The organism is Actinoplanes sp. NPDC049598, from assembly GCF_040675435.1.
Lineage (GTDB): Bacteria > Actinomycetota > Actinomycetes > Mycobacteriales > Micromonosporaceae > Actinoplanes.
The window spans coordinates 29,517-85,492 of the sequence record NZ_JBFAOX010000013.1 but is presented as its reverse complement, the minus strand read 5'-3'; the positions used below and the strand labels follow the sequence as shown (position 1 = coordinate 85,492).

At 70.4% G+C, this 55,976-nt stretch carries 54 protein-coding genes and 1 pseudogene (1 of these 55 only partly in view); 38 read left to right on the top strand and 17 right to left on the bottom strand.

Annotated features, from left to right (window positions below):
- Positions 1–459 carry the beginning of an FAD-binding oxidoreductase gene (locus tag AB0J66_RS28095; RefSeq protein ID WP_364666589.1) on the bottom strand. Its footprint begins 873 nt before the window's first position, so only the first 459 of its 1,332 coding nucleotides appear in the window; its start codon is at positions 457–459; its stop codon lies off the left edge, out of view.
- A gap of 300 nt (positions 460–759) precedes the next feature.
- Here AB0J66_RS28095 and AB0J66_RS28090 point away from each other — a divergent pair, with 300 nt between their 5' ends.
- Positions 760–2,601: an adenylyl cyclase gene (locus AB0J66_RS28090; RefSeq protein WP_364666587.1), complete on the top strand. Its 1,842-nt coding sequence runs from the start codon at positions 760–762 to the stop codon at positions 2,599–2,601.
- Between the two features lie 154 nt (positions 2,602–2,755).
- Here AB0J66_RS28090 and AB0J66_RS28085 read toward each other — a convergent pair whose 3' ends face one another.
- Together AB0J66_RS28085 and AB0J66_RS28080 are read right to left on the bottom strand one after the other, a co-directional pair.
- Complete coding sequence (locus AB0J66_RS28085; protein WP_364666584.1) at positions 2,756–3,472, bottom strand: serine hydrolase; 717 nt, start codon at positions 3,470–3,472, stop codon at positions 2,756–2,758.
- Positions 3,473–3,481: 9 nt separating this feature from the next.
- A complete protein-coding gene (locus AB0J66_RS28080; protein ID WP_364666581.1) occupies positions 3,482–3,808 on the bottom strand; it encodes a hypothetical protein in 327 nt (108 codons plus the stop codon).
- A gap of 140 nt (positions 3,809–3,948) precedes the next feature.
- Between AB0J66_RS28080 and AB0J66_RS28075 the strand changes: the two genes are divergently transcribed.
- Entirely contained in the window at positions 3,949–4,710 is a 762-nt protein-coding gene (locus tag AB0J66_RS28075; RefSeq protein ID WP_364666579.1) for an ACT domain-containing protein, read from the top strand.
- Positions 4,711–5,061: 351 nt separating this feature from the next.
- Here the strand turns inward: AB0J66_RS28075 and AB0J66_RS28070 are convergent, their stop codons facing one another.
- A complete protein-coding gene (locus AB0J66_RS28070; RefSeq protein WP_364667076.1) occupies positions 5,062–5,946 on the bottom strand; it encodes an AraC family transcriptional regulator in 885 nt (294 codons plus the stop codon).
- A 139-nt stretch (positions 5,947–6,085) separates the two neighbouring features.
- On the opposite strand from AB0J66_RS28070, the gene AB0J66_RS28065 reads away from it, so the two are divergent.
- Complete coding sequence (locus AB0J66_RS28065; protein WP_364666576.1) at positions 6,086–6,715, top strand: class I SAM-dependent methyltransferase; 630 nt, start codon at positions 6,086–6,088, stop codon at positions 6,713–6,715.
- A gap of 30 nt (positions 6,716–6,745) precedes the next feature.
- The gene (locus tag AB0J66_RS28060; protein ID WP_364666573.1) at positions 6,746–7,177 is read left to right on the top strand and encodes a hypothetical protein; all 432 of its coding nucleotides are present in this window, start codon (positions 6,746–6,748) and stop codon (positions 7,175–7,177) included.
- Here the strand turns inward: AB0J66_RS28060 and AB0J66_RS28055 are convergent.
- From AB0J66_RS28055 to rho, 3 genes and pseudogenes are all read right to left on the bottom strand, one after another.
- Positions 7,174–7,344 carry a DUF5808 domain-containing protein gene (locus AB0J66_RS28055; RefSeq protein ID WP_364666571.1) on the bottom strand — a complete coding sequence of 57 codons (171 nt, stop codon included), beginning with the start codon at positions 7,342–7,344 and terminating at the stop codon, positions 7,174–7,176. The two genes, AB0J66_RS28060 and AB0J66_RS28055, sit on opposite strands and share 4 nt — an antisense overlap.
- Positions 7,281–7,874, bottom strand: coding sequence for an AAA family ATPase (locus AB0J66_RS28050; protein WP_364666569.1), 594 nt, complete (start codon positions 7,872–7,874; stop codon positions 7,281–7,283). The genes AB0J66_RS28055 and AB0J66_RS28050 overlap by 64 nt, the downstream gene beginning before the upstream one ends.
- Positions 7,875–7,881: 7 nt before the next feature.
- Positions 7,882–8,973, bottom strand: a pseudogene (rho, locus tag AB0J66_RS28045) (transcription termination factor Rho); the annotation flags it as partial.
- A 228-nt stretch (positions 8,974–9,201) separates the two neighbouring features.
- Between rho and AB0J66_RS28040 the strand changes: the two are divergent.
- From AB0J66_RS28040 to AB0J66_RS28025, 4 genes are all read left to right on the top strand, one after another.
- Positions 9,202–10,059: a hypothetical protein gene (locus AB0J66_RS28040; protein WP_364666567.1), complete on the top strand. Its 858-nt coding sequence runs from the start codon at positions 9,202–9,204 to the stop codon at positions 10,057–10,059.
- Entirely contained in the window at positions 10,056–11,498 is a 1,443-nt protein-coding gene (locus tag AB0J66_RS28035; protein ID WP_364666564.1) for a hypothetical protein, read from the top strand. Before AB0J66_RS28040 ends, AB0J66_RS28035 begins: the two co-directional genes overlap by 4 nt.
- A gap of 74 nt (positions 11,499–11,572) precedes the next feature.
- The gene (locus AB0J66_RS28030; RefSeq protein ID WP_364666562.1) at positions 11,573–11,911 is read left to right on the top strand and encodes a helix-turn-helix transcriptional regulator; all 339 of its coding nucleotides are present in this window, start codon (positions 11,573–11,575) and stop codon (positions 11,909–11,911) included.
- 155 nt (positions 11,912–12,066) lie between these two features.
- Positions 12,067–12,513 carry a hypothetical protein gene (locus tag AB0J66_RS28025; protein WP_364666559.1) on the top strand — a complete coding sequence of 149 codons (447 nt, stop codon included), beginning with the start codon at positions 12,067–12,069 and terminating at the stop codon, positions 12,511–12,513.
- A 313-nt stretch (positions 12,514–12,826) separates the two neighbouring features.
- On the opposite strand, the gene AB0J66_RS28020 is transcribed toward AB0J66_RS28025, so the two are convergent.
- Together AB0J66_RS28020 and AB0J66_RS28015 are read right to left on the bottom strand one after the other, a co-directional pair.
- Positions 12,827–13,918, bottom strand: a complete 1,092-nt coding sequence (locus tag AB0J66_RS28020; RefSeq protein ID WP_364666556.1) for a glycosyltransferase — start codon at positions 13,916–13,918, stop codon at positions 12,827–12,829.
- Positions 13,911–14,855, bottom strand: a complete 945-nt coding sequence (locus AB0J66_RS28015; protein WP_364666553.1) for a glycosyltransferase family 2 protein — start codon at positions 14,853–14,855, stop codon at positions 13,911–13,913. Before AB0J66_RS28015 ends, AB0J66_RS28020 begins: the two co-directional genes overlap by 8 nt.
- Positions 14,856–14,987: 132 nt before the next feature.
- Here AB0J66_RS28015 and AB0J66_RS28010 point away from each other — a divergent pair, with 132 nt between their 5' ends.
- Positions 14,988–16,130 carry an LCP family protein gene (locus tag AB0J66_RS28010; RefSeq protein ID WP_364666550.1) on the top strand — a complete coding sequence of 381 codons (1,143 nt, stop codon included), beginning with the start codon at positions 14,988–14,990 and terminating at the stop codon, positions 16,128–16,130.
- A gap of 110 nt (positions 16,131–16,240) precedes the next feature.
- A complete protein-coding gene (locus tag AB0J66_RS28005; protein ID WP_364666548.1) occupies positions 16,241–17,098 on the top strand; it encodes an MEDS domain-containing protein in 858 nt (285 codons plus the stop codon).
- Here AB0J66_RS28005 and AB0J66_RS28000 read toward each other — a convergent pair.
- Positions 17,077–17,541: a nucleoside deaminase gene (locus AB0J66_RS28000; RefSeq protein WP_364666545.1), complete on the bottom strand. Its 465-nt coding sequence runs from the start codon at positions 17,539–17,541 to the stop codon at positions 17,077–17,079. The two genes, AB0J66_RS28005 and AB0J66_RS28000, sit on opposite strands and share 22 nt — an antisense overlap.
- Before the next feature lie 135 nt (positions 17,542–17,676).
- On the opposite strand from AB0J66_RS28000, the gene AB0J66_RS27995 reads away from it, so the two are divergent.
- The 3 genes from AB0J66_RS27995 to AB0J66_RS27985 all read left to right on the top strand — a co-directional run bounded on the left by AB0J66_RS27995 (position 17,677) and on the right by AB0J66_RS27985 (position 19,671).
- Positions 17,677–18,255, top strand: a complete 579-nt coding sequence (locus tag AB0J66_RS27995) for an HD domain-containing protein (protein WP_364666542.1) — start codon at positions 17,677–17,679, stop codon at positions 18,253–18,255.
- Positions 18,256–18,403: 148 nt separating this feature from the next.
- A complete protein-coding gene (locus AB0J66_RS27990; protein WP_364666540.1) occupies positions 18,404–18,745 on the top strand; it encodes an SHOCT domain-containing protein in 342 nt (113 codons plus the stop codon).
- Positions 18,746–18,903: 158 nt separating this feature from the next.
- Entirely contained in the window at positions 18,904–19,671 is a 768-nt protein-coding gene (locus AB0J66_RS27985; RefSeq protein WP_364666538.1) for an SAM-dependent methyltransferase, read from the top strand.
- On the opposite strand, the gene AB0J66_RS27980 is transcribed toward AB0J66_RS27985, so the two are convergent.
- Positions 19,632–20,576, bottom strand: a complete 945-nt coding sequence (locus AB0J66_RS27980) for a methyltransferase domain-containing protein (RefSeq protein ID WP_364666535.1) — start codon at positions 20,574–20,576, stop codon at positions 19,632–19,634. The two genes, AB0J66_RS27985 and AB0J66_RS27980, sit on opposite strands and share 40 nt — an antisense overlap.
- A 241-nt stretch (positions 20,577–20,817) precedes the next feature.
- Here AB0J66_RS27980 and chvE point away from each other — a divergent pair, with 241 nt between their 5' ends.
- The 6 genes from chvE to AB0J66_RS27950 all read left to right on the top strand — a co-directional run bounded on the left by chvE (position 20,818) and on the right by AB0J66_RS27950 (position 30,359).
- A complete protein-coding gene (chvE, locus tag AB0J66_RS27975; RefSeq protein WP_364666532.1) occupies positions 20,818–21,951 on the top strand; it encodes a multiple monosaccharide ABC transporter substrate-binding protein in 1,134 nt (377 codons plus the stop codon).
- Positions 21,948–23,480: a multiple monosaccharide ABC transporter ATP-binding protein gene (gene mmsA, locus AB0J66_RS27970; RefSeq protein WP_364666530.1), complete on the top strand. Its 1,533-nt coding sequence runs from the start codon at positions 21,948–21,950 to the stop codon at positions 23,478–23,480. Before chvE ends, mmsA begins: the two co-directional genes overlap by 4 nt.
- Before the next feature lie 32 nt (positions 23,481–23,512).
- Positions 23,513–24,727: a multiple monosaccharide ABC transporter permease gene (mmsB, locus tag AB0J66_RS27965; RefSeq protein WP_364667073.1), complete on the top strand. Its 1,215-nt coding sequence runs from the start codon at positions 23,513–23,515 to the stop codon at positions 24,725–24,727.
- A 173-nt stretch (positions 24,728–24,900) separates the two neighbouring features.
- Positions 24,901–25,380: a cupin domain-containing protein gene (locus AB0J66_RS27960; RefSeq protein WP_364666527.1), complete on the top strand. Its 480-nt coding sequence runs from the start codon at positions 24,901–24,903 to the stop codon at positions 25,378–25,380.
- A 50-nt stretch (positions 25,381–25,430) separates the two neighbouring features.
- Positions 25,431–28,760, top strand: coding sequence for a hypothetical protein (locus AB0J66_RS27955; RefSeq protein ID WP_364666525.1), 3,330 nt, complete (start codon positions 25,431–25,433; stop codon positions 28,758–28,760).
- A 102-nt stretch (positions 28,761–28,862) separates the two neighbouring features.
- Positions 28,863–30,359: a pectate lyase gene (locus AB0J66_RS27950; protein ID WP_364666522.1), complete on the top strand. Its 1,497-nt coding sequence runs from the start codon at positions 28,863–28,865 to the stop codon at positions 30,357–30,359.
- A 58-nt stretch (positions 30,360–30,417) separates the two neighbouring features.
- Here the strand turns inward: AB0J66_RS27950 and AB0J66_RS27945 are convergent, their stop codons facing one another.
- The 3 genes from AB0J66_RS27945 to AB0J66_RS27935 are packed head-to-tail and all read right to left on the bottom strand — an operon-like array spanning position 30,418 to position 33,971.
- Entirely contained in the window at positions 30,418–30,891 is a 474-nt protein-coding gene (locus AB0J66_RS27945; protein WP_364666519.1) for a GNAT family N-acetyltransferase, read from the bottom strand.
- Positions 30,892–30,930: 39 nt separating this feature from the next.
- Positions 30,931–32,307 carry a serine/threonine-protein kinase gene (locus AB0J66_RS27940; protein ID WP_364666517.1) on the bottom strand — a complete coding sequence of 459 codons (1,377 nt, stop codon included), beginning with the start codon at positions 32,305–32,307 and terminating at the stop codon, positions 30,931–30,933.
- 14 nt (positions 32,308–32,321) lie between these two features.
- Positions 32,322–33,971, bottom strand: a complete 1,650-nt coding sequence (locus tag AB0J66_RS27935; RefSeq protein WP_364666514.1) for a GMC family oxidoreductase — start codon at positions 33,969–33,971, stop codon at positions 32,322–32,324.
- Positions 33,972–34,018: 47 nt separating this feature from the next.
- Here AB0J66_RS27935 and AB0J66_RS27930 point away from each other — a divergent pair, with 47 nt between their 5' ends.
- Positions 34,019–34,783, top strand: coding sequence for an alpha/beta fold hydrolase (locus AB0J66_RS27930; protein WP_364666512.1), 765 nt, complete (start codon positions 34,019–34,021; stop codon positions 34,781–34,783).
- A gap of 45 nt (positions 34,784–34,828) precedes the next feature.
- Positions 34,829–36,256 carry an NAD(P)/FAD-dependent oxidoreductase gene (locus tag AB0J66_RS27925; protein ID WP_364666509.1) on the top strand — a complete coding sequence of 476 codons (1,428 nt, stop codon included), beginning with the start codon at positions 34,829–34,831 and terminating at the stop codon, positions 36,254–36,256.
- Between the two features lie 11 nt (positions 36,257–36,267).
- Here the strand turns inward: AB0J66_RS27925 and AB0J66_RS27920 are convergent, their stop codons facing one another.
- A complete protein-coding gene (locus AB0J66_RS27920) occupies positions 36,268–36,702 on the bottom strand; it encodes a helix-turn-helix transcriptional regulator (protein ID WP_364666507.1) in 435 nt (144 codons plus the stop codon).
- 47 nt (positions 36,703–36,749) lie between these two features.
- Here AB0J66_RS27920 and AB0J66_RS27915 point away from each other — a divergent pair, with 47 nt between their 5' ends.
- Positions 36,750–38,306: an MFS transporter gene (locus AB0J66_RS27915; protein WP_364666505.1), complete on the top strand. Its 1,557-nt coding sequence runs from the start codon at positions 36,750–36,752 to the stop codon at positions 38,304–38,306.
- 336 nt (positions 38,307–38,642) lie between these two features.
- Here the strand turns inward: AB0J66_RS27915 and AB0J66_RS27910 are convergent, their stop codons facing one another.
- Positions 38,643–39,635: a LacI family DNA-binding transcriptional regulator gene (locus AB0J66_RS27910; protein WP_364666503.1), complete on the bottom strand. Its 993-nt coding sequence runs from the start codon at positions 39,633–39,635 to the stop codon at positions 38,643–38,645.
- Between the two features lie 161 nt (positions 39,636–39,796).
- Here AB0J66_RS27910 and AB0J66_RS27905 point away from each other — a divergent pair, with 161 nt between their 5' ends.
- The 9 genes from AB0J66_RS27905 (at position 39,797) to AB0J66_RS27865 (ending at position 48,778) form a co-directional block, all read left to right on the top strand.
- Complete coding sequence (locus AB0J66_RS27905; protein ID WP_364666500.1) at positions 39,797–40,687, top strand: sugar ABC transporter permease; 891 nt, start codon at positions 39,797–39,799, stop codon at positions 40,685–40,687.
- Between the two features lie 113 nt (positions 40,688–40,800).
- Positions 40,801–41,604: a carbohydrate ABC transporter permease gene (locus AB0J66_RS27900; protein ID WP_364667071.1), complete on the top strand. Its 804-nt coding sequence runs from the start codon at positions 40,801–40,803 to the stop codon at positions 41,602–41,604.
- 11 nt (positions 41,605–41,615) lie between these two features.
- A complete protein-coding gene (locus AB0J66_RS27895) occupies positions 41,616–42,965 on the top strand; it encodes an extracellular solute-binding protein (RefSeq protein WP_364666497.1) in 1,350 nt (449 codons plus the stop codon).
- Positions 42,962–44,941, top strand: coding sequence for a beta-galactosidase (locus tag AB0J66_RS27890; protein ID WP_364666491.1), 1,980 nt, complete (start codon positions 42,962–42,964; stop codon positions 44,939–44,941). The genes AB0J66_RS27895 and AB0J66_RS27890 overlap by 4 nt, the downstream gene beginning before the upstream one ends.
- Positions 44,942–44,989: 48 nt before the next feature.
- Complete coding sequence (locus AB0J66_RS27885; protein ID WP_364666488.1) at positions 44,990–45,688, top strand: endonuclease V; 699 nt, start codon at positions 44,990–44,992, stop codon at positions 45,686–45,688.
- Complete coding sequence (gene lipB / locus AB0J66_RS27880) at positions 45,666–46,283, top strand: lipoyl(octanoyl) transferase LipB (protein ID WP_364666485.1); 618 nt, start codon at positions 45,666–45,668, stop codon at positions 46,281–46,283. The genes AB0J66_RS27885 and lipB overlap by 23 nt, the downstream gene beginning before the upstream one ends.
- A gap of 54 nt (positions 46,284–46,337) precedes the next feature.
- On the top strand, positions 46,338–47,051 hold the full coding sequence (locus AB0J66_RS27875) for an MOSC N-terminal beta barrel domain-containing protein (protein WP_364666482.1): 714 nt from the start codon (positions 46,338–46,340) through the stop codon (positions 47,049–47,051).
- On the top strand, positions 47,042–47,314 hold the full coding sequence (locus AB0J66_RS27870) for a TM2 domain-containing protein (RefSeq protein WP_364666479.1): 273 nt from the start codon (positions 47,042–47,044) through the stop codon (positions 47,312–47,314). The genes AB0J66_RS27875 and AB0J66_RS27870 overlap by 10 nt, the downstream gene beginning before the upstream one ends.
- Before the next feature lie 66 nt (positions 47,315–47,380).
- Complete coding sequence (locus tag AB0J66_RS27865; protein WP_364666477.1) at positions 47,381–48,778, top strand: hypothetical protein; 1,398 nt, start codon at positions 47,381–47,383, stop codon at positions 48,776–48,778.
- On the opposite strand, the gene AB0J66_RS27860 is transcribed toward AB0J66_RS27865, so the two are convergent.
- Positions 48,749–49,324 carry a hypothetical protein gene (locus AB0J66_RS27860; protein WP_364666474.1) on the bottom strand — a complete coding sequence of 192 codons (576 nt, stop codon included), beginning with the start codon at positions 49,322–49,324 and terminating at the stop codon, positions 48,749–48,751. The two genes, AB0J66_RS27865 and AB0J66_RS27860, sit on opposite strands and share 30 nt — an antisense overlap.
- Positions 49,325–49,341: 17 nt before the next feature.
- Here AB0J66_RS27860 and AB0J66_RS27855 point away from each other — a divergent pair, with 17 nt between their 5' ends.
- The 7 genes from AB0J66_RS27855 to AB0J66_RS27825 all read left to right on the top strand — a co-directional run bounded on the left by AB0J66_RS27855 (position 49,342) and on the right by AB0J66_RS27825 (position 55,868).
- A complete protein-coding gene (locus AB0J66_RS27855; protein ID WP_364666471.1) occupies positions 49,342–50,523 on the top strand; it encodes a hypothetical protein in 1,182 nt (393 codons plus the stop codon).
- Entirely contained in the window at positions 50,520–51,332 is an 813-nt protein-coding gene (locus AB0J66_RS27850) for a BTAD domain-containing putative transcriptional regulator (protein WP_364666469.1), read from the top strand. Before AB0J66_RS27855 ends, AB0J66_RS27850 begins: the two co-directional genes overlap by 4 nt.
- 93 nt (positions 51,333–51,425) lie before the next feature.
- A complete protein-coding gene (locus AB0J66_RS27845) occupies positions 51,426–51,830 on the top strand; it encodes a hypothetical protein (RefSeq protein WP_364666466.1) in 405 nt (134 codons plus the stop codon).
- A 67-nt stretch (positions 51,831–51,897) separates the two neighbouring features.
- Positions 51,898–52,797, top strand: coding sequence for a hypothetical protein (locus AB0J66_RS27840; RefSeq protein WP_364666463.1), 900 nt, complete (start codon positions 51,898–51,900; stop codon positions 52,795–52,797).
- A complete protein-coding gene (locus tag AB0J66_RS27835) occupies positions 52,787–53,956 on the top strand; it encodes a peptidoglycan-binding protein (protein ID WP_364666460.1) in 1,170 nt (389 codons plus the stop codon). The genes AB0J66_RS27840 and AB0J66_RS27835 overlap by 11 nt, the downstream gene beginning before the upstream one ends.
- On the top strand, positions 53,953–54,624 hold the full coding sequence (locus AB0J66_RS27830) for an ABC transporter ATP-binding protein (protein ID WP_364666457.1): 672 nt from the start codon (positions 53,953–53,955) through the stop codon (positions 54,622–54,624). Before AB0J66_RS27835 ends, AB0J66_RS27830 begins: the two co-directional genes overlap by 4 nt.
- The gene (locus tag AB0J66_RS27825) at positions 54,621–55,868 is read left to right on the top strand and encodes an ABC transporter permease (protein WP_364666455.1); all 1,248 of its coding nucleotides are present in this window, start codon (positions 54,621–54,623) and stop codon (positions 55,866–55,868) included. The genes AB0J66_RS27830 and AB0J66_RS27825 overlap by 4 nt, the downstream gene beginning before the upstream one ends.
- Positions 55,869–55,976: the final 108 nt, after the last annotated feature.

The following is a 55,976-nucleotide window of genomic DNA, read 5'->3' as shown; positions in this document are numbered from 1 at the left end:
GCCGTCGCCGGTGACGATCTCCGCGGCCCGTACCCGGTCGGAGGCCCAGCCGTAGGTGCGCGCGACCGGGCCGAGTCCGCCGCCGGTGGTGTAGCCGACCACGCCGACGCCGGGGGCCGAGCCGCAGAGCGGGGCCAGCCCGTGCGGGGCGGCGGCGTCGAGGACCTGCTGCCAGCGGACACCGGCGCCGACCCGGGCCCAGCCGTCGGGGTGGACGACGCACTCGTCGAGGCGGCCGGTGTGCACGAGGATCGCGTCGTCCAGGGTGTCGGCCAGGCCGTGGCCGGTGGCCTGCACGGCGACGGCGTGGCCGGTGGAGGCGGCGAAGCGGACCGCGGCGACGACGTCCTGCGGGTCGCGGGCCTCGACGACGGCGGCCGGCTTGGCGACGATGGCGGCGTTGAAGCCGGCGGTGAGCTCGTTGTAGCGGGGCTCGCCGGGCCGGGCCAGATCGTTCATGGTGGTTCCTCTCAGGGCTTACCGGTTCGTCGCCCTGACTGTGCCGAGTGTCGCTTGCGATCCGCTTAACAACGACCTTGCGGGCCCCTTGCGGGGACGGGGTCCGGCACCGATTCCGGAACCGGTACCGGGGCCGTTCGCCCGGGCTTGTTGACCGTTCGGGCAACGTCGTTCCGAAACCACGGCGAGATGTCCGATCACGGGTGGATTCACGCATGGGCATCCCTTGACATGGCGCGGCGTCTATTGCTTCCTGTGATCCAGTTTGTTGCCTCCCCGTTAACGGAAGGACCCCACCGCATGCGCCTTCGGCGTCTACTCGCCGTCGGGCTGACCGTGGTCATCGCGGCCTCGCTCACCGGCACATCCGCTTCAGCAGCACCGTCACACGTGGATAAGAGCGCACCGTCGCTCGGCGCCAACGTTACGATTTTCGATCCCAGCACCCCGATCGCCGAGATCCAGGCCAAGCTCGACGCCGCGCACGCGCAGCAGGTCGACAACGAGATGGGCACCCAGCGGTACGCCTTCTTGTTCAAGCCGGGCACGTACGGCACCGACGAGCACCCGCTGCAGATCAAGGTCGGCTACTACACCGAGGTCTCCGGCCTCGGCGCGTCCCCCAACGACGTGGTCATCAACGGCAAGGTGGAGGTCTACAACCGCTGCCTGGCCGACGGTGGCACCAGCAACTGCCTGGCGCTGGTCAACTTCTGGCGTACGCTGTCCAACCTGTCCATCAAGGTCAACGGGGCCGGTCAGGAGGGGTGCCGGGCCGGCGCCAACTTCTGGGCCGTCTCGCAGGCCGTGTCGCTGCGCCGGCTCAACGTCGACGGCGGCTTCACGCTGATGGACTACTGCACCGCCGGCCCGCAGTACGCCAGCGGCGGCTTCATCGCCGACTCGAAGTTCGGGGCGGTCACCAACGGCTCGCAGCAGCAGTGGCTGACCCGCAACAGCACCGTCGGTGAGTGGTCGAACGGCGTCTGGAACCAGGTCTTCTCGGGTGTGCAGGGCGCGCCCGACGACTCGGCGTTCCCGAACCCGCCGTACACCACGGTCGAGCAGACCCCGCTGAGCCGGGAGAAGCCCTACCTGTTCGTCGACGCCAAGGGCAAGTACAACGTCCGCGTTCCGTCGGCGCACCGCAACACCAGCGGCGCGTCGTGGACCGAGGATCAGACCGCCGGCCGGACGATCCCGCTGAGCGACTTCTTCGTCGCGAAGCCGTCCGACCCCGAGTGGCTGATCAACGCCCAGCTCCTGCTGGGCAAGAACCTGCTGTTCACGCCGGGTGTCTACAACATCAAGCAGAGCATCCAGGTGCTGCGGCCGAACCAGGTCGTGCTCGGCATCGGCCACGCCACGCTGACCGCGGTCAACGGGGCCACGCCGCTGAAGGTGGCCGACGTGCCCGGCGTGATCGTCGCCGGGGTCACCATCGACGCCGGGCTCAAGGAGTCCAAGACGCTGCTGCAGGTCGGCAACAAGAACGGCCTGAAGATCAGCTCGCCGGCCAACCCGACGACGCTGAGCGACGTCTACTTCCGCGTCGGCGGCCCGCACGTGGGCAAGACCGACACCGCGCTCGAGGTCAACAGCGACAACGTGCTCATCGACCACACCTGGGTGTGGCGCGCAGACCACGGCGTCGAGGGCTTCACCGGTGGTGACACCGAGCGCTGGAAGACCAACACCGGCCGCTACGGCGCCGTGATCAACGGCAACAACGTGGTCGCGACGGGCCTGTTCGTCGAGCACTTCCAGAAGTACAACACCGTCTGGAACGGCGAGAAGGGCACGACGATCCTCTACCAGAACGAGCTTCCGTACGACCCGCCGACGCAGGCGGACTGGATGAACGGCAAGGTCGAGGGTTACGCGGGTTACAAGGTCGGCGACAAGGTGCGCAACCACACGCTGTACGGCGGTGGCGTCTACGTCTTCAACCAGAACAACCCGTCGATCCACACCGAGAACGGCTTCGAGGTGCCGAGGAGTCCCGGTGTCAAGCTGCACCACATCATGACGGTCAACCTGGCCGCCGGCACCATCGACCACGTCGTCAACGGCGTGGGCGAGGCGGCGGACACGACCAAGATCGGCGTGCCGGTCTACGTCGACGAGTACCCGGCTTCCTAGCCGCTGCGGGAAATGGGCCCGGAGATCTCCGGGCCCATTTTCGTGGATGCCTCCTGGCGGGGAAAGGCACCCACCCCTTCTGTCATTCTGCCTTGATCAACGGCGTCCGCCACCGGACTATCGGCCAGAACCGCTTGTGTCCAACATCTGCCACCTAGTGGATGATGGCGCCGATGGCGCGCATGCCCTCCAGGACCTCGGCGGTCCGGTCGCCCTCGGCGGGATTCCAGTTGGCCAGTACGGCGTACGTCTGCTCTTTTCTGTAGCCGACATCGCCGCGGATGCCGTCGTCCGTCCCGGTCTTGTTGCCGAACTCCTTCGGGTGCCAGAGCGGGTCGGCGTACCAGGCGCTCGCCACCATCGACAGGTCGGTGTTGGTGCCGAGCCAGGCCCGCATCTGAGGTCCCAGGTTCCGCATCATCGCGGCCAGCTCGCCGGCCGTGCCGGTGGACAGGGTCGGCGGGTGGTGCGGCTCGCGTTTGGTGCGGACGAAGTCGAGCAGGGCCGTGTCCCCGTACCGGGGGATGTTGTCCAGGCCGATGCGCTGCAGCAGGACGTTCGTCGCGTAGTTGTCGCTGACCGCGGCGATCAGCGCCGCCACGTCCCGGACCGGCAGCGTGTCCACGGCCAGCAGATGCCACAGCCCCGAGTCGGCCACGGCCAGTCTCTCGTCGCGCCGCAGCGGCTCGGCCGGGTCGAGCTCACCGGTCTCGAAGCGGCGGGCCGTCTCGATCAGCAGGAGCAGCTTGCCGATGCTGGCTGTGCGCAGCTTGCGCGTGGGGGAGTGCTCGGCCCGGCCGGGCACCGAGATCGACCACCGGACGGCCGGGGTGCCGGCCACGACCTCGTCGACGTCGTCCTGCGCATCCATGATCGAAGTCTAGGGGGGTGGCAGCATGCCCTCGCCGCGGCAGGTGGTGCACTCGTGGAACACCGGCGTGCCCAGATAGCCGGTCGGCGTCGAGAACTTGCCCGACCCGTCACAGAGCGGGCACGGCGACCAGCCGCGCTCGATCAGCCGCCGGAACCGGCCCTGCTCCCGCCGCTCCCGGCGCCGGCGCCGGGCCCGGCCCGCCACGGTCATCAGCAGCCCGGCGACGACCATCGCGACCCCGGCCCCGGCCTGCCGCCACGTCCCCGACAGCACCACCGACGCGGCGGCCAGCAAAGCCCCCACGACGATCAGCGCCGACCGGAACAGGCCCATGCCGCACGGTAGCGGTTCGCCCCGCCTTCCGTGGCCCCTCGCCGACCGTTTAATGACGCTTTCACATGAGCGTGGACAGTTTTCGCCATCGACACAGCCAGTCATCGGCCCCGACATGCCGTCCTTTCACCCTGGACGCCATGAAGCCGATCGACCGCTCCCGCGCGGCGCACTGGGCCGCCGACCTGATCGAAGTGGCGGCCGTGTTCTTCGCGGTCGGCGCCGCCCACCTGTTCGTCACCCTGCTCGGCGAACGCGCCCACGGCGAGGCCATGCTCGTCGCCAGCGCCGGCATCCTGATCGCCGGCGCCCTGCTCCGTCAGCGCTGGACGCGCCGCCGACCGGCCGTCCACCGCCACACCGCGATGCCGGACCTGCTGGCCATCCCCGCCGCCGGCCGCGAACTGATGCGGCTGCGCACCACCCTGCCCGACCGCCCCGGCACACTGGCCGCCCTCAGCGGTGGCCTGGCCGCCCTCGGCGTCAACATCCTGGCCATCCAGATCCACCCGGCCGAACACGGCGCCGTCGACGAACTCCTGATCGCCGTCCCGCGCGGCCTGACCCCGGCCACCCTGACCACAACCGTCGAGGCGGCCGGCGGCGAACTGACCGAGGTCACCCCGGCCGACGTCCACGACCTGGTCGACCCGGCCACGAGGGCGCTCACGGTCGCCCACCGCGCGCCCACGGCCGAGGACGCTGTCCGCAGCCTCCTCTCGGCCGACCTGACCACCACCCCGCCGCCGTCGCCGTTCCCCAGCGCGGCCCTGCACGACGCGGCCGGCCACCCCCGCTACCTCACCCGCCACTCGCCGGCTTTCACCGCCACCGAGGTCTCCCGGGCCCAGGCCCTGATCAACCTCTGCGAGGGGCTGTCCCGCACCCGCCGGGAAACCTGACGCCCAGGTCGTGTCGGTGCCAGTCGCCGCCGGTGGTCTCGTGGCGGCGGCCGTCGCCTGCCTCGCCGTCGTTCTGTTCGCGATCGCCTTCGTGGTGGGAGGCGTTGGTTGCCTCATCCGCGCCGCGCAACTGGCCCCCCACGGAAACTTGTGGCCCGCGACGCATCGCTGGCTCCGGGCAATGACCCGGGCTCCCGACGGAGAGCCGGGCGAGGGACCGCGCCGCATGCCCTTCGGCTCCGCTGGTCGGCGGTGGGCCGAGGGCGGCATCTCGGGTCAAGCGACGGAGAGTCCGCCGGCGATAGCCCGGCTGTTGAAGATGTATCGCACCTGCCGGGAGACCAGACCGGCTCAACTACGGCGCCACCGCGCCGGGGTCGTCCGGTGCTCGCTCCGGAAGCGGCGGATGAAGTAGCCGGCGTCGGGGAAGCCGACGCGGTGGGCGATGGCCGCCACGGTCAGGTCGGTGCCGGCCAGCAGGCGACGGGCCTCCTGCATGCGACGCTCGGTCAGCCACTGCTGCACGGTACGGCCGGTCCGGCGGCGGACCGAGGTGGTCAGGTGGCCCGGGGTCAGGGACAGCTCGGCCGCCACGTCGGCCAGGGAGATGGGCTCGGCGAAGCGCCGCTCGATCACGTCGAAGACGGCGGCCAGCAGCGGCTCGTCGGCCGCGTGCAACTGGCCGGCCACATCGCCGGCCAGGCGGGTCACCGCGACCAGCAGCAGCATCAGGTGAGCGAGTGACGCCTCGGACCAGCCGGTACGCCGGACCCGCAACTCGCCGTCGAGCGCGCCGATGCGCTCCAGCCAGCCCGGCCGCTGCTCCGGTGGGACCCGCAGCCGCTGCGCCCGGTCGGCGCCGTGGGCGAACGGGAACAGCAACGGATGCGATCGCCACGACGAGGCCCCGTCACGGACCACGTCGGCCGGGAAGAACACCACCCAGCCCTCCTCGACGATCCGGTCGGCCGGCTCGGGGAACGACAGCACCTGCCCGGGCGCGATCACGAACAGGTCGCCGTCGGCCGCGGTCCACCTCCGGTCGTCGATCAGGAAGCTGCCGCCGGCGCGATGGGCGTACAGCAGGACCAGGAAGTCGTGGGTGTGCGTCTGCGGCCCGGGCAGCGGCTGCGGGGTCAGCGGGTGGTCCGGCAGCCGGCTCACCGCCACCGGTGTGACGCCGGGCCGCTGGTCGAACGCCGCGACCGGCACGCCGCCGGTGGTCCGGCGGGCCATCCGGGTCGGCCGCGCGTGCGGCGGGGGATCCGAAGAATGTCCCATCCCCGCCACGGATCCGGCGATGCCTCCGCTCGGCTGGCGCACGAGGCTCAGAGTACGACCGAATTTCGTCCGATCACCAGCTCGGGAGCCTGCCATGACCGAAACCGTGCGGCCGTACATCCCTGCCATGGGGCGGCACTGGATGTTGTTCCTCTACGACCCGTTCACCCGGCTCGCCGGCCTCTCCCACGTGCACGGCGAGTTGCTCGACCGGGCCGGCGTGCGGCCCGGCCACCGGGTGCTGGAGATCGGCTGCGGCCCGGGTGATCTGCTGGTGCGGCTCGGCCGCCGCGTGCCGGAGGCCGACCTGACCGGGATCGATCCCGACCCGGCCGCCCTGCGCCGGGCCCGCCGCAAGGCCGCCCGCCGTGGCGCACCGGTGCGGTTCACGCTCGCCTACGCCGACGAGCTGCCGCTGCCGGACGACAGCGTCGACCGGGTGCTGTCCTCGTACATGCTCCACCACCTCGACGAGGAGCCGCAGGTGGCGGCGATGCGCGAGGTCCGCCGGGTGTTGCGCCCCGGTGGCGAGCTGCATCTGGTCGACGCGGACGGGACGAGACGCCCGGGTACGCGCGGACACCAGCACCCGCGCCTGGCCGGGCACACGCCGGAACGGATCCAGGCGGTCATGCGCCGGGGCGGCTTGACCGAGGTGACGGAGACCGGGCGCGGCCACCGCCGTATCACCGGCCACTACTCGTTCTTCCGGGCCGTCGCGTGAGAACGCGCGGACCCGGGTAGATCACTGTCCATGACGGACAACCAGGCCTCAGCCCGCCGGCGACCGGCCTACCTGGAGGCGCTGGGCGCCCAGCCGGGCCCGTTCGCGGTGTCGTCGATCGTTCTCGGGCTGCTGTGGTTCCCGTTCCGGTTGTGGGTCGACCACGGTGATCCGGTCGCGCACATCGCCGTCCTCAGCGGTCTTTACGGCTCGGTCTGGTCCCTCATCATCCCTGGTGGGGAATGGCTGCAGCAGCGGCGAGGCCGGGCCGAGGCCTCCCCGGCCCCGCCGGCCGATCGGCGCCGGGGCGCCCTCGTCGGGCTCGCGGTTGGAGTGCCCTTTCAGGCCGTGCTGATCGCGGTCGGGCTGGCCACGGGCGTGCAGCTGGGAACGGTCGTCCTGTGCGCCATCATCCTGGCCGGGATAGTTGCCGTTTCCGTCGTCAGGCTCCGGTCTGCCTAACGGCCCCGCATCTCGAGGACCACGCCGAGAACGGCTGCGGCCGCCATCGCCGCCAGGAGGCCGCCGAGGATCTTGCTCGCCGCCGGATGGCCGAAGTTCAGGGTCAGCCCGAGACCGGAGGGGCGGGGCACGAACAGCCGCGGGTCCCGTGGATCCGAATAGAGCATGCCTTCAGTATCGCGCGGACGGCGTCGGTGACGAGACCCGCGCGAACGTTCAGCGGAGCCGCGGGCACCTCGATGAGGCGGAAGCCCAGTTCGCCGTACGTCTCCTCGTGGATCCGCTCGAACCTCAGCGAGTCCTCGAAGCTGATCCGGCGGGCGGCGGTGGCCTCGACGAATCCCTGATTCCGCACGAAGAAGACCGCCGGGTCGTAGAAACGGATCCGGTCGAGCTCGGCGAGCAGAGCGGCCGAGGGCATGAAACCGGCGTACCGGCTCAGGGCCAGCGTGCAGACGGGTGAGCGGTCGAAGAAGGTGACCGCCGCGGTGGCCGACCGCCGGCGCCGGCGCTGGAGGTTCACGATGTCGTCGATGAAGGCGGGGGAGCGCCACGGTTCCGGGTCGCCCAGAGCCTGTCCCAGGGCGATCACGTCGGTCGCGGCCTCCTCGACCACGGCGTACCCGTCGAGCTCGAGCCGGCGCAGCAGCGCCGTCTTTCCCGAGCCGGGCGTGCCGGTGAGGATGAAGCGGCGCACCGGGCGCCTACGCGGCGAGGGCGAGCGCCGCGCGCCGCAGGAAGTCGCGGTTGGAGCCCGTGGCGCGCAGCTGGTCGAGCAGCTGCTTCATCGCGTCGCGGCGGTCGGCGCCGGAGAGGGCGCGGCGGACCTGGGTGACGACGGCGCGCTCCTGGGGGGTGAGCAGGGTTTCGTCGTGGCGGGTGCCCGAGGCGAAGACGTCGATGGCCGGGAACTGCCGGGCCTCGGCCAGCGAGCGGTCGAGCTTGAGCTCGGCGTTGCCGGTGCTCTTGAACTCCTCGAAGATGAGCGTGTCCATGGCCGAGCCGTTCTCCACCAGCGCCGTGGCGATGATGGTGAGCGAGCCGCCGCCCTCGATGTTGCGGGCCGCGCCGAGGAAACGCTTCGGCGGGTAGAGCGCGGTCGAGTCGAGGCCGCCGCTGAGCGTACGGCCGCCGCCGCGGGCCATCAGGTTGTAGGCGCGGCCGAGCCGGGTGATGGAGTCGAGCAGCACGACCACGTCCTCGCCCTGCTCGGCCAGGCGCTTGGCCCGCTCGATGGCCAGCTCGGCCACGGCGGCGTGCTCCTGCGGCGGACGGTCGAAGGTGGCCGCGGCGACCTCGCCCTTGACGGTCCGCCGCATGTCGGTGACCTCCTCGGGCCGCTCGTCGACGAGCACGACGATGAGGTGCACCTCGGGGTTGTTGGTGGTGATGGCGGTGGCGATCTGCTGCAGGACGATCGTCTTGCCGGCCTTGGGCGGGGCCACGATCAGCGCCCGCTGCCCCTTGCCGATCGGCATGACCAGGTCGATGACCCGGGTGGTGAGAACATCCGGGTCGGTCTCGAGGCGCAGCCGCTCCTGCGGGTGCAGCGAGGTCAGCTCGTAGAAGTCGGGGCGCCGGGGCACCGGGTCCATCTGCAGGGTGGCCGGTTTGGGCCCGATCCGCTTGGCGGTGGCGACGACCCGGTCGCCCCGGCGCAGGCCGAGACGGCGTACGTCATGGATGTTGACCGGAAGGTCCTTGGGTCCTGGCAGATAGCCGTCGGCGCGCAGCCAGGCGCGGTCGTCGACGATGTCGAGCAGGGCGTCGACACGCGTGATTTCGGGTTCGGTCATGGAGACACTCCTGAAAAAGCCACAAGCGTGGCTGGGTGAGAGGAAAAGCTTGGCCGGGAGACTCACGGCCGGGGGCTTCCGGCGGCTGCGATTTTCAAGAACGCAACGCCTGCAGCGGAACCCAACTGGCGGTAACGGTAGCACTGTCATTCGCGCCGGGACAGCACCGGCCGCCGGCAAGTCACCGGCTGTTTGCCGTCCGGACGCCTGGACGGTGTGTAATGCGGCGTGCACCACGCCAACCACTACTACGGTCACTCGGCCGTCCTGGCCCGGTACTGCGGCCTCGACGACGCCGAAGCCCCCCGGATCCAGGGCTACCTGCAGCACGGCTGGAACATCGGCGACGGTCTCGCCCCCGATCACGAGTTCGTGCCCGGCGTGGCCAAGTTCGTCTGGTCCGAGCGGGTCCGCCGCCGCGCCTGGTCCCTCGGGCGCCGCGACGTGTACGTAGTCGGCGCTCCCTGGGCGTACCTCCTGGCCCTGGAACCTTCCGAAGCGCCCGAGCGCGAGGGGACGATCTGGTACCCGTTCCACGGCTGGGAGGGCCAGCACATCCTCGGCAGCCACGCGGGCCTGATCGCGGAGATCAAGGACACCGAGCCCGGCCCCGTGACGGTCTGCCTGTACTGGCAGGAATACCGGGACAGAAGCGTGCGGGCGACGTACGAGAACGCGGGCTTCCGGGTGATCTGCCATGGTTACCGCGGCGGCTGGTGGAAGGACCTCGACCCCGGTTTCCTCTACCGCCAACTCGCCGAGCTGCGTAAACATTCCCGGGTGGCCTCGAACCGGCTGTGCAGCGCCGTCTTCTACGGCACGCTGGCCGGCTGCGAACCGGCGGTCTACGGCGACCCGATGCAGCTCGAGAACGAGAAGTCCGCCTTCGGTGGCCAGGCCCGCATCCTGCGCGAGTGGTCCTCCATGATCGGCGTCTCCCCGGATGTGGCGACCGCCCGTCGCATCGCCGCCGCCGAGCTGGGCGCCGACCGGCTCCTCCCACCCGCCGAGCTGCGCCGCCTGTTCGGCTGGCCGGCCCCGCGCAGCACCGACAACCTCGAACTCACCGGAGTGGTACGCAGATGACCGTGACCCTGCTCGGCGGCGAGATGCTCCAGTGGTCGGACCTCGACGGCACGCACGGCCCGGCTCCGGTCGGCTCACCGGGCGCCGCCTCGGGGCCGGGACCGGCCCTGCGACCGCTGCTGGGCGCCGTGACCGGCCGTACGCTCGTCGCCGGCCCGCACGCTCCCGAGCTGATCGAGGCGCTGACCACAGGCGCGGTCACGGTCCTCGCTCGAGGCCTGGCCGATGCCGAGGCGCTGGACGCGAAACTCGACGTCACCGTCTGGGCCGGCAGCCTGGAGAAAGTCGCGGCGACCCCCACCTTCGACACGATCGTCGCCCTGGACGGTCTCGACCGCCTCTGCTCTGTCGAGGCCGAGACGCTGGACGGCTGGGACCAGCGCCTCACCCACCTGCTGGCCCTGCTGCGCCCCGGTGGCCGTTTGCTGCTCGGTCTGGAGAACCTGTTCGGCCTGCACCGCCTGCTGGCCCTACCCGGCGCCCTGGGCGACGACGACTGGCTGGTCCCCGACGACCGTGACCCTCGCCGTCCGGCCACCCTGGCCGCCCTCCGCGACCGCCTGGCCGCCGCCGGCCTGTCCACCGAGCGCTCCTACGCCGCCTACAACGGCGTCCTGCTCAGCCCCGAGCTGCTCGCCAACCGCGACCTGAACGGGTTCCTGTCCGCCACCCTCGCCACCGCCACCGCAGATTTCTCCGGTGAGCACCTTGCTGACCCGGCCACCCTGGCCGCCCAGGCCCTGCGCCACGGCCTGGCCACCGACCTGGCCCCTTCCTGGATCGTGGTCACCGACCGCGGCGCCGCCACCTCCCACACCCCCGAAGCCGTGATCGGCGGCCGCCCGGTGACCGCCACCGACCTGCCCCGCGGCCGCACCCTGGAGGACCTGCTCTTCGCGGCCGCCCAGCAGCGCGACCTCCCCACCATGCGCACCCTGCTGTCGACGTGGCAGAACAGCCCCGCCGCCGGCGTACCCGCCGCCCAGATCGTCATCGACCCCAGCGGCGCCCTCACCGCCCTGGCCCCCGCCGGCGACCCGCTGGTCGCCCTGCGCCGCTTCGCCGCCTCCGCCATCGAAGCCGGCCTCGCCCACGTCTGGCCCGCCCCCGCCGACGAGCTCGAGCTGACCACCATCATCGCCGGCATGACCGGCCGCGAACTGGACCCGGCCGACGTGCCCCCACTCCCACCCCGCCCCACCCCCGGCGCCGTCCGCGAGCTGACCGCCACCCGCGACCGCCTCGCCCGAGAATTGGCCGAGGCCAGAGCCAAACATGCTTTCTACGAGCAGCAGATCCGCTCCCGCGACGCCGAGCTGAAACGAGTCCGCCAGATCAACGCCGTCCTGACCGCCACCACCCCCGGCAAGGCCGTGATCGGCAGCCTGAAGGCCGGCCGCCGAGCCGTCCGCGCCGTCGTCAAGCGAGGTCGCAGCTGACGCCCGTTCCACGCAAAGTCGGTTCGCCTCAAGATCTACGTTGTTCTCTACCTAGCCCTTGGTAGAGTACGACCATGACCAGCGCCCAGCCGCGGATGACCATCGCCACGAAGCTGGTCCTGCACGCTCTATTGCTCGATCCGTCGCAAGAGCTCTACGGATTGGAAATTTGTCAAGCGGCCGGCCTGCCGAGTGGCACCATTCATCCGATTCTCTCACGACTCGAACGAATCCGCTGGCTTGAATCACGGTGGGAGAAGGTGGATCCGCAGATCGAAGGCCGGCCCCGGCGTCGGTACTACAAACTGACCGCCCTGGGCGTCGAGTTGGCGCGGGGAGCCCTGGCGTCGAGTAACTCCTCGATAGGCGGTCTTCCGCGCCCTCTCCCGGCGTTGGTCGAGGATGATGCTTAATGCAGCGGAGAGCGGGGTGGCCGTTGAGATGGTTATGGCGCCGGCGGCCGCGATCAGGGGCGTCAGACACCACGCAATTGTCCTATGACCTGCGACGCTTGGACAGGTCGCTCAAAAGTCCTTCCTCTGTCAATTACCTAGGATGGCAAGCGGCCGTGCTGCAGGCCTACGACGAACGGTTGCGCCTGGCCTGTAGCGACGTCGGAGTCTCCGAGAATCTGGCCCCGCTTGTTGGTTTGGACCGCGATCTTGAGCGACTCCGTGTGGAATACATCGTCTCAAACATCGACAGCTCTGAGTCGGGGTCGGCTACCGCAACCGAGCGGCCGACGTCACCATCCGCTCGGACACCGATAGGCGACGGCTCACTCTTCCGGCCGGCCGCACCTAGTCACCTGGCCGTGATCTTGGTCAAGATGGCGATTAATCTTCTGTCTGTTTCTGATCGTCCCCGATACTTGGAAGAATTCCTCGGTGAGTTGTTCGAGCTCGCGGCGACCGGGTCGCAGCCTGGTGAACAACTGTCTTACGCCGTCCGGCTGTTGCGGCGAATGCCGGCGCTCAGGAAAGAATTGGGATCATCAGACGATGATGCCGACTGAAGCAGGATAAGCGACCATCGAATCCACTCATTTCGATGAAGGGCAGATCGTGGCTCCAGAACAATCGCATCGCGCCGATGACGCAACGAATGCCCGACGATCAAACCGGGCAATCTGGATATCCATTATCCTGCTTGCCGCGACGATGGTGGGTTTCATTGTCGGTTTCGTGGCATCCGCCGGAGGCGCGAACGTCGCGGCAGCGATTCTCGCCGGTGGTGGAGCCTTCAGCACAGCGACCCTCGTGCTCCTTGCTCTCGCGCACTTCGCCGAGGGGCGATAGCGGCGACTGGCGCACGTCGGTCGAGACTTTCTACAGGAGCGAGTCGTAGAGGTCCTCCAGTCGGCGGGACTGGGTGGCCACGTCGAAGTTCGCCACCGCGTGGGCTCGGGCACGCTCGCCCATGGAGGCGCGGAGGGCGTCGTCGTCCAGCAGCTTGCGGAGGTTGGCGGTCAAGGCCTCGCGGTCGCGCTCCGGGCCCAGCAAGCCGGTTTCGCCGTCCAGGACGGCTTCGGGGATGCCGCTGTGGTGGGTGGCGACGACGGGGAGGCCCAGGGCGGCGGCCTCGACAATCGTGGTGGGTAGGCCCTCGGTGTCGCCGTTGGTGGCCGTCTTCGACGGGGCGGCCAGTAGGCGGGACTCCGACAGGAGGCGGTAGACCTCGGTGGCGGGCTGGGCGCCGGTGAAGGTCACGTCGGCGCCCAGCGCAGCGGCGTAGGCGCGCATCTCGGCGAGCAGGGGGCCGTCGCCGATGAAGACGGCCTTGGCGGGGCCCAGGGCGGCGATCAAATCGTCAGCGCCCTTCTTTTCGACGAAGCGGCCCACGAACGCGACGTCCCAGCGCTTCTCGGCGGCCGGCATCGGCGGAGGGACCGGGACGCCGGTGTGGTGGACGCGGACCTTGGCCGGGTCGGCGCCCCAGCTGATGGCCTTGTCGCGGATCACCTTCGAGACGGCGATGAGCAGGTCGGCGCGCTGGAAGACCGAGCGCAGGTTGCGGCGGTAGCGCAGGCCGTGGGCGCCGGGGCTCTGCGGCTGACGGGTCACGTCGTGGCCGTGCAGGGTCACCACCAGCGGTACGCCCAGGCGCTGGGCCGAGCCGGAGACGAGCCAGCCGTCGCCGCCGAAGTGGGCGTGGACCAGGTCGGGGCGGGCGCCGGCCAGCAGCAGGCGCAGGCGGGGGGAGCTGCCGGTCAGGCGCAGGCGCAGGAAGGGGCGGCGGTCGGCCGGCGCCGGGTAGGCGATCAGGTCGGTGTCGCGGGCCAGGACCGAGTCGATTTTGGTGGCGCCGACGTAGACGGGCTGCCAGCGGGTCAGGTGGTCGGCCTGGTTGCGGATGAACGTCTCGGAGGCGGGGAGCATCGCGCTGCGCCAGACGGCGACGCGACGGGTGGGCTCAGGCATCGGCGGTCTTGCGGCCCAGCACGGCGTCGCGCAGGCGGTGGCGTACGGCCGGGGGCAGCGCCCAGATCTGCAGGTACGTCACGTAGTCGATGGCACCCGGCCGGCCGTGCGCGCGGGCCTCGGTGAGGATTTCGCGGAAGACCTTCGTGCTGCGGGTCGGTGCGGCCATGGAGCTCAGGACGCTCATGGTGAAGGCAGCGTACGCCCGGGGGGTGAACAGCGACCGGTTGGCCCGCAGCCAGGCCAGTTGTTCTTCCCACGGGTTCTGCAGGCTGATCCGGTCCCGGTTCTCGTCCTGGTGCCACAGCACGAGCGCCTCGGGGGAGTAGAGCAGCTCGACGTCCTCGTGCTGTAGGGCGCGCAGTGTCCAGTCGAGCTCCTGCTGGCGGCGCAGGCCGACGGTGAAGGGCACCCGCCGCAGAAGAGAAGTGGGTGCCATGATGGTCGAGGTCTGGATGAAACCGTCGCCGTAGAACAGGCCGCGCCGTACGGTCAGGTACTCGCTGAGCGGCTCGCCGTCGGAGGGGAGACGCCTCGGCATGACCGAGTCGGCCCGGGGCGTACGGCTGATCATGCGCGTGGCGACGATGGGCGAGGCCAGCGAGGACGTCGCCGCCAGCTCGAGCTGCACCGCCAGCTTCGACGGGAGCCACTCGTCGTCGTCGTCGAGCAGCGCGACCCATTTGCCGTTCGCGTTGTGCACACCCTGGTTGCGGGCGTTCGGCGCCTTGCCGGAGGTGGGCAGGACGATGACCCGGAGCCGATCGTCGGCAACAGCTTCGAGGGCGGCCGACGTCGCCGGGTCGGGGCCGTCGATGACCACGATGACCTCGAGGTTGCGGTGTGTCTGCCCGAGCGCGCTCTCGACGGCGCGGACGGCGAGCTCCGGTCGGTTGCGGGTCGGGATGACGACGCTGACGTCCGGCGGTGAGGACATGTCGACCTGCTAACGGGCGCTGAAGTGGGCGGAAACCGGACAGTAGGAAGCCTCGGTTAATGCCCGGGGTGATCTCAGCAACCCGGCAGCGAACTCTCATGGACCTTTGATGAGCCCGAGGGAGGCTGGATCGTGCGGAAGAAGAGGAGCCCCCGCTGGGCCCGGATCTGTGTCGCGTTCGGCGCCCTGCTCGCGGTTGTCGGCGGCGGGTCGGTGGTGGCGATCCAGGCCACGGTCAGCGCGGCCACGAGATCGATCAAGCAGCAGGACCTGCTCGGCTCGTCGACCACGGTCGGGACCGAGAAGCACGCGACGGTCACCGGCGCCAAGAACATCCTGCTCGTCGGGATCGACCAGCGGGCGTCGGCCAAGCCCGGCGATCCCACCCGCTCCGACTCGATCATCCTGATGCACATCGGCGCCGATCACCGAAGCGCGTACCTCATCTCCCTGCCCCGGGACAGTTACGTGTCGATCCCGGCCTACGACAACGGCGCCCAGAAATACGCCGGCGGCAAGAACAAAATCAACGCCGCGTTCGCGTACGGCAGTAGGGGGTTGACCGGGAATGCCGCCCTCTCCCACGGTTTCGAGCTGTTGTCCCTGACGATCAAGAAGCTGACCGGGATCACCCCCGACGCCGGCGCCATCATCGATTTCGAGGGGTTCCAGCAGATCGTCAATGTGCTGGGCAAGGTCTGTATGTATGTCGACGAGGACACGACATCGATTCACATCGGTCATACCGCGGACGGCAAGCAGGCCGCCCCGTACGTCATCAACCCGGACGGCACCCTCAACCGCAAGATCAAGGGAGTCACCCCGAACTTCTACGCCCAGGGCAACCACTGCTTCACCCCGACCGAGGCGCTCGATTTCGTCCGCCAGCGCGACCTGCTGGCCGACAACGACTTCGACTACGGGCGGCAGCGGCATCAGCAACAGTTCCTCAAGGCGGTCGTGCAGCAGACGGTCAAGGACGGCCTGAATTCGCCGACCAAGCTGCCCGGCCTGCTCAGCGCGATCGGCCAGGCGGTCACGGTCGACTCGGGCGGCATCTCGCTGGAGGACTGGGTCTTCGCGATGCGCGGCGTCAACCCGAACGATCTGGTCACGTTGAAGACCAATGGCGGCAAATTCAACAGCGAGAACATTCCCGGCGTGGGCAGCGTCCAATTGCTCAGCGACGACAGCCTGAAGTTGCTTCAGGCGGCCAAGAACGACCAGGTCGCGCAATTCGCCGCGGCGCATCCGACCTGGGTGGCCGCCACTTAAACCACTTCGGCCGCGATTCACCCGTGTGGGTAACATATTGCCAACGTTTCATGGCGTACGGTGAACGGCACTTCGCGGCGAGGGGGCGGCGCGACCGGAAGGAGTGTGCCGTGGGCGGGCTGGGTGTTCTCGATCAGCTCGAACTAGGCGACCACGTCTGCTGGACCGTCGACGACGATGAGGTCCGGCTGGACGCGATCGCCGACGTTCTGCAGACCGGCCTGCGCTCACGCCAGAAGGTCTGCTACCTCGGCGACCAGCCCGCGGCCGTGCTGGCCCGGCTCAGCGCGCGCGGCGTGACCACCCGCAACGCATTGGCCACGGGCCAGCTGATCGCCGACACGGCCGAGGGCAGCTATCTGGCCGGCGGTTCGTTCGAGCCCGAGGCGACCATCGAGCAGTTCCTGGCCGAGAAGGCGAGGACCCGCCAGCAGGGCTACCTGGGTCTGCGGGTGGTGGGGGACATGTCGTGGGCGGCCCGCGGCGTGCCCGGCTCGGACCGGCTCGACTGGTACGAGGCGCGCATCAACGAGATCTTCGTCGACGGATTCGTGACCGGCGTGTGCGCGTACGACCGCAGGCTCTTCGATCTTCTGACCCTGCGCCGGCTGACCCTGGCCCATCCCGGCGCGGCGGGGCCGCTGCTGCCGTTCGACCCGGCGTCGTCGCTGCGCTGCGGGCGCACGACCGGCCCGTTCGGGATCCGGCTGACCGGCGAGGCCGACATGTCGAACCGGCTCGCGCTGCAGTCGGTGCTCGAGGCCATGCTCCGAGATCTGCCGCGCGAGGGCGCCCCGGCCATCGTCGACGTCACCGGCCTGACCTTCGCCGACACGGCGGCCGCGCGCATCATCATCCAGGCGGTCGCCGACAGTCAAGGTCAAGTGCAAGTTCTGGGCTGTACGCCCGTGGTGGCCCGGCTGCTGCGCTTCCACGGACTGTGTGATCAGTCCCAGAACCCCTCGTGAACCGCGGTGGCGCTCGGCAGCGGCGCCGGGCCGTCGACCACGATGTCACGACCGCCGCGCGCGAACACCTCCCGGCAGGGCAGCCGTAGCGGCGGAAAGCCGTCCTCCTCCTCGACCATCCCGGCCAGATCGGCCTCGGAAAGCGCGAAGACGACCCGGCCGATCCCGGACCAGTAGATCGCCCCCGAGCACATCGCGCACGGCTCGGTGCTGGTGTAGAGGACGCTCTCCGACCGCTCCTCGAACGACAGCTCGGCGGCCAGGCGGACCAGGTTGGTCTCGGCGTGCCCGGTCGGATCGTTGCCGGTGACCACGCTGTTGCGGGCCTCCAGCACCGTGCCGCCGGCGGTGACCAGCAGGGCGCCGAAGGGATGGTCGCCGCGTCTGCGGGCCTCCCAGGCGAGCTCGATCGCCCGTTCGAGATAGCCGTGATCCGTGTTCATGATCATCAGGGTACGACGCCGGCTGGACGACCACGGTGAGACCTGCGACTACGACGCGGCGATGGATCCGACGCTGTCCGCCACCTACGCCTTCAGGCCGACGTCGCCGTAGTCCGGTTCTAGGATGGCGGGGTCATGGAGATCCCCACGGACGAGCAGATCCGCGCCCTGCACGAGCGGTTCGCGCCCACCCGGCAGGCGTTCGACCTGGTCCACACGCACTGCCGCATCGTCTGCGAGGTGGCGTCGCAGCTGCTGCACAACCGGGAGAGCGAGTTCGACGTCGCGCTTGTGCGGGCGGGCGCGCTGCTGCACGACATCGGCGTCTACCGCCTCGCGCCGGGCGAGAGCTACCTGCGGCACGGCGTGCTCGGGCACGAGCTGCTGCGCTCGGTGGGCTGGCCCGAGCATTTGCAACGCTTCTGCTCCTGCCACACCGGCGTAGGCATAACCCGGGAGGACATCGAACGGCAGTCCCTACCGCTGCCCCCGGCCGACTACGTCCCGGTCACCCCCGAGGAGACCCTCGTGATGTACGCCGACAAGTTCCACAGCAAAACCACCCCACCGGTCTTCGTGTCCGCCTCCACCTACCGCGCCAGCCTCACCCGCTTCGGCCCCACCAAGCCCACCCAATTCGACACCCTGACCGCCGAGTTCGGCCTCCCTGACCTGACCGCCCTCGCCACCCAGTACGGCCACGCCATCACCTGAGCCGACGCACCACCGCGCCGACTCGCCGCAGACGGTTCCGGCGCCGGCTGCGTCCCTTCGGCCTGCCCCGCACCGGCCCCGGCCCGCCCCGCCTGCCCCGGCGCCGGCCGCCCGGGCCCGCAGCTACATCCGCGCGTAACCTTTCGTGATGGCCGAGCCAGACGTTTTGGACCTTTCACATCTGTCCGCAGGGCTCTTCGTCGAGTACCTCGGTCCGACGGAGGGCGGCCCCGACGTCACGACGGTCGGTGCGGGAGATGCCGAGCCTCTGTGCGATCGGCTCTGGCACGGGCACCCCGGTGTGGTCTCGGAGCCGGCGCAACAGCACGTCCTTGTCACCTGGGTCGGGCTTGAAGACACGGTCGCCAGTTTCGCGGTGGGTTTCAGTTGCGACGAGCAGGGGTCCTACGCAGGTCTTGGCATCCTCTCGGCCGAAGAGTACGAACGGCGGCGCGCTCGGATACTGGACGGCAAGTCACCGACGGAGTAACGACTTCTTTCGGTGACCCCTCCTGCGCACCCGCGCCGTCCTCGGCCTGGCCGGGCGCCTCGCCGATCGTCTCCGCGGCCTCCGCAAGCAGCGCGGTCCTCGGCCGGTGCCGAGGCGATGGGCACACCAGGCCCGGGCGCCGGTGGGAGACTGGGCGAGTGAGTGACTACACAGTGGACACGAGCGTGCCGCATTCGGCGCGGGTCTGGAACTACTGGCTTGGGGGCAAGGACAACTTCGCGGTCGATCGTCGGGTGGGGGATCAGGTGCGCGCCGTCTTCCCCGAGATCGTTGACGCGGCTCGAGAGACGCGGGCGTTTCTGCGGCGGGCGGTCGGGTTTCTCGGGGACGGCGGGGTGCGGCAGTTTCTTGATGTCGGCAGCGGGCTGCCGGCGGCGGGGAACACGCACGAGCTGGTGCCGGCTGGCAGCCGGACGGTCTACGTCGACAACGATCCGCTGGTGCTGGCCCACGCGCGGGAGCTGCTGCACACCGGCGACGTCCATTACGTCGCGGCCGATCTGCGGGACACCGATGCGGTCCTCGCGACCGCGGCCGAGACGCTCGACCTGCGGCAGCCGGTGGCCCTGATGCTCCTCGGCGTGCTGGGGCACGTCGAGGATCCGGGTGAGGCGCGGGCGATCACGCGGGCGCTGGTCGACGGGCTGCCGGGTGGCAGCTACCTGGTCGTGTCGGACGGGACGGCGACCAGCGAGCGGGTTATCGAGTCGCACCGGCAGTACAACGAGAGCGGCGCCGTCCCGTACCACCTGCGCGAGGTCGCCGACTTCGCCGCGTTCTTCGACGGGCTGGAGCTGGTCGCGCCTGGTGTTGTCCCGCTCACCCACTGGCGGCCCGCGGGTGGCTCGGGCCTGGAGGTCGACGGCTATGCCGGGGTGGCGATCAAGACCTTGGGGCGGGCGTAGACCGTCAGCTCGGTGGTGCACAGGTCCACCGGGTCAAAAGCTTCGAAATCCGGATGTACGGGGAAAGCGCCGTCCACCGCCGCGCGGGAGGCCGGGTCGACCACGCGGTCGCAGCGTTCCAGGCCGAAGCCGGCGTCGGTGAACATCCGGATGAGCTGGGGCGCGCGGAGGCGGTTGCAGTACGCGTACTCGTTGCCGGCGATCCGTAGCCACTCGCGGGCGGAGTAGCGGAGGAAGTTGATCCGGGTGATGCCGGGGTCCTGATGGGCGAAGTGATCGCTGGGGTCGATGAGGTGCGCGGCCAGGCCGTCGCGGCCGAGGAGCCGGTGCGACTCGGCCAGGATGGCCCGCAGCGCGCGGGGGGTCACGTGTTCGAGCACGGTCATCGAGAAGCTGAGGTCGAAGCTGCCGTCCGGTTCGGGCATCCGCGACGCGTCGCCGGGGGCCAGGTAGCGCACGCCGATCCGGCGGAACAGCTCGCGGGGGCGGTCGGCCAGGTCGGCGATCACGCGCAGGCGGGCCCGCAGCGTCAGGGGCGCGACCGTGCCCTCGTACAGCCGGAGCAGTTGATCCTCCGAATCGACGAGTTTGTGCAGCATGGCGCGGGTCAGGTCGGGCTGCAGGCGGCGGTGCAGGTCGACGGTGACGACCTCGCGGGCGCCGCACAGGTACATGGCGATGGGGGCGACCGGGAGGTGGCCGGTGCCGATCTCGAGGCAGCGCAGGCCGTCGAGGGTGAGGCCGAGGCCGGTCAGGCGGCGCATCATCTCGGCGTGCTGCGGCAGGCGGCGGAACGGGTCGGGGGCGAGCCGGCCGAGGCGGCGCTGGATCTGGCGGTACGCGACGTCGCCGCCCGGGGCCGCGGCGCAGATCCGCTGAATACGGGCCTTGGTCGTCCACCGCATGCGTCCCACCCTAGGCGGAGAACCGCCCGCATTACGCAAAACGCCCGGATCATCGGCGCATTCGATACCACGAAAGCCCCTGGAAATGAGGCCCCCGAGACCCACCTGTTATCGATAACAAAGTTTCGGCCTCATGTCGGCAACGTTGCTTTGAACGGTTGACATGCCCCTATGTGAGCGTTCACACTCGACCGCACCCCCGCCCTCAGAGCGGATTTTTCCGACTAAGGAGTTCCCCCGCATGAGACTGTCCAGGATGGGTGCTGTGGTTTCCGCCGCCGTGCTGGCCACAGCCCTGACCGCGTGCGGTTCGAGCGAGAAGACCGTCGATAAAGAGGCCGGCGCCGGCGGCGACAACGCGGGCGCGCTGATCGGTGTCACCATGCCGACGCGGACCTCGGAGCGCTGGATCAGCGACGGCGACAACGTCAAGAAGCAGCTCGAGGGCCTCGGCTACAAGGTCGACCTCCAGTACGCCGGCGACGACATCCCGACGCAGACGCAGCAGCTCGACAACCAGATCACCAAGGGCGCCAAGCTGCTGATCATCGCCTCGATCGACGGCACCGCGATCACCACCCAGCTGGAGAACGCGAAGGCCAACAAGATCCCGGTCATCGCGTACGACCGCCTGATCCGTAACAGCCCGAACGTGGACTACTACGCCACGTTCGACAACGAGAAGGTCGGCGTGCAGCAGGCCACCTCGCTGCTGACCGGGCTCAAGGTGCTCAACGCCGACGGCTCTAAGGGCTCGGCCAAGGGCCCGTTCAACGTCGAGCTGTTCGCCGGCTCGCCCGACGACAACAACGCCACGTTCTTCTTCAACGGCGCGATGAAGGTGCTCAAGCCGTTCCTCGACGACGGCACGATCGTCGTCAAGAGCAAGCAGACCGACTTCAAGACCGTCGCGATCCTGCGCTGGCAGCCCAAGGTGGCCCAGGAGCGCATGGAGAACCTGCTGACCTCGACGTACAAGGACGGCGCGAAGGTCGACGGCGTGCTCTCGCCCTACGACGGCCTCTCGATCGGCATCCTGTCTGCCCTTAAGAGCAACGGCTACGGTACGGCCGCGCAGAAGTACCCGATCGTCACCGGTCAGGACGCCGAGGCCGCCTCGGTGAAGTCGATCATCGCGAACGAGCAGTACTCGACGATCTACAAGGACACCCGCCAGCTGGCCAAGACGACCGTCGAGATGGCCGACGCGGTGCTCAAGGGCAACAAGCCGACGACCAACAACGACAAGGACTACAACAACGGCGTCAAGGTCGTCCCGGCGCAGCTGCTCGACTCGGTCATCGTCGACAAGAGCAACTACAAGAAGGAGCTCGTCGACACCGGCTACTACACCGAGGCCCAGCTCGGGTCATGAGTGACACCATCCTGCAGATGCGGGGCATCACCAAGACGTTCCCGGGTGTTCGCGCGCTCGACGACGTCAACCTGGAGGTGCTCCGCGGCGAGATCCATGCGATCTGCGGGGAGAACGGCGCCGGAAAGTCCACCCTGATGAAGGTGCTTTCCGGCGTCTACCCCCACGGTGAGTACGACGGTGAGATCGAGTTCGACGGTGAGCCCGGCCGGTTCGCCGGCATCCGGGACAGCGAGCACCGCGGCATCGTCATCATCCACCAGGAGCTGGCGCTCGCCTCGAACCTCTCGATCGCCGAGAACATCTTCCTCGGCAACGAGCTCGCCACCCGCGGCATGATCGACTGGAACCGTACCAACGCCGCGGCGGCCGAGCTGCTGCGGCGCGTCGGGCTGGCCGAGAACCCGACCACCCCGGTGCTCGACCTCGGCGTCGGCAAGCAGCAGCTGGTCGAGATCGCCAAGGCGCTGTCCAAGAAGGTGCGGCTGCTGATCCTCGACGAGCCCACCGCGGCGCTCAACGACGACGACTCGGCTCACCTGCTCGGGCTGCTCCGCGGGCTGCGCGAGGAGGGGATCACCTGTGTGATCATCTCGCACAAGCTCAACGAGGTCCTCGACATCGCCGACCGCGTGACCATCCTGCGCGACGGTCACACGATCACCACGCTGCCGTCGGAGGGCCTGACCGAGGACCGGATCATCTCCGGCATGGTCGGGCGCGACCTCGACAACCGCTTCCCGCCCCACGAGCCGACCATCGGCGACGAGGTCCTGCGGGTCGAGGACTGGACCGTGCACAGCCCCACCCAGCACGGCCGGGTCCTTGTCCGCGGGGCCAACCTGTCGCTGCGCCGGGGCGAGATCGTCGGGCTGGCCGGGCTGATGGGCGCCGGGCGCACCGAGCTCGCCATGAGCATCTTCGGCCGTTCCTACGGAACGAACATCTCCGGACGTCTGATCAAGGACGGCAAGGAGATCACGTTGCGGTCCGTCGGCGAGGCCATCGAGCACGGCCTGGCGTACGCCACGGAGGACCGCAAGCGGTACGGCCTGAACCTGATCGAGGACATCAAGCGCAACGTCTCCGCCGCGGGCCTGGGCAAGCTGGCCAAGGGCGGCTGGGTCGACGACAACGAGGAATACAAGGTCGCCGAGGGCTACCGCAAGAGCCTGAACATCAAGGCGCCCAGCGTCGCGAGCGTCACGGGCAAGCTCTCCGGCGGCAACCAGCAGAAGGTCGTCCTGGCGAAGTGGATCTTCACCGACCCGGACGTGCTGATCCTCGACGAGCCGACCCGCGGCATCGACGTCGGCGCCAAGTACGAGATCTACACGATCATCAACGAGCTCGCCGACGCCGGCAAGGCCGTGCTCGTCATCTCGTCCGAGCTGCCTGAGCTGCTCGGGCTCTGCGACCGCATCTACACGCTCTCGGCGGGGCGGATCACCGGCGAGGTGCCCCGCGCCGAGGCCACCCAGGAGGGCCTCATGACCCTGATGACCGCCGGGCAGGAGGCTTCCTCGTGAGCAGCCTGGCACCGACCAACGCCGACCTGTCGATGGACCCGCCGCCGCCGGTACCCGACCGCAAGGGCCGGCCCGGTCTCTCGATCAACCTGCGCCAGAGCGGGATCTACTTCGCGTTCGCGGCGATCATCTTGCTGTTCACGATTCTGACCGGCGGCGACCTGCTCGCCCCGCAGAACATCAGCAACATCGTCGTCCAGAACTCGTACATCCTGATCCTCGCCATCGGCATGATCCTGATCATCATCGCCGGGCACATCGACCTGTCGGTGGGCTCGATCGTGGCCGCCTGTGGCGCGGTCGCGGCGGTGCTGATGGTCGAGCACAGCGTGCCGTGGCCGCTGGCCATCCTGATCACGCTGGTGGTCGGTGGCCTGATCGGCGCCTGGCAGGGCTACTGGGTGGCGTACTTCGGGATCCCGGCCTTCATCGTCACGCTGGCCGGCATGCTGCTGTTCCGCGCGGTCACCCTGATGATCCTGGGCAACCGAGGTATCGGCCCGTTCCCGGACGAGGTCCGTACGCTGTCCAACGGCTTCATCGACGGCTACCTGGGCAACGTCGGCCTCGGCGGGCTGGGCGGGGCCGACCTGCTCACGCTGCTCGTCGGCGTGGCCGCGGTGGCCGGCATCGTGCTCGTGCAGTGGCGCGCCCGCAAGGGCCGGCAGAAGTACGCCCAGGCCGTCGAGCCGTTCGCGCTGTTCGTCACGAAGATCGTGGTGGCGGCAATCCTGGTTATGTTCCTGGTGGTCCAGCTGGCCCGCTTCCGCAACCTGCCGTGGGTGCTCGTGCTGCTGGCCGCGCTCGTGATCGGCTACTCGGTGCTGACCAACCGGGCCGTCTTCGGCCGGCAGATCTACGCGATCGGCGGCAACCTGCAGGCCGCGACGCTCTCCGGCGTCAAGGTCAAGTCGGTCGTCTTCTGGATCTTCGTCAACATGGGCGTGTTGTCCGCGCTGGCCGGCATCATCTTCGCCGGCCGCCTGAACCAGGCCAACCCGACCGCCGGCAACTCGTTCGAGCTGGACGCCATCGCGGCCGCCTTCATCGGCGGCGCCGCCGTCCAGGGCGGCGTCGGCAAGGTCGTCGGCGCCATCACCGGCGGCCTCATCATGGGCGTCATCAACAACGGCATGTCCCTCATCGGCGCCGAGTCGGAGCAGGTCATGCTGGTCAAGGGCGCGGTCCTGCTCGCGGCGGTTGCCTTCGACATCTGGACCAAACGACGTGCGGGGGCGTCTCGCTGAGGTTCGTCGTTTCACCGGCCCCATCCTCCTCGCCGTAGTTGCGGCACGGGGGGTGGGGCTTTTTGCGGCGCCCCGCAGGACGCCGGCCACCGCCCGGAAGTGCCCCGAATTCAGTGGTCGGCACCGGGGGGATGCGGTAGGCACGTCGCATGACTACATCGAAGCCGGCGTTGGTGACAGTGGTGCCGCCGGGCGGCGGAAAAGTGGGCGAACTCGGCGACATCGGCGTGCACTTCAAGCTGTGGGGTGAGGACACCGGGGGTGCGCTGGCAATCGTCGAACATCCGTTTCCAGTGGGCGCGCTCGTGGCGCCGCATTTGCACACCCGCGAGGACGAGTACTCGATCGTGCTCGAGGGGGAGATCGGCTTCCGGTCGGGAGACCGGGAGGCGGTGCTCGGTACCGGTGGGTACATCGCCAAGCCCCGCGGGGAGCTGCACGCGATGTGGAACGCCGGCGCGGTGCCGGCCCGGATGATCGAGATCATCAGCCCAGCCGGCTTCGAGCACTTCTTCCGCGAGGTAGCGGAGCTGATCGCGGCCGGCCCGGCGGCGGCCGGTGAAGGCGGCGACCTCGCAGAACGCTACGGCTTGCAATTCGGCCAGCCGGAGTGGCTGCCGGAAATCGTCGAACGGTTCGGCCTGACCACATAACCGCACGGGACGCTGGAAGGTGCGACACCACCGTTCTCGCGCGGCGGCCCTTGAAGCTGCTCGGAGCGGAGCAACCGGCCCTGGTCCGGGCGTTGGATCGGCTGTTCGGCGGCATACTCGTCTCGGCCGAGGCGGTGGCCCTGCCGACCGGCGACGCCGTGCTGACCCAGGCCTGGGGCTGGCTCGACCAGAGGGGTGAGCTGCTCAAGCTGCTCGGCAAGGGGACGTCGTGGATCCAGGAGCGGCTCGGCTCGGCGGCCGGCTACGACCGGGCCAGGTTGATCGCCGCGGCGCACACCGCCCTCGTCGGCGAGGCGATGTTCCACAGTCTTCAGACCCATTTGGGCCCGGCCTATCGCGTACTGCAACTCAATGACCAGGAGAAGCGGTTCCTCCTCGCCGAACCGGATGTCGCGCAGGAGTACCTGACCTCGGTGGATGCGCTGCTCGGCGCTCGTATCGAGGTTCCGTGGGCCGGCAGTTCCTTCGACCAGAATCTCGAGCTTCACGTCGCTCCGGAGCTGCGTGCTGGTCTTTCCCGGTGTTTTGCCTCCTTCACGAAGATCGCCGTGTGGCGGCGGGCCTGGAACGATCTCGGCTACGAGCCTCTCCTCGGTCAACTGCTGGACGATGCTGTCGAGCGGTACGAGGAGAACTACTTCAACCTGGCGTCGGACGTACCGGAGTTCCTGGTCTGGGCGATGCTCGGCGGCCAGCGAGCGACTGACCGGGCGATCAAGGCGGCCGGCCGCGACATCCTGGGTGCGCTGCGCGACCAGGATCTCGCGCTGCGCCGGGTCGAGACCGTGCTCTCGCTGCTTTCGCGTCCGCGGGAACCGCAGGCCGACCGGGTCGCGCTGGAGAAGGCGAACCGTGCCATTCTCACTCAGCCGCTCATCAGGATCGGTGAGATGGAAGGCACCACCGCTGTGTCCATTCCGTCGATCGAAGACGGCTATATCGTTCCCCGGTTCCGGTTCGCGGTCATCGACGGCAAGTCGCAACCCTCGAGTGAGGACTGGTGGGCCGGCTTTCCGGTGCGGTCGGACCTGAACGAGTTCCTGATCGGCTACCTCGCGTCCGTGCGGAGCACACAGCAGCCGCTTGTCGTCCTCGGACACCCGGGTGCGGGCAAGTCGTTGCTGATGCGGGTGTTGACGGCCAGGCTCTCGTCGACGTCGTTCCCCGCGTTTCTGGTTCCGCTTCGACAGGTCCAAGCCCCCAGCGCGCCGATTTTCCAGCAGATACAGGACGTGCTCGACCGGTCGACGCACGCGCGTGCCCGGTGGGCGGCGATCGCGGACGCGACATCACCGGATCAGGGAATCGGCGGTGGCGCCACGCGTGTCGTGCTCCTCGACGGTCTGGACGAGCTGATGCAGGCCACCGGCACCACCGAGTCCGGCTATCTCAGCCGGGTGCAGGAGTTCCAGCGGGTCGAGACCGGCCAGGACGCACCGGTGGCGGTGATCGTGACTTCCCGTCAGGTGGTCGCGGACCTCGCCGCCATCCCGCACGGATGCGCGGTGCTGCGTCTCGAGGACTTCACCGACAGCCAGGTCGAGAAGTGGATCGCGACCTGGAACAAGACCAACGTGAGCGCCTTGACCGGCCGGGTAGGCGGCTTGTCCCTCCCGTCTGTGCTGGCCGTCGGTGCCATCGCCCGGCAACCCCTGCTGCTGTTGATGATCGCCATTCAGACGACCGCCTCAGGCGGGCACGCGGTCGCCGCCAGCGAGGCGGCCGTCTATCAGCAGCTGCTGGTCGAATTCACGCGCCGGGAACTACGCAAGTCCGACCGGGACAATCGCACCGTCGAGGCGCCGCCGGAGCCGATGGTGAACGCCGAACTCTGGCGGCTGGGTATCGCCGCGTACGGGATGTTCAACCGTGGCCGACAGTTCGTCACCGATGTCCAGCTTCAGAAGGATCTGGAAACGCTCGATCCCGAAGGGCTCGCGACGCAGGATGACCGGCCCGGTCTTCTGCAGCCGCTCAGTGAGGCGCGGCGCACCATCGGCCGGTTCTTCTTCATTCACACGTCGGAGACCGGCGAGCCGGACCGGGCCCGGAGAACGTACGAATTCCTGCACGCCACCTTCAGCGAATATCTGATCGCCCATCACGCCGTCGACCGGACCGGAGAACTGATCGACCTGTACGAGGACTACATCCACGGCAGGCTGCGTCCCGGTGTCGCGTGGGACAAGGATGAGGTCCTCTACGCCCTGCTGTCGCATCGCCCCATCGCCGATGGCGCCATTGTGCACTTCCTCCGCCAGATCATCGACAAAATGGATCCGCAAGTTCGCACGTCGGGCGGCAAGGTGCTGGAAATGCTGCTGAGCAAGCTTGACCGGCATCGGATTCTCGGCAAGGAGACCGGCTACAACCCGCACTCCCGGACCACGGTCCAGCGGCTGGCGGCGTACGTCATCAATCTTGTCCTGCTCCGCCTCCTGCTGGAGCCCGACCGATTCATCACCTTGACCGATCTCGCGCCAGCGGGACAGGAGCCGCTGACCTGGTGGCGATCGGTCGTCCGGCTGATGCAGGCAGGACTGGAGGAGGCGGCGTGGCTCGGCGTTCTGCATGCCATCGAGCCGGTTGTCCATGACGGCGCCTTCTGCCTGCGGCTTCGCCGCGACAGCTTCAGGAACGACATGCGCGAGGTGTACGAGGCGCACATGCTGTTCGATCGCGGCGCCGCCGAGGTGGCCCACGTCGGTGTCGCCCTCTGGCGAGGCACGCCGGTACCGGCGGCGGCCAGCCCGGTTCAGCTGTACTCCGATGTTCTCGCGCGCCGCCTCTTCGCCGCCCCTTCGACGGCCAGCGCGCCGCTACTGCTGACGGCGATAGGGCAGATCGGCCACCTTCGGCCACCCGTTTCGTTCGCCGTGGTGGAGTACTTGCTGATCCACTGCGGCCGCCTTTCGGCGGACGACACAACCCATCTCGTGGCGGCCGCCGTGACGTCCACGGCGGAGGCCGTCCGCGCGGTACCGGTCATCATCGCCAGGCCGCAGCTGCTCAAAGTGCTGCCGCACATCGGCGATTGGTATGGCCAGCGATACCCGTCCACCGCTGATTTCGCCCGGGTGGCGGGCGCCTTCGCATTGCTCAACCTGATCGGTTCGGCGGAGGAGAAGGACCTGGGATGGCCGGTCTACAAGCTTCTTATGCGCACCAACGCGGAAATGGCATCGATGGTGAAATCCGACTTGATCAAAAAGTATGCTTCGGTGGCCGCAGTCGCCGGTGACACGCGTCCGTCGCTGTTGCCGGCGATCGTCGACGCGCTGGCGTACGAGCTGACCGACGGCGACGCCGCCCGAGCCACGGTGCCGCTCCGGGCGGTGGGCAGATCGAGGGCCTCGTGAGCGGCCCACCGCAAACGGTCCACGAGAAATTCTTCGAACGCGAGCAACCTTTTCGTCCCCGTCGACCACTTGGTCATGTCTGAATGATCGAGAGGATGACGCATGAAGCACGCACAGGCCTCGGGCCGCCGGAAGCGGGGCGCCCTGATCGGCGGGGTCGCCGTGGTGGCGGTCGCGGCCGCCGGGCTGACCGCGACGGCGTTCGCGGCGGGTACGCCGTCGCTCGGGGACACCTTCGAGGACGGTGACACCGGTGGCTGGTCGAAGTCGGGCGGGTCGTGGTCGGTGGTGACCGACGGCAGCAAGGCGCTGCGGCAGGCGGACAACGGCAGCGAGCTGGCCCGGTTCTTCGCGGGCGACACGAGCTGGACCGACTACTCGGTGCAGGCCTCGGTGCGGCCGCTGACCCTGGCGTCCGCCGGGGCGTCGGCCGGCATCGCGGCCCGGGCCAGTGGGTCCCACGAGTTCGAGCGGCTGGTGCTGGTGTCCGGCGCGGCCCGGCTCGAGGAGGTCAAGGGCTCGACGGTGACCGTGCTCAGCTCGCTGACCCTGGCCGGGGCGGGCAGCGGCTGGCACAAGCTGCGCCTGGACGTCTCGGGTAAGCGGGTGACCGGCTACGTCGACGGCAAGGTGGTCGGCGACGTGTCGACGGCCAAGCTCACCAGGGGCCGGATCGGCCTGCTCACCGTCAACGCCTCGGCCTCGTTCGACGACGTCACGGTCAGCGCGCCGGGCGCCGCGCCGGCAACGACCGCGCCGACGGCCACGACGACCAGCAAGCCGCCGACCGCGACCCCGACGACGACCAGCAAGCCGCCGACCGCGACCCCGACGGCGACCAGCAAGCCGCCGACCGCGACCCCGACGGCGACCAGCAAGCCGACGACGCCGGCTCCGACGGTTACTGCGCAGCCGGTGGCGGCCACGTGGCCGACGCCGGCCGGCACGACCACGCTGACCGCCACCCGGAAGATCACCGGCTCGGTCGACGGCGGCAACGTCCGCTTCGTCGGCGGCGGTGACCTGGGCGGCGACGGGCAGGACGAGGGCCAGGACCCGCTGTTCCAGCTGGCCGACGGGGCCACCCTGTCCAACGTCATCATCGGCAGTCCGGCCGCCGACGGCGTCCACTGCCTGGGCACCTGCACGCTGCGTAACGTCTGGTGGCAGGACGTGGGTGAGGACGCCGCCACCTTCAAGGGCACCTCGGCGAGCCAGACCATGACGGTCGTCGGCGGCGGCGCCATGCACGCCTCGGACAAGACGTTCCAGCACAACGGCCCGGGCACCTTCGTCATCAAGGACTTCCAGGCGAGCGACATCGGCAAGCTTTACCGCTCCTGCGGCAACTGCTCCAAGCAGTTCGCCCGCAAGGTGCAGGTCTCCAACGTCACTGTGACCACGCCGCTCAAGGCTCTGGTCGGCGTCAACTCCAATCTGGGGGACGTGGCCACCGTGGACAACGTGACCGTGGTCGGCGGCTCCAGCAAGACCGTCATCTGCGCCCTCTTCAAGGGTGTGACCAGCGGCGAGCCGACCCAGATCGGCTCGGTCCCGGACGGCAAGTCCTGCACCGCCACCAACATCACCCTCAAGTAGAACCGCCCATGACAGGTACGGGGGCGCGCAGCCCCGCCCCCGTACCGCCGGTCGTGGGTCAGTCGAGGCGCAGCAGCGTCTCCTCGATCTCCGCCCCCCGCCCGTTGGCGTAGCCCGTGTCGGTGCCGGTGACGACGAACCCCGCCCGCTGCAGCACGCGCAGCGAGGCCACGTTGTCGCTGGCGGCGCTGGCGAACAGCGGCCGCGCCGGCACCTCCTCGAGCAGCAGGCCCAGCGCCCGCCCGGCGACGCCCCGCCCCCAGAACGACCGCTCGATCCAGTAGGTGACCTCGGTCCTCCCGTCCATCACGAAGCTCGCGACGCTCCCCGCGAACTGCCCGTCCACGGTGACGATGCGGTTCGTGACGTCGGGTCTGGCCCGGATCGTCGCCATGTGGGCGTCGAAGGCGGCGCGGTCATCGGGATCGCGGGCCGTGAACGCGGCCATCCGCACCGCCTCGGGATCACGCATCTGCTCGAACAACGCATCCAGATCGGAGTCCTCGACCGGTCGCAGCGCTATCTCAGCCATGGCGGAAAGCTAGCAGCGGGGTCCGACAAGAATTCGCCGTCAGGCGTCCGCCTCGGCATCGAGGGCCGCGCGCAGGATGTCGATCACGGCGTCGGCGTCCAGGCTGCGCTCCGGGCCGGGCAACGACAGCGCCGCCGCGCCGTCCGGGCGGAGGGCCAGGATCTGCGCGGTCCAGCGGAGTCGCCCGTCCGGAGTGCGCCGGCAGATCAGCATCGCATGTGCGGAGCGGTTGCCCGTGGGGCCGGGCCGGGGCTCCTCGCCGGCCGCGGCGGTGAAGGCCATGGCGTTCAGGACGGCTGAGCCTCCGGCGCCGGAGAGCACGATCGGCTCGTACGTCTCGAACCGGACCCGGAGGCCGCCGAGGGTCACTTCGCCCGCCCGCGCGTCCAGCCGGGCGTCCGGAAGCGCCTCCGCGACGTCGTCGAAGGCGTCCTCGAGGATCGCCGTCAGGTCCGCCACCGCCTGGCGGCGCTCCTGCTTCACCCGCTCCAGGTCCGCCGCGGTGTTGTCGGCGGCCATCCGCTCCTCGCGGCGGCGTTCCTCGTTGTGCAGGGCTGCCTCGACCAGCGCATCCTGCTGCGGCGTGAGCTTGCGCTGCAGATTCACGACGGCTTCGACGACCTGCCGAGCGTCGTGCGGCCGGTCGGCCGGCGCCTTCTCCACCAGCCGTGCGAGGAGCCGCGCGAGCCGCGGGGGCAACTCCGGAGTGCTTGGTGGGGCCGACGTCAGGTGCTGACGCTCGAAGTCGTCTTCCCAGGGGCCCGTGAAGGGCCGGGCTCCGGTGAAGACCTCGTACGCGAGGATGCCGAGCGCGTACAGGTCCGACTTGGCCGTCCCGCGGCGGCCGGTCCACACTTCCGGTGCCATGTACGGTGGGCTGCCGCCGCCGGCTGTCGTGTGCGTGCCGGTGGCCTCGGTCAGGATGCGGGACAGGCCGAAATCGCTGATCTTCCAGGTGTCGCCGAAGCGCAGCACGTTGGCCGGCTTGAGGTCGCGGTGGACGATCGAGAGGGCGGCCAGCTCGACCAGCCCCTCGGCCACCTGCCGCACCACCGCCAGCCCGTCCTCGAGGGTGAGCGCGCCCTCCTCCAGCACGTCGGCGAGGGATCCGTCGGCCCGCGGCATCACGATCAGCAGGTCACTGCCGAAGAAGGCGATGTCGAGCGGCAGCACGAGGTGTTCCGTGGTGTCACCGGACCGGGTGGCCTCGGTGAGCCGGTCACCGACCTCGATCTCGCGTTCGCGGATCCGCTCGGCCCGCGTGGTGGCCCAGCGCAGCCGCACCTGCTTGACCGCGGCCGCCCGCCCGTCGACCAGGGACTTCCCCGGGAAGACGGTGCCCATCCCGCCCTCGTCGGAGTGGTACAGGTCGTCGTACTCCCACTGGCCGCCGTCGCGGCCGGTGAACTGTGGCATGGCGCCGAGCGTACTCAGAGGCGCAGCGCGCCCGGCGCCTCCGGCGGCACGGCCGGCCTGCTCGGCGGCATCGGCGCGATCCGGGCGTACGCCGACCCGAGCGCCGGCCGCGGGTCACTGTCGCCTTTGTTCGGCCACAGTGACAGGGCCCGCTCGGCCATCGCGGTGATGGTCAGCGACGGGTTGACACCCAGGTTGGCCGCCACGGCCGAGCCGTCGATGACGTGCAGGCCCGGGTGGCCGAAGAGGCGATGGTACGGATCGATGACGCCCGTCCCCGGTGCCGTGCCGATCGCGCAGCCGCCGAGGAAGTGGCCGGTCACCGGGCGGCCGACGAGCTCGGTCAAGGCGCCCAGCGGCACACCGTCGATCTCGGCCGCCACCGCGCGGGCGACCTGGTGGGCCGACGGCACCCATTCCGGATTGGGGGAGCCGATGCCCTGTCTGGTGCGCAGCCGGCCGCGCCGGCGGTAGACGGTGATGGAGTTGTCGAGGGCCTGCATGGCCAGCAGCACGACGGTCTCGGTCGACCAGCGCCGGGGCGAGGTCAGCAGCCGCAGGTCGCGCCGCTGGCGGACGAGCTGGCGCAGGCCCGCTAGCAGACGCGAGCGGCCGCCGGCGTCGTCGACCAGCGTGGTCGCGAGCAGCGCGAGGAGGTTGCTGCCGCGGCCGTAGCGGACCGGCTCGACGTGGGTCGAGGCGTCCGGGTGGATGGAGGACGTGATGGCCACCCCGCGGCTGTAGTCGGCGTCGCGCCGGCGGGTGCGCGCGCCCAGGATCGACTCGGAGTTGGTGCGGCTCAGCTCGCCCAGCCGGGGGGAGAGGTGCGGCAGCGAGCCGCGGTCGCGCAGGCGGTGCAGCAGACGCTGCGTACCGAGGGCGCCGGCCGCGAAGATGACCTGGGAGGCGGTGAAGCGGCGGCGGCGCACCCCGCCCGTACGGTGGGTGTTGATCTCGTAGCCGCCGGCCGCGAGGGGGCGTACATCCGTGACTGTCGTCAGTGGAAAGACGGCCGCACCCAGCGCCTCGGCCAGGTAGAGGTAGTTCTTGACCAGGGTGTTCTTGGCGCCGACGCGGCAGCCGGTCATGCAGGCGCCGCAATAGGTGCAGGCCGCGCGGGCCGGCCCGGCGCCGCCGAAGAACGGGTCGGCGACGGGCGCGTCCGGGTTCCCGAAGAAGACACCCACGGGGGTACGGCGATACGTGTGCCCGACGCCGAGATCGTCGGCCACCGCGCGCAGGGCCCGGTCGGACGTCGTCTCCATCGGGTTCAGGGTCACGCCGAGCATGCGCTTGGCCTGGTCGTACGGGTTCTGCAGCTCGGCCTTCCAGTCGGTGATCGACGCCCAGCGGGGATCGGCGAAGAACGCGTCCGGCGGCTCGTACAGCGTGTTGGCGTACCCCAGGGAGCCGCCGCCGACCCCCGCGCCGGACATGATCAGGACGTTGTCGAGCAGGGTCAGGCGCAGAATGCCGAAGCAGCGCGCTGCCGGGGCGTACACATAGCGGCGCAGCCGCCAGGAGGTCTGTGGCAGTTGATCGTCGGTGAACCGGCGGCCCGCCTCGAGCACCGCCACCCGGTAGCCCTTCTCGGTCAGCCGCAACGCGCTGACGCTGCCGCCGAAGCCGGATCCGACGACGAGGACGTCATAGTCGTACGCCATGGCGTACGGTGGCACCGTTGTTGGCAAGCTGTCAACAAGGAGGAGCCGTGAATCATCACCGGCAGGGCCGCGGAAGTCCCCTCGTGCTCATCCACGGCATCGGCAGCCGCTGGCAGGTCTGGCAACCGATCCTGGGCACGGTCGGGCTGCATCACGATGTGATCGCGCTCGACCTGCCCGGCTTCGGCGCCTCCAAAGGGGACGGCGGGCCGGGCGACGTGCCGCATCTGGCCGACCGGGTCACCGGGTTCCTCGCCGGGCTCGGCGTCACCCGGCCGGCCGTGGCCGGCAGTTCGCTCGGCGGGGCGGTCGCGCTCGAGCTGGGCCGGCGCGGGGTGGCCCGGTCGGTGGTCGCGTTCTCGCCGGCCGGGTTCTTCGGCGCGGCCGGGGCGCGGTGGTGCCGGGGTGTGGTCAGCATCGCGCGGGACGGGGGAGCGGCGCTGGGGCCGGCGATGCCCTGGCTCATGCGGACCAGGCCGGGGCGAACGGTGCTCTGCGGCATCTTCTACGGCAAGCCGGGGCGGCTCGATCCTTCGGACTGTGTGGCCGATGCGCGAGCGCTGATCACGGCTTCCGGATTCGACGCGGCGCGCCGGCGGCTGGGGGAGTGGCGCTACGAGAAGGGCATGGCCGACGGGCTGCCGGTGACGATCGCCTGGGGTACGCGGGATCTCGTGCTGCCCTGTCGGCAGGCGGCCCGGGCGCGGGTTCTGCTGCCGCGGGCGCGGCACGTGCGGCTACCCGGGTGCGGTCATCTGCCGTTCGCGGACGACCCGGGCACCTGCGCGCGGCTGGTGCTCGAGACGAGCTGAATCGGGCTATTGGCACTGTGCCAATAAGCTGCTAACTTCACGGCCATGAATCCGCGCGTGGTCGTCATCGGGGCCGGCTTCGGGGGCATCGCCGCCGCCGCGGCGCTGCTGCGCGCCGGATACTCCGATGTGGTGCTGCTCGAGCGGGCCTCCGAGATCGGCGGGGTGTGGCGGGACAACACCTATCCGGGGTGTGCCTGTGATGTGCCGGCGCCGTTGTATTCGTACTCCTTCGCGCCCAATCCATCGTGGAGCCGGCGTTTCCCGCCGCACAGCGAGATCTTGTCCTACTTGCGCCGCGTGGCGGACGAGCTGGGCATTTCCGGTCGGGTTCGGCTGAACGTCGACGTGCTGGAAGCTCGCTGGACCGATGGGCGCTGGGTGATCGATGTCGCGGGCGGCGAGCAGATCGAGGCGGACGTGCTCGTGCCGGCGGTCGGCCAGCTGACGAAGCCGGTGGTGCCGCTCCTGCCCGGCGCTTCCCGCTTTGCCGGGCCGGCTGTGCACACCGCGCGCTGGCGCGCCGATCTGCCTCTGGGCGGCCGCCGGGTCGCGGTGATCGGGACCGGGGCGAGCGCGATCCAACTCGTGCCCGCCATCGCCGGCCGAGCCGCTCACGTGACCGTCTTCCAGCGCACGGCTCCGTGGACGCTGCCGCGGCCTGATCGCCGCTACGGCGCGGTTCGGCGCTTCGCGTACGGCAAGTGGCCGCCGCTGATGCGCCTGCCCCGCGCCGGCGTCTGGGCCATGACCATCGTGACCGGCCGGGCCCTGCTCGGCCGGCGCGCGTCCGGTTTCCTGCTCCGCGCGGCGTCCGGCCTGCAGCGCCGCTGGCAGATCCGCGACCCGTCGCTGCGCGCCGCCGCCACCCCCGACGAGCCGATGGGCTGCAAGCGCGTCCTGTTCACCAACGCCTGGCTGCCCGCCCTGTCCCGCCCCGACGTCAGCCTGGTCACCGAGAAGATCGTCGAAGTCACCGCCGACGGCGTCCGCACCGCCGACGGTGCCCACCACCCGTGCGACCTGCTGGTCTACGCGACCGGCTTCGCCGCCTCCGACCTGGTCACCCCGCTGCGCATCATCGGCCTCACCGGAAGCCTCGACGACGAGTGGCGCGACGGCGCCTACGCCCACCTCGGCATGACGGTCCCCGGGTTCCCCAACCTCTTCCTCATGTACGGCCCCAACACCAACACCGGCAACACCTCGGTCCTCTACTTCCACGAGTGCCAGGCCCGCTACCTGGTCCAGGCCGTCCGCCACCTGACGTCGACGGCCAGACCCTTGGCGGTACGCCGTGACGTGGCGGCCGCCTACGACGCCGAGATCCAGAGCCGCCTGTCCGGCTCGGTGTGGACCGCCTGTCAGAGCTGGTACCGCAACGCCTCCGGCCGCATCGTCACCAACTGGCCCGGCCTCGCCTCCGAGTACCGCCGCCGGACCGCCCGCCTCGATCCGGCCGACTATGAGTGAGTTTCGGCGGCTTACGCGCGCGTCAATAGGACGACCGTGTCGAGCAGGCGGTGCCAGTCGAGGTCGGTCGGCGGGCGCGGCGCCAGTGAGGCCATGGCCGCCATCGCGGTGAGAAGGCGGGCACCGACGTCGGCGGCCGGGGCGTGGTTCGCCGCGGCCAGGTGCGTGACCTCGGCCCGGAATCGGGGCTCGCGCGAGAAGCGCACCAGGGAGTCGGGCAGCGGCTCGGCCGGCCCCGCGCCGCCCTCGGTCAAACTCACGGTGAGCTGCGCGCCGAGCGCGGCGGCCAGACTGCTCACCGCGGACAGCGTCGGATTGCCCCGCCCGTTCTCCAGATTGGCGATGTAGGGAACCGACAATCCGGCGTCAGCCGCCACCGACGCGATCGTCCGCCCCGCCGCCGCCCGCCGTCGCCGCAGCTCCGAACCCAGCTCCGCTATCTCCACAGAACACATATTGCCACGCGCTCTTCCATGAGGATAGCGTGCCGGGTATGTGGGGCTTGCTGATTCGTAACTGGACGTTCCGCCGGCTGTGGATCGCCGCCACCATCGACGCCTGCGGCACTTGGCTGCTGGTCATGGCCGTCCCCACCCACATCTACGCAGTGACGGGATCGGCGGTCTCGACCGCTCTCGCCCTAGCTGTGGAGGCGTTGCCTGCGGTAGTGCTGGGCCCATGGGCCGGGACCGCCGCCGACCGCTGGCCACCCCGCGCCGTCCTCGCGACGGGCAACCTCGTCGCCGCGCTCGGGGTGTGCCTCCTGCTCATCGGCCCCACCACCATCTACCTCGCCCTGCTGGTGGAGAGCATCGCCGTGTGCTTCCTCCGCCCGGCCCTGCAGGCCACCATCCCCGCCTTGACCGCCACCACCAGCGACCGCGCCACCGCGAACGCCCTGCTGGCCCTGTCCCACAGCGCCTTGCGTATCGGCGCCCCCTTGGCCGGCGCCGCCCTGACCGCAGCCGGCTGGTTCCCCGCTGTCGTCATAGCCGACGCGCTCAGCTACCTCGCCGCCGCCACCCTCCTCGCCCGCCTGACCCTCCCGCCCGCAGCCGACCCCGCCGCGCGTTCGTCGGCAGCCGACCCCGCCGCGCGTCCGTCGGTGGCCGACGCCGCCGCGCGTTCGTCGGTGGTCGACTCCGCCGCGCGTTCGTCGGTGGTCGACTCCGCCGCGCGTTCGTCGGCAGCCGACCCCGCCGCGCGTCGCCCGGCAGCTGACCCGGCTGCCCGTCGGTCGGTGGCCGACCCGGCCGCCCGTCGGCTGGTGGCTGACTCCACTACCCGTCGGTCGGTGGCCGACCCCATCAACCGTCGGCCGGCAGCCGACACCACTGTTTGGGCGTCGCGGGTGCGGATGCGTTTGTGGCGGTTCGTTGCGCGCGCACTGCCGGGGCGGGCGTGCGAGGGCCGGTCAGTTGGGCGGGCGTCGGGGGAGCTCGTGCGGGGGTGGCGGCTCGTGTCGCGGAGCCGGGTGCTGGTTGGGCTGCTGGTGGGCAGTTGGCTCTACTGGACGGCGAACGCGGGGCTGACCGCGTTACTCGTGCCGTTCGTGGTCCAGCGGTTGCACAGCTCCGGCGCGGCGGTCGGTTACCTGATCACCGGGCTCGGGGTCGGCTACCTGGCGGGGGCGCTGGTCAGCCGGGCGGTGTTGCTCCGCTGGCCGGCCCGGCGCCAGCTCGGGGTTTCGTACGCGCTGGTCGCCCTCTGCTTCCTGGTGATGTTCACGGCGGGGAGCCTGCCGGTCGCGGTGGCCGCCGTGACCGTGGCCGGCGTGCCCGGCGCCGTGGCCAACGTTGCCACCGGCCATCACGTGCAGAGCTTCGCCCCGCCCGCGGCGCTGGGCCGGGTGGCGGCGGTCTTCATGACCAGCGACGCCGTCGCCGCCGTAGCCGGAGCGCTCGCGGCGTTGGTCTTCGTTGTCGTCACCGGGCTGTTAGTGACACTAACGATTCTCAGCGGCATGGTGATGCTGGCCGCACTCGTAGCGGCTGTCCTGCTGCCGACAGGCCGAACAGATCCTGCCGTCAGCGTCGCGGCGTCGGGCTGACGCTCTCCTGGACAACCAGCCGAGCGAGGTGCGGGTAGAGCGGAGCAGGCGGACCGAGGAGCCAGAGCGGGCGGGGTGGTTGGGCCGAGCGGGGCAGGCGGACCGAGGAGCCAGAGCGGGCGGGGTGGTTGGGCCGAGCGGGGCAGGCGGACCGAGGAGCCAGACCGGGCGGGGTGGTTGGGCCAGGCGGGTCGGCGGAGTCCTGGGGCCTCGGGGCGCGGCGAGGATTCGGTGTCGCGCTGGCCTGGCCGAGCGAGCCGGGGGAGGGGCGAGCCGTCTGGCGGGGCGGGCTCGGGCTGCTCGTGGATGGATGGCCCGCGGGGAGGCGGGCCGGGGTCAGCGGCGGGGCGGGGGCGGGGCGGTGCTGTCCCGGGCGACCAGGCGGGTGGGGACCAGGGTGCGGCCCGGGGGTGAGGCCTGGCCGCGGATCTGGTGCAGGAGGCGGTCGACGCAGCGGCGGCCCATTTCGGCGAAGTCCTGGTGGATGGTGGTCAGTGGGGGCAGGTAGGAGACGGCGTCGGGGATGTCGTCGAAGCCGACCACGCTGACGTCCTCGGGGACGCGGCGGCCCTGCTCGTGCAGGGCGCGCAGGACGCCCAGGGCCATCTGGTCGTTGGCGGTGAAGACGGCCGTGCAGGACGGGTCGCGGGCGATCTCCAGGCCGGCCCGGTAGCCGGACTCGGCCGACCAGTCGCCCTGCAGCATCGGCGGCACCGGGCGGCCGGCCGAGACCAGCACGTCGCGCCAGGCCTGAGCCCGGCGGCTGGCGGAGAAGGAGTCGGCCGGGCCGCTGACGTGGCGTACCGTCTCGTGGCCCAGCGCCAGGAGGTGGCTGACCGCCTGGCGGGCGCCGTCGGCCTGGTCGGTGTCGACGACCGGGTAGCGGTCGCCGGCGTCGGAGTCGACCACCACCACCTGGGCGCCGGGGGGCAGTTCGAGGTCGACCGCGTCGAGCAGGTGGACCTCCATGATCACGATGACGCCGTCGACGGCGAGCTCGCCGAGGCGGGTGAAGGCGCCGAGCACGCCGTCCTGGGTCGGGCTGGCCACCGGGATCAGCGTTATCGCGTACCCCTGCTCCGCCGCGTGGTTGGCTATGGCTTCCACCGTCCGGCTGTTACCGGTGGTGGCCAGGGTGAACAGGATGACGCCGATGGTGCGGAACGAGCCGCGTTTGAGCGCGCGGGCCGCGCTGTTGGGCCGGTAGCCCAGCTCCTTCATGGCATCGAGGACTTGTTGCCGCGTGGTCTCGATGACACCGGGGTGCCCGTTCGACACGCGCGACACCGTCTGGGAGGAGACTCCGGCGAGCCGGGCGACATCCGCCATGGAAACTCGCCGAACACTGCTTGACGACGAACGCACGCGGTGACACTATCGCACTCACGATGTTTACGTAAACATCGAACATTGGAAAACAAGAAGAAACATCGAACGACATCGGTGCATGATGTTTACGTAAACATCGTGACACTACTGAGAGGGTGACCATGGCGGTCCTCCAGCCGGCGGTGGGTCGCCGGCGCCGCTCCTGGCGAGGCTGGCAGTTCGTCGGCCCGTTCATGCTGATCTTCGCGCTGGTCTTCCTGGCGCCGATCGTTTACTCGATCTACCTGAGCCTGTACCGCAATCAGCTTATCGGCGGCAACTCGTTCGTGGGCCTGGACAACTACACCCGGCTGTTCCAGGACAGCCAGTTCTGGGAGTCCTTCGGCCGGGTCGCGATCTTCCTGGTCATCCAGGTGCCCATCATGCTGATCCTGGCCCTGCTGGTGGCGCTGGCCATCGACAGCGGCCGGCTGTACGGCAAGGCGTTCTTCCGGGTCTCGATCTTCCTGCCGTACGCGGTGCCGGCGGTGGTCGCGACGCTGATGTGGGGCTTCATCTACGGCGATCAGTTCGGCCTCGTCGGCAACATCAACGACGCGTTCGACATCTCGTTGCCGAACCCGCTGTCTCCCCATCTCGCGCTCGCGTCCATCGGCAACATCGTGACGTGGGAGTTCATCGGCTACAACATGCTGATCTTCTACTCGGCGCTGCGGGTCATCCCGGGCTCGCTGTACGAGTCGGCCGCGCTCGACGGCGCCGGGCAGTTCCGGATCATCACGGCGATCAAGCTGCCGGCCATCCGGGGCGCGCTCTCCATCGCGACGATCTTCTCGATCATCGGCAGCTTCCAGCTGTTCACCGAGCCGGTCATCCTGCAGCCGCTGGCGCCGAACGCGATCACCACCTACTTCACCCCGAACCTGTACGCCTATCAGCTGTCCTTCTCGGGTCAGCAGTACAACTACGCCGCCACGGTCGCGATCATCATGGGCATCATCACCATGGTCATCGCGTACGTCGTGCAGCTGCGCGGAAACCGGGAGAGCTGATGACGACCTCGGTGGAAACGCGCTCGTCCGGCAAGAAGCAGCTGACGGTCACGCAGTCGGCCCGCAAGAAGCGGCGTACGGGCAGTGTGACCTTGACTGTCCTGACCGCCCTGATGGCCCTCTACAGCCTGGTCCCGCTGGGCTGGCTGCTGATCAACTCGACCAAGACCCAGGGCGGCCTGTTCACCTCGTTCGGTCTGTGGTTCGACGGCGGCCACTTCGCGCTCTGGGACAACATCCGCGACACCTTCACCTACAACGACGGCATCTTCCTGCGGTGGTTCGGCAACACCCTGCTGTACGTCGTCGTGGGCGCCGGTGGCGCGACCCTGCTGGCCGCCCTCGCGGGGTACGGCCTGGCCAAGTTCAAGTTCGTCGGCAAGCGCGCGGTCTTCGCGATCGTGCTCGGCGCGGTCGCCGTGCCCGGCACGGCCCTGGCCGTGCCCACGTTCCTCATGTTCAGCAAGATGGGCCTGACCAACACCCCGTGGGCCGTGATCATCCCGTCCCTGATCACCCCGTTCGGCCTGTACCTCATGTGGACCTTCGCCCAGCAGGCGATCCCGGACGAGATGCTCGAGGCGGCCCGGATGGACGGCGCGGGCGAGTTCCGCACGTTCTTCAAGATCTGCGTCCCGCTGCTCGCTCCCGGCATCGTCACCGTGGCCCTGTTCAGCATCGTCGCGACCTGGAACAACTACTTCCTGCCGCTGATCATGCTGAAGGACCCGGACTGGTACCCGCTGACCGTCGGCCTCAACGCCTGGAACGCCCAGTCCACCACCGCCGGTGGCGAGGCCGTCTACAACCTCGTCATCACCGGCTCGCTCCTGACCATCGTGCCGCTGCTCGCGGCATTCCTCCTGCTTCAGCGCTACTGGCAATCCGGCCTCGCCGCCGGCAGCGTAAAAGAGTGAAAGGTCCTCGAATGTCGAAACTGTTCAAGATCGGGGCGGCGACCACCGCGGCCCTGCTCTCCCTGGGCCTCGCCGCGTGCGGCGGGGGCGACGACGACTCGTCCGGCTCGTCGGGCTCGTCGGCCACCGTCTCCGACGCCGACGTCACCGCGGCGCTGGAGAAGGGCGGCAACCTGACGGTGTGGGCCTGGGAGCCCACCCTGAAGAACGTCGTCTCCGAGTTCCAGAAGAAGTACCCGAACGTCAAGGTCGACCTGGTCAACGCCGGCACCGGCAACGACCAGTACACCGCCCTGCAGAACGCCGTCGCCGCCGGCAAGGGCATCCCGGACGTGGCGCAGATCGAGTACTACGCGCTGCCGCAGTTCGCGCTCGGCAAGTCGCTGACCGACCTGTCCGGCTTCGGCGCCGAGAACCTCAAGGCCGACTTCGCGACCGGCCCGTTCAACTCGGTGCACGCCGGCGGCAAGGCGTACGGCCTGCCGATGGACTCCGGCCCCATGGCGCTCTACTACAACAAGACGGTCTTCGACAAGTACGGCCTCAAGGTCCCGACCACCTGGGACGAGTACCTCGACGCCGCTCGTAAGCTGCACAAGGCCGACCCGAAGGCCTACATCACCAACGACACCGGTGACGCGGGCTTCACCACCTCGATGATCTGGCAGGCCGGCGGCAAGCCCTACACCGTCGACGGCACCAACGTCACGATCAACTTCTCCGACGAGGGCTCGAAGAAGTTCGAGCAGGTCTGGCAGACGCTGATCAGCGAGAAGCTGCTGGCCCCGATCTCCAGCTGGTCCGACCAGTGGTTCCAGGGCATGCAGAACGACACCATCGCCACCATCGCCACCGGCGCCTGGATGCCGGCCAACTTCGTCTCCAGCGCCCCCGCCGCCTCCGGCAAGTGGCGCGCCGCGGACATGCCGCAGTGGACCGCCGGCGCCAACGCCTCGGCCGAGAACGGCGGCTCCGCCCTCTCGCTGATGAACAAGGGCCTCAACAACAACCAGGCCCTGGCGTACGGGTTCGTGAAGTACGCGAACGACGGTGACGGTGTCCAGCTGCGCGTCGACGGTGGCGCCTTCCCGGCCACCACCAAGCAGCTCACCGACCAGAAGTGGCTCGACACCGAGTTCAAGTACTTCGGCGGCCAGAAGGCCAACGCCATCTTCGCCAAGTCGTCGCAGAACGTCGTCACCGGCTGGACCTACCTGCCGTTCCAGGTGTACTCGAACAGCATCTTCAACGACACCGCCGGCAAGGCCTACGTCTCCGGCACCACGCTGGCCGACGGCCTCAAGGCGTGGCAGGACCAGTCCGCCAAGTACGGCTCCGAGCAGGGCTTCACCGTCAAGTGAGTGAGCTCAACCAGCACCGGTGGCTCCGCGTCGACTCTCGTCTCGAGTTCGGCGCGGACTACAACCCGGAGCAGTGGCCGAGGGAGGTGTGGGACGACGACGTGCGCGCCATGCGCGAAGCCGGCGTCACCATCGTCTCCCTCGCCATCTTCTCGTGGGCCCGGATCGAGCCGGCCGACGGCCGGTACGACTTCGCCTGGCTCGACGAGGTCATGGACCTGCTCCACGCCAACGGCATCTCCGTGGACCTGGCCACGGCGACGGCATCCCCGCCACCGTGGCTGACCACCGCGCACCCGGAGATCCTGCCCGTCAACCACGAGGGGCAGATCCTCTGGCAGGGCGGCCGCCAGCACTGGCGGCCGACCTCGCCGGTCTTCCGGAAGTACGCGCTCCGCCTGGTCAAGGCCATGGCCGAGCGGTACGCCGACCACCCCGCCCTGGTCGCCTGGCACGTCTCGAACGAGCTGGGCTGCCACAACATCTACGACTACTCCGACGACGCGGCCCGGGCCTTCCGGGACTGGCTGCGCACCCGGTACGGAACGGTCGAGGCGCTGAACGAGGCGTGGGGGACGGCCTTCTGGGCGCAGCGCTACGGCGAGTGGGACGAGATCCTGCCGCCGCGGCTCGCCGCCTCCTACCCGAACCCGACCCAGCAGTTCGACTTCAAGCGGTTCTCCAGCGACGTCCTCAAGGACTACCTGCGGGCCGAGAAGGCGATCCTGCGCGAGCTCACCCCGGACGTCCCGGTCACCACCAACTTCATGGTGATGGGCGAGACCAAGGGCATGAACTACGCCGACTGGGCGGCCGAGGTCGACTTCGTCGCGAACGACCACTACCGCCTGCCCGGCCCGCAGAGCCTGGACGAGCTGTCGTTCTCGGCCAACCTGACCGGCAACCTGGCCGGCGGCCGGCCGTGGTTCCTGATGGAGCACTCGACCAGCGCGGTCAACTGGCAGCCGGTCAACCTGGCCAAGCGGCCGGGGGAGCTGTCCCGCGACGCGCTGACCCACGTGGCCCACGGCGCCGACGCGGTCTGCTACTTCCAGTGGCGGCAGTCCAAGGCCGGGGCCGAGAAGTACCACTCCGGGATGGTCCCGCACGCCGGCACGGACAGCACGCTGTTCCGCGACGTCGTGGCCCTGGGTGAGCGGCTGCGCGAGCTGTCGTACGTGCAGGGCACCTCACGGACCCCGGCCCGGGCCGCGATCCTGTTCGACTGGGAGTCCTGGTGGGCCGTCGAGCAGGACTCGCACCCGACCGAGCTGCTGCGCTACCGGCAGGAGGCGCTCGACTGGTACACGACCTTCCTCGACCTGGGGGTACGGGTCGACGTGCTGCCGGCCTCGGCTTCCCTGGACGGCTACGACCTGGTCGTGGCGCCGATCCTGCACGTGGTGCCCGCCGCTCGGGCGGAGAGTCTGACCTCGTACGTCGAATCGGGTGGCCACCTCGTGACCACGTACTTCTCCGGCATCGTCGACGAGAACGACCACGTCTGGCTCGGCGGCTACCCGGGACCGCTGCGTGACCTGCTCGGCCTGCGGATCGAGGAGTTCGCGCCGCTGCTGGCGGGTGACACGGTCGCGCTGTCGGACGGGCTCGAGGGCACCGTCTGGAGCGACCGGATCGACCTGACCGACCCGGCGACCGAGGTGCTGGCCACGTACAAGACCGGTGACTACGCCGGCCGCCCGGCGGTCACCCGTCGCGCGGTGGGCGCCGGCTCGGCCTCGTACATCTCGACCAAGCTCGGCCCGAACGGCCTGGCGCCGCTGCTCAAGGATCTCGCCGGTCGCGCCGGTGTGGTCAGCGAGCTGCCGTCGGAGCTGCGCGGGCGGGTGGAGCTGGCCGTGCGCGACGGGATCCGCTTCGTCGTCAACCGCACCGACGAGCAGCTGGACATCAGCTCGCTCGGCGGCCCGGAGGCGACGCTCGCCGCCCGGGGAGTCGCGGTCCTGCGGGGCTGACAACGAGATACCGGGCTCCCGTGCGGGGGGCCCGGTATCTTTTGGCGCATGCTTCCCGCCGAGGCCGTCGCGATCCAGGAGGCCCTGCGCCCGCGGCTGGTCTTCCCGCCGCCGGGCCTGGCCGTTCCGGCCACGGTGGTCGGGCTCGACGTGACGTACGCGGACTCGTTCGGCGTCGCGGCGGCCGTGGTCATCGACGTGGCGACGCTGGCGGTGGTGGAGGCCGCCACGGCGGCCGGGCCGGTCTCTTTTCCGTACGTGCCCGGGCTGTTGGCCTTTCGTGAATTGCCCTTGCTGCAGGAGGCCATCGGCCGCCTGTCCGCCGCGCCCTCGCTGGTCATCTGCGACGGGTACGGGCTTGCCCATCCACGGCGGTTCGGCTTGGCCTGTCATCTTGGCGTTCTGCTCGACATCCCCGCTTTCGGCGTGGCCAAGACGCCGTACGTCGGTGCCTATTCCTCCGTGCCCGAAGCGCGCGGCTCGTCGTCGGACATGGTGGACGACGGCGAGGTGGTGGGCCGGGCGGTCCGCACCCGCGACTCGGTGAAGCCGGTCTTCGTCTCGGCCGGGCACCGGATCCACCTGGACGACTGTGTCGCGCTCGCGCTCCGGCTGAGCGGCCGCTACCGCATCCCGGAGCCGACCCGCCAGGCCGACATCCTGTCGCGGAAGCGTCTCGCAGAACACATGCCGATCGGCGCGGGCGAGTGGCAGCATGGCGGCCATGAAGCGGGTGGATCTCGGTGAGGTGCCGTACGACGAGGGCCTCCGGCTCATGGCCGGGTGGGTGGAGGAGCGGCGCGAGGAACGGGCGCCGGATCGGTTGTTCCTGCTGACCCACCCGCCGGTGATCACGTACGGCCGGCACACGCCGGTCTCGGATCTGCCGGTCGACCCCGGCTTCCCGGTGGTGCCGGTCGACCGCGGCGGGCACGCGACCTATCACGGGCCCGGGCAGCTGGTCGGCTACCTCGTGATGAACCTGCGCGGTGGCGGCCCGGCCGACGTGGTCCGCTGGCTGGAGACGTCACTCATCGAGGCGCTGGCCTCGCTCGGCTTCGAGACGATCCGCCGCGACACCCCGAAGGGCTCGACCAGCCTGGTCGGCGTCTGGACCCCGGCCCACGCCAAGCTCGCCTCGATCGGCATGCGCATCCGCGGCGGCATCACCAGCCACGGCTTCGCCCTCAACATCGACCCCGACCTGACGGTCTTCGACCGCTTCACCGCCTGCCGCCTCGACGACGTCGAAATGACCTCCCTACGCCGCCTGGCCGGCACAGCCCCACCCGAGCCGGTCGTCCGCGACGCAATCGCCAAACACCTTGGGGCGGTCGCCTGATCCTGGCGCCTGCCTGCGTGAGCGGCTTGCCGCGCTCGCCTATCGTGGCAGCTCGTGAAGGTCGCCGAGATCCGCCGCTATCCCGTCAAATCGATGCTCGGCGAGGTCCTGCCCGCCGCCGGCATCGGCCCGCGAGGCCTCGACGGCGACCGGCTGTGGGCGGTCCGCGACCCCGACGGCAAGTTCGGCAGCGGCAAGAACACCCGCCGGTTCCGGCGCATGGAGGGCCTGTTCCGCTTCCGGGCGTACGCAGCCACGCCCGCCCCGCTCGTCGAACTGCCGGACGGCCGCCGCTTCCCCGCCGACGACCCCGCCGGCCACCAGGCGCTCAGCACCCTCCTCGGCCGTGACGTGACCCTCACCCCCGAGACCGACATCAAGCATCACGACGAGGGCCCGGTCAGCCTCCTCACCACCGCCGCGCTGCGCACCCTCTCGTCCTGGACCGCCACCTCAACCGAGGCCACCCCGCCCGGGTCCGGCGGTCCGGCCGAGGCCTTGCGGTTTCGCGCGAACCTGCTGATCGACGCCGACTCCCTGCAGGACGACTGGCCCGGCCGCGACCTGCGGGTGGGCCCCACGACCGTGCTGCGGGTGATCCGCCCCCTCACCCGCTGCGTAATGATCGACATGGCCCAGGAATCCGCCCCCGCCCGCAATGACCTCCTCAAAACCCTGGCAACCCACCACAACCTGACCCTGGGCGTCGTCGCCTCGGTCGTCACCCCCGGCCCGGTCGCCCTCGGCGACACCTGCGCATGGATCTGACCCTGGCCCGCGCCGAGTTCGAATACGACGCCGTCAAGAAGGATCCGCGAGTCGCCTACGCCCTGTGGTGCCTCACCGGCCTCTTCGGCGGCCACCGCTTCTACCTCGGTGACACCGCCCGCTCCATAGCCATGCTCTTCACGCTGGGCGGCCTGGGCTTATGGACCCTCATCGACGTCTTCTTCATCGCCCACCGGGTGCAAACGATCAACCGCTCCCGCCGGGCCACCATCCTGGCCCGCCACGGCCTGGTGGAACCTTGAGGCGACCCAGCCCAGGCCGCTGGAGTGGCCGGCGGCGGCGATGAGCCGGAGCCGCGGAGGGATGAGGTGAGCGCGGCGGCAGCCCTCGCCCTGCTCCTGGACCGGTCGATTGCCCGGATCGCGGAAAGCGCCGCCGATGCTGCCTTGTTCGACCGGCAGGAGATCGTCCGTCAGGCCGGCATCTGGGACAACAACGCGCTGCCTTTGATCGGAGTGATGCTGTCCCGGCCCGCCTTCGTCCGGGAGCGGCGGGCGGCGGCTGCGCTGCGGTGGATGGCTGCGGCCGGGCCGGGCCGCCGGGCCTGGATGAGCGAGCAGGCTGGTTCATCGCTGGTGGGAGTTCTCGGGCCTCCGCCGAAGGCCGTGCTGCATTTCCGTGACTACCGAGGACACGTGCAGTCGGGCGCGGTGCCGCTGAGCTTGCCGGTCGTCGAGGACTACGACCTGACCGGGGCCGAGGTCGTCGCCGTCCGGGTGGAACGCGCGGGGTCCTCGCTGCAGGCGCAGATCTCGTTCATTGCCGCGCGCCGGTTCGCCGTGCCGTCGGGGCATGCCGAGGCCGTGCTTACGCTGACATTGGCGGATGTGTGGGTGGTTGAGCTCGACAACCGTTCGCTCACCGGCCTCTCCGTCGCTGTCAGCGATTCCGGGGTGGAGATTGGTGTCGGTGACCGCGGCCGTTTGAGGGCCGCGTCCGGAACGGTCCGGGTCGAGGACGACGCGTGGCATCTTTCCCAGGCGGGTCGGGCGGCCGACGCGGTCACTCCCCAGCGGGTCTTGCAGCATGAGGAGCCGAAAGCCCTACGGCCGCAGCGTTTCAGCGCCGGATGGGAGGCCGGCCTCATCCTGCGCGAGGCGATGCTGGAGATCCGCGGCCTCCGGTCCGCGGCCAATGTGGGCCGTCTGCCGGTCGCCGAGCTCCAGACCGCCCTCGCCGGCGCCGGCACAGGCCTCTGTCTCGTCGCCGCTCAACCCAGGCGCGTCAGGGACCGGGCGTTCCGCGAGTTGGCCGAGAGCTGGTTCGCCGAGTGCCCAATCCTCCGGCACCGCACCGCCCGGCACCTCCCGCCGGATCACTGGCTCCACTGGCCGGCCGAGGCGAGTGCAGCCGGCCGCAGGGTGATGGACCGAAGTGCGGCCGGGCAGAGTGCGGCCAACCGGAGTGCGGCCAGCCGGAGTGCGGCCAGCCGGAGTGCGGCCGAGCGGAGTGTTGCCGAACTGGGTCCGGCCGGCTGTCTGCCGAGGCGGGCTCGGTTGACGCTGGCCCGCTACTCAGTGAATGGCGGCCGCCGAGGTTCCGCTGTCGTCAACTTTGTCGACAGCGAGAATGGCGCTCTACGGGCCATGGAAGCCGATGCGGTGGGGCGTTTCGTGCTGAACGCAGGGGCCTTTGCCGGGCCGCATCCCGTGCTCGGCGTGGTAGGGAAGTCGATCTCACTCGGTGACGTGCTGGTGGTTGGATAAGACCTCGATGACCGTTCCGACGGCTACCGCGGGGCGGCCCTCGAACATGGTGATGGGCTGGCCGGGGCGGACGTGGTGCCAGTCGGGCGGGTTCAACGGGGCCAGCCGTACGGTGGCGGTCTCGCCGGTGGCGAGCGTCGCCAGGTTTTCGATCCAGAGGCGGGCGATGCGCTGGTCGGGGCGGCCGATGTCCCACAGGGGGCGGAGAATGCCCCGGGCCGGCAGGGGCGCGCGGTGGCCGATGACGGTGAGGGTGGCGCGGATGGTGCCGTGCCGGCTCTCCCATCGCGCCCACCGGCACCACGCGGCCTGGTCGGCGAGCCACATCAGGTCGGCCGCCTCGATCAGCAGGTCCCACCAGTGCGGGGTGGGGTGCCAGCCGCGCTGCAGGTGGGCGAGGATCTCGAGGGCGATCTCCCACTCGTTGATGCCGAGGTAGTCGAGGGCGTCGACAACCATCAAACCGTTGGGGGTGACGGCGTGGTGGGGTACGGCGCGGGCGGCCCGGGTGAGCAGGTCGACGACGTCGGCCGGGCGATCAGGCATGCGTTATCTTCGCAGCCGTGCTCTACCACCAGGGCGGCTGGATCTGCTCGGCGGCGCCGGCGGCTCTGCCGTTCCTGCTCGATCTGGCCGAGGGGCGGGCGGTGCATCACCGGGCCGCGGTGGTGGAGCTGATCGCGCGTCTGGTGCACGAAGCCGGCACGGTGGAGGACCGGTTCATCGACGAGGCGTGGCCAGCGGCGTTCGAGGCGGCCGTTCCGCGGATGCTGGCGCTGCTGGCCGACCACGACCCGCAGGTGCGGCGGGAGGCGCTCCATCTGGTCAGCGCCCGCGGGCTGCCGGCGGGCGCGGTGGCAGCAGCGCTGTGGGAGCGGGAGGCGGTCGAGGACGACCGCGTGGCCCGGCGGGATCTCGTGCTGGCGTTCGGGGAGGTGGGCGGCCACGAGGCGTACGTGCGGGAGGTGCTGGACGATCCGGCCGATCCGCAGCGGGCCCTGGCCGCCCTGCTCGCCCTCGGGTCGAGCGTCGCGCCCGCCCGGCTGACGCAGGCGGTGGCCGCGCTGCGCGACCCGGCGGCGGCCGATTGGAGTCAGTCGGCCTGGTACGGCGGTGGCCACGGGGCCCGGCCGGTCATCCACGCCGTCGGTCAGCTGAGGCGCGACGATCCGGCGGCGGCCGCCTTCACTCTGGCGTTGGCCGACAACGGGAGCCGCGACGAGCGGGTGGCCGGCCTGGATCAGGCGGCGGCTCTGCTGGCCCGCTGGCGATCGGTCGGTCCGGACCTGACGTCGTACCTCGTCGGGGGTCTGTCCGATGAGGACGCCGAGGTCCGCCTCCGGCCGTCGTCACCCAGCTGGACGACCCGGGTCCGCTGCACGGCATCTGCCGGCTGCTGGGGGCCTGGGGTGAGCAGTCGGCCCCGCCGTGCCCCGGCTGATCGGGCTGCTCACCCACGGCGAGGTCGCCCCGATGGCGGCCAGGGCGCTGGGTGGCATCGGCCCGGCCGCCGCCGAGGCCGTCCCGGAGCTGCTCCGGCACGCCGAGAAGCCCGGCGCCGCGTGGGCTATCTGGCGGATCGCGGGCGATTCCGAGCCCGCCCTGACCGTCCTTTCCGCGACCGCCCCGCTCTGACGGGCCAGCGGATTCATCCGCGTCGTTGTAGCATCACCGCCTCAAGCAAGTGTCCACTCTGTAGTGTCGCGGCCACGGGGGCTCGCGTGACCATCTGGAGTGTCATATGAGCGGCGATGAATCGCGCCCGGAAGTACGCATTCTGGGCCTGGTCGAGGTCCTTCGGCCCGACAACGAAAAGGTCGAGCTGCAGCTGCAGTGCCGTAAGGTGCTGGCCCTGCTGATCACGGCGGCCGGGCGGCCGGTGTCGACCGGCCAGCTGGTGCGGTCGGTCTGGGGCGAGCACACCCGATCCCACGCCCCGCAGATGGTCCGCTCGCACATCCGGGTCCTGCGCGGGGCCCTGCGGGACGGGGCCGGGCGGATCCTGACGACCGGCCCGGCCGGTTACCGGATGCCGCCGGGCGGCTGCGCCGTGGACGCCGACCGGTTCCGGGAGCTACTGGGCGAGGCCCGCCGCCGGCTGCCGCGCGACGCGGCCGGCGCCACCCGGTCGGCCCGGGCGGCGCTCGAGATGTGGCGCGGCCCGGAGGCCATGCCGGACGTGGCTGACGTGCGGCCGCTGCGGGCCGAGGCGGCCTATCTCGAGGAGTTGCGCTGGCAGGCCGAGGAGACCGCGGTGCTGGGCGGCCTGCTCTCCGGGCGGGCCGAGCACGTCCTGCCGGCGGCCCGGCGGCTGACCGAGCTGCAGCCGGAACGGGAGCGGTTCTGGCTGCAACTGATGGTGGCCGAGGCGCTCAGCGGCCGCCTCGTCGAGGCCACCTCCATCACGTTCTGGCGGGCCCGGCGCCACCTGGTGGAGGAGACCGGCCTGTACGCGACCGGACTGGACACGCTGCAGCGGGAGCTACTGACCGGCGTCGTCCCGCCCGGACGGCTGCTCGGATTGATCACTCCGAGCGACCGCAGCATCGCTTGACGTGACTTATGCCGAGTTGACGTTCGGACCTACGCGCCCACCCGAGGCTCAATGCGCGGAGCCGGCCGGGTTCCGCACGGGAAAGGAGACAAGTTGCTGAGAAGCAGATGGTCGCGGGCGGTCGCGGCGGTCGCGTTGGGCTCCGGAGCCATGCTCTTCGCGACGTCGGCCCCGGCGTCGGCCAACACCAACTTCAACGAGAACTGTGAGAGCTCCGAGGCCTGCGTCTGGGACTGGGACTTCCACGAGGGACCGCTCTGGGACTACGAGGGCACCGACACCAACTTCTCGAACAACTACTACCCGAACGGCGGCCCGCGGCTGAACGACTCGGGTGAGGGCTTCGAGAACCTCGGAACCTCCTGCGTCGCCGTCTTCGGCCAGAACGCCGGCGGGGCCTCCGCCAGCGGCTGGAAGATGCGGCTGGCGGCCCGCGGCGGTCAGTACAGCAGCGCCGCCTGGGCCAACGCGGCCTCGTCGCTCTACTGGGATTGCTGAGAGAACCACCTGAACGGCAGGGGCGCGGCGGGCCGCGTCCCTGCCACCGACAGATGAGGCGGACCGGATGAAACGTGTCTACGTCACGGCGCTGGCGCTGGCCGGGGTGATGGCGGCGGCCGGCTGCGCGGGGAGCAAGGCGGAAACCCGGCCACCGGGCCCGGCCAAGGCTCCGCCGGCCGTCACCGCCTCGCCGACCGTGTCGAACCTGAACAACGCGAGCCTGCCGCTGGACCGCTACACCACCACAGTGGACGAGTACATCGAGCTCGACTACGCGTCGAAGCTGATGACCAGCGACTGCATGAAGCGCTTCGGCGTCGGCTGGAACGCGGGCAGCCGCCTGAAGCTGACCGCCTCGCGGGACCGGTCGAACCGGCTCGGCCTGGTCGACGAGAAGCAGGCGGCCCGCTTCGGCTACCACATGGACCCGGCCACCTACTCCACCCGCGACAAGTCGGACAACCCCAAGCTGACCGACGCCCAGGGCGCCATCATGTTCGGGGCCCGCGACGGCAAGCCGGCCCGCGACGGCATCCCCGAGGGCGGCTGTGCGGGCGAGGGCTACCGCAAGGTCGGCTGGAAGATCGACGACGACGCGTGGCTGCAGGAGCTCGACAACGACGCGGCGATGCGGACCTTCGCCGACCGCCGAGCCCTCGAGGTGCTGGCGAAGTGGAGCGCCTGCATGGCCGAGTCCGGCTACCGCTACGACAAGCCCGAGGCGGCGGCGGCCGACCAGCGCTGGTGGAAGGACGAGACCAGCCCGGCCACGCCGGCCGAGAAGAACACCGCGGTGGCCGACGTGCGCTGCAAAAAGAAGATCAACTATCTGGGCACGATGACCTCGATCCTGATCGCCTATCAGCAGCAGATCGTCGAGGGCAATCTGGAGCGGCTGGAGGCCGTCCGCAAGCAGGCGCAGGACGCCCTGGCCAACGCGGCGACGGTGCTGAATGGCCGCTGACCCGGCCGGCCGGCGCCGGTTCCTGCTCGGCCTGGTCATCGGCGCGGTGGTGATGGCCCTGGGCGGGCTCGGCGCCTCCACCCTGGTCAAGTCGCCGCAGCAGGTGGCGGCCGAGGCCGCGCCCCCGCCGCCGAGCCTGATCACGGCGACGGTCGAGCGCCGGGTCCTGCAGCAGGCGGTGGTGCTGCGGGGCACGGTCGAGCTGGACCGGGCGCTCGACGTCAAGCCGGTGCCCGGCGAGGGCCGCGCGGTCATCTCCCGCCGCACGGCCGAGGCCGGCGACGAGATCGAGCCGGGCGGGATCCTGGCCGAGATCTCGGGGCGCCCGCTGATCGCGCTGACCGGTCACGTGCCGCCCTACCGGGACCTGCACGTCGGCATGCGCGGCCCGGACGCCGAGCAGCTGCAGGCGGCGCTGCGCGAGCTCGGCTACCGGATCACCGACGAGGACGGCGTCTTCGGCCCTTCCACGGCCCGGGCGGTACGCCGGATGTACGTGGCCCGCGACTACGACGCACCGGCGGAGCAGGTGAAGCCGGCCGTGCCGGAACCGGCCGCATCCGTACCGCCGGCCTCGCCCGCGCCACCCCGCACCGAGGTCTACCTGCCGATGAGCGAGATCTACTTCGTCGCTTCGCTGCCGGCCCGGGTGGCCCGGGTCAAGCTCGGCCTCGGGGCCGAGGTCGGCGGCGCGGTGGTCACCCTCTCGGTCGGCAACCTGGTGGTACGGGGAACCCTGCCGCCGGCCGACCGGGAGCTGGTGGACAAGGGCATGCCGGTGGAGATCCTCGACGAAACGAGCAACCGCAAGGCCACCGGCAAGGTCGCCGCGATCGGTGACCTGAAACAGGGCGAGGGGCACCCGTTCACGGTCAGCGCCGGAAAGGCCCTGCCGGCCGAGCTCACCGGCCAGGACGTACGCCTGACGGTCAAGGCGGCCACCACCGGCGGCCAGGTCCTGGTCGTGCCGGTGTCGGCCATCTTCTCGGCCGCCGACGGCTCGACCCAGGTGCTGCGCGTCCTCGACGGCGACCAACGAGACCCGGCCACCGTACGCACCGGCGCCTCGGCCGGCGGCTTCGTGGAGGTCAGCGGCGACGGCCTGGCTGAAGGCGACCGGGTCGTCGTGGGGGAGCGCACGGCGGGCGGGACCGGATGACGGCCGAGCCGGTCGTCGAGTTCGCCGGGGTGACCCGCTCCTATCCCGGCCCACCGCCGGTGCTGGCGTTGCGCTCGGCCGATCTGGTGGTCGGCCGGGGCGAGTACGTGGCCGTGACCGGCCCGTCCGGCTCCGGCAAGTCGACCTTCCTCAACGTGGTGGGGTTGCTCGACCGTCCCGACGGCGGCGTGTACCGCCTCGACGGCATCGACACCGCCACCCTGGCCGAGCGGGACCGGACGGCGCTGCGCGGCCGCCGCATCGGCTTCGTCTTCCAGGCGTTTCATCTCGTCCGGCACCGGTCGGTGCTGGAGAACGTCACGATGGCCCTGATCTACACCGCGGTCAGCCGGCGCGAGCGGGCCGGCCGGGCCCTCGAGACGCTCGACCGGGTCGGGCTCACCCACCGGGCGCAGGCCCGGGCCGGGCATCTCTCCGGCGGCGAGGCGCAGCGCGTGGCGATCGCCCGGGCGCTGGTCAACCGCCCGTCGATGCTGCTGTGCGACGAGCCGACCGGCAATCTCGACAGCGCCAACGCGGCGGCCGTGCTGGAGCTGATCGAGGAGCTGAACGGCGACGGCCTGACCGTGCTCATGGTGACGCACGACCTGCAGGTGGCGGGGCGGGCCGACCGTACGGCGGTCATGAAGGACGGGGTGCTGCGGTGAGCCGGGTGGTGGCGCCGACCCGGCTGGGCCTGCGCGACGTGGTCGACGAGGCCGTGGCGGGCATGGTCGCCCGGCCCGGGCGGGCCGCGCTGACCGTCCTCGGCACTTTGCTCGGCGTGGCCGCCTTCGTCACCGTGCTCGGCCTCACCAGCACGGTCGAGGGCCAGATCAGCGGCCGGTTCACCGCCCTGGTGGCCACCGAGGTCCTCGTCCGCGACACCGGCGCCGACTCGGGCGCGGCCATTGAGGCGGGCGCCGGCACCGCGGTGCCGGCGTTCCCGGCCGACGCCGAGCAGCGGCTCACCCGGCTGAACGGCGTGCGCAGCGCCGGGGTGTTCTGGCCGGTGGAGAACGCGGGCCGGCTCACCGCCCGCGGCCCGGCCGCCGGCGAGCCGGGGGAGGAGCTGAAGGTTCTGGCCGCCTCGCCCGGCTATCTGCGGGCGATCCACGCCCGCCCGGCCGCGGGCCGGCTCTTCGACGCGTGGCACGACAGCACCGGCCAGCGCGTGGTCGTGCTCGGCGCCGGCGCGGCCGGGCGGCTGGGGATCACCTGGGTCGAGGACCAGCCGGCGGTGTTCATCGGCGGCGCCCCGTTCGCCGTCATCGGCATCGTCGACGACGTCGACCGGCGGGCCGACACCCTGCTCAGCGTGGTGGTGCCGGCGGGGACGGCCCGCGCCGTCTGGGGAGACCCCCCGGCCGGCGCCGGAACCGGGGCCCAGGCGATTGTGGACACCGAGATCGGTGCCGCACGGCAGGTCGGCGGCGAGGCCCCGGCGGCGCTGCGCCCGGAGGACCCGGCCCGCTTCCGGGTGATCACCCCGCCCGACCCGCGGGAGCTCCGCGAGGGCGTGAACACCGACCTCGGCACGCTGTTCCTCGCGCTCGCCGCGGTCTGCCTGGTGATCGGGGCCGTCGGCATCGCCAACACCACGCTGGTGGCCGTGCTCGAACGGGTCGGCGAAATCGGCCTGCGCCGCGCGCTCGGCGCCCGCCGCCGGCACATCGCCGTGCAGTTCCTGGCCGAGTCAGGCACCCTGGGCCTCATCGGCGGCCTGATCGGCACCAGCCTGGGCGTGGCCGCCGTGGTGGCCGTGGCGGTCGCGCGGGACTGGACCCCGATCCTGCAACCGGCCACGGTGCTGCCGGCCCCCCTCGTCGGCGCGCTCACCGGCCTGCTCGCCGGCCTCTACCCGGCATGGCGCGCCGGCCGCGTAGAGCCGGCCGACGCCCTACGCCGCTGACCGGCCGGGCCGAGCTGACCGGCCGGGCCGAGCTGACCGGCCGGGCCGAGCTGACCGGCCGGGCCGAGCTGACCGGCCGGGCCGAGCTGACCGGCCGGGCCGAGCTGA

Coding starts and splice junctions, on each gene's coding strand:
- AB0J66_RS28015 (WP_364666553.1), bottom strand. CDS start 14,855: ATGTCCTCACCGCCGGACGTCAGCGTCGTCATCCCGACCCGCAACCGA.
- AB0J66_RS27945 (WP_364666519.1), bottom strand. CDS start 30,891: ATGGCTGAGATAGCGCTGCGACCGGTCGAGGACTCCGATCTGGATGCG.
- AB0J66_RS28080 (WP_364666581.1), bottom strand. CDS start 3,808: ATGGGCCTGTTCCGGTCGGCGCTGATCGTCGTGGGGGCTTTGCTGGCC.
- AB0J66_RS27830 (WP_364666457.1), top strand. CDS start 53,953: ATGACGGCCGAGCCGGTCGTCGAGTTCGCCGGGGTGACCCGCTCCTAT.
- AB0J66_RS27940 (WP_364666517.1), bottom strand. CDS start 32,307: ATGCCACAGTTCACCGGCCGCGACGGCGGCCAGTGGGAGTACGACGAC.
- AB0J66_RS27950 (WP_364666522.1), top strand. CDS start 28,863: ATGAAGCACGCACAGGCCTCGGGCCGCCGGAAGCGGGGCGCCCTGATC.
- AB0J66_RS27925 (WP_364666509.1), top strand. CDS start 34,829: ATGAATCCGCGCGTGGTCGTCATCGGGGCCGGCTTCGGGGGCATCGCC.
- AB0J66_RS28075 (WP_364666579.1), top strand. CDS start 3,949: ATGAAGCCGATCGACCGCTCCCGCGCGGCGCACTGGGCCGCCGACCTG.
- AB0J66_RS27840 (WP_364666463.1), top strand. CDS start 51,898: ATGAAACGTGTCTACGTCACGGCGCTGGCGCTGGCCGGGGTGATGGCG.
- mmsB (WP_364667073.1), top strand. CDS start 23,513: ATGGACCCGCCGCCGCCGGTACCCGACCGCAAGGGCCGGCCCGGTCTC.
- AB0J66_RS27980 (WP_364666535.1), bottom strand. CDS start 20,576: ATGCGGTGGACGACCAAGGCCCGTATTCAGCGGATCTGCGCCGCGGCC.
- AB0J66_RS27835 (WP_364666460.1), top strand. CDS start 52,787: ATGGCCGCTGACCCGGCCGGCCGGCGCCGGTTCCTGCTCGGCCTGGTC.
- AB0J66_RS27990 (WP_364666540.1), top strand. CDS start 18,404: ATGGCCGAGCCAGACGTTTTGGACCTTTCACATCTGTCCGCAGGGCTC.
- AB0J66_RS27885 (WP_364666488.1), top strand. CDS start 44,990: ATGCTTCCCGCCGAGGCCGTCGCGATCCAGGAGGCCCTGCGCCCGCGG.
- AB0J66_RS27900 (WP_364667071.1), top strand. CDS start 40,801: ATGGCCCTCTACAGCCTGGTCCCGCTGGGCTGGCTGCTGATCAACTCG.
- AB0J66_RS27850 (WP_364666469.1), top strand. CDS start 50,520: ATGAGCGGCGATGAATCGCGCCCGGAAGTACGCATTCTGGGCCTGGTC.
- chvE (WP_364666532.1), top strand. CDS start 20,818: ATGAGACTGTCCAGGATGGGTGCTGTGGTTTCCGCCGCCGTGCTGGCC.
- AB0J66_RS27905 (WP_364666500.1), top strand. CDS start 39,797: ATGGCGGTCCTCCAGCCGGCGGTGGGTCGCCGGCGCCGCTCCTGGCGA.
- AB0J66_RS28000 (WP_364666545.1), bottom strand. CDS start 17,541: ATGAACACGGATCACGGCTATCTCGAACGGGCGATCGAGCTCGCCTGG.
- AB0J66_RS28060 (WP_364666573.1), top strand. CDS start 6,746: ATGACGGACAACCAGGCCTCAGCCCGCCGGCGACCGGCCTACCTGGAG.
- AB0J66_RS28085 (WP_364666584.1), bottom strand. CDS start 3,472: ATGGATGCGCAGGACGACGTCGACGAGGTCGTGGCCGGCACCCCGGCC.
- AB0J66_RS28055 (WP_364666571.1), bottom strand. CDS start 7,344: ATGCTCTATTCGGATCCACGGGACCCGCGGCTGTTCGTGCCCCGCCCC.
- AB0J66_RS27860 (WP_364666474.1), bottom strand. CDS start 49,324: ATGCCTGATCGCCCGGCCGACGTCGTCGACCTGCTCACCCGGGCCGCC.
- AB0J66_RS28035 (WP_364666564.1), top strand. CDS start 10,056: ATGACCGTGACCCTGCTCGGCGGCGAGATGCTCCAGTGGTCGGACCTC.
- AB0J66_RS27915 (WP_364666505.1), top strand. CDS start 36,750: ATGTGGGGCTTGCTGATTCGTAACTGGACGTTCCGCCGGCTGTGGATC.
- AB0J66_RS28070 (WP_364667076.1), bottom strand. CDS start 5,946: ATGGCCCGCCGGACCACCGGCGGCGTGCCGGTCGCGGCGTTCGACCAG.
- AB0J66_RS28090 (WP_364666587.1), top strand. CDS start 760: ATGCGCCTTCGGCGTCTACTCGCCGTCGGGCTGACCGTGGTCATCGCG.
- AB0J66_RS27910 (WP_364666503.1), bottom strand. CDS start 39,635: ATGGCGGATGTCGCCCGGCTCGCCGGAGTCTCCTCCCAGACGGTGTCG.
- AB0J66_RS28020 (WP_364666556.1), bottom strand. CDS start 13,918: ATGCCTGAGCCCACCCGTCGCGTCGCCGTCTGGCGCAGCGCGATGCTC.
- lipB (WP_364666485.1), top strand. CDS start 45,666: ATGAAGCGGGTGGATCTCGGTGAGGTGCCGTACGACGAGGGCCTCCGG.
- mmsA (WP_364666530.1), top strand. CDS start 21,948: ATGAGTGACACCATCCTGCAGATGCGGGGCATCACCAAGACGTTCCCG.
- AB0J66_RS28065 (WP_364666576.1), top strand. CDS start 6,086: ATGACCGAAACCGTGCGGCCGTACATCCCTGCCATGGGGCGGCACTGG.
- AB0J66_RS27895 (WP_364666497.1), top strand. CDS start 41,616: ATGTCGAAACTGTTCAAGATCGGGGCGGCGACCACCGCGGCCCTGCTC.
- AB0J66_RS28030 (WP_364666562.1), top strand. CDS start 11,573: ATGACCAGCGCCCAGCCGCGGATGACCATCGCCACGAAGCTGGTCCTG.
- AB0J66_RS27935 (WP_364666514.1), bottom strand. CDS start 33,971: ATGGCGTACGACTATGACGTCCTCGTCGTCGGATCCGGCTTCGGCGGC.
- AB0J66_RS27870 (WP_364666479.1), top strand. CDS start 47,042: ATGGATCTGACCCTGGCCCGCGCCGAGTTCGAATACGACGCCGTCAAG.
- AB0J66_RS27995 (WP_364666542.1), top strand. CDS start 17,677: ATGGAGATCCCCACGGACGAGCAGATCCGCGCCCTGCACGAGCGGTTC.